Origin of the sequence: Clostridium paraputrificum AGR2156 (assembly GCF_000424025.1) — a bacterium.
Lineage (GTDB): Bacteria > Bacillota > Clostridia > Clostridiales > Clostridiaceae > Clostridium > Clostridium paraputrificum.
This window is the reverse complement of record NZ_AUJC01000004.1, coordinates 288,358-346,028: the sequence shown is the minus strand read 5'-3', so window position 1 is coordinate 346,028 and position 57,671 is coordinate 288,358. Positions and strand designations below refer to the sequence as shown.

The 57,671-nt window shown below is 30.2% G+C and carries 63 protein-coding genes (2 of these 63 only partly in view); 6 read left to right on the top strand and 57 right to left on the bottom strand.

Annotated features, from left to right (window positions below):
- Together gltS and abc-f are read right to left on the bottom strand one after the other, a co-directional pair.
- Positions 1-378, bottom strand: partial view of a sodium/glutamate symporter gene (gltS, locus tag G594_RS0105060; RefSeq protein ID WP_027097587.1) — the 5' portion only. It extends 819 nt beyond the left edge of the window; 378 of the gene's 1,197 nt are visible here — the first part of the coding sequence; it begins with the start codon at positions 376-378; its stop codon lies off the left edge, out of view.
- A 71-nt stretch (positions 379-449) separates the two neighbouring features.
- A complete protein-coding gene (gene abc-f / locus G594_RS0105055) occupies positions 450-2,078 on the bottom strand; it encodes a ribosomal protection-like ABC-F family protein (protein ID WP_027097586.1) in 1,629 nt (542 codons plus the stop codon).
- Positions 2,079-2,388: 310 nt separating this feature from the next.
- On the opposite strand from abc-f, the gene G594_RS0105050 reads away from it, so the two are divergent.
- The gene (locus G594_RS0105050; protein WP_027097585.1) at positions 2,389-2,835 is read left to right on the top strand and encodes a hypothetical protein; all 447 of its coding nucleotides are present in this window, start codon (positions 2,389-2,391) and stop codon (positions 2,833-2,835) included.
- Positions 2,836-3,056: 221 nt separating this feature from the next.
- On the opposite strand, the gene G594_RS0105045 is transcribed toward G594_RS0105050, so the two are convergent.
- The 14 genes from G594_RS0105045 to G594_RS0104985 all read right to left on the bottom strand — a co-directional run bounded on the left by G594_RS0105045 (position 3,057) and on the right by G594_RS0104985 (position 14,240).
- Positions 3,057-3,458 carry a hypothetical protein gene (locus tag G594_RS0105045; protein WP_027097584.1) on the bottom strand — a complete coding sequence of 134 codons (402 nt, stop codon included), beginning with the start codon at positions 3,456-3,458 and terminating at the stop codon, positions 3,057-3,059.
- A gap of 65 nt (positions 3,459-3,523) precedes the next feature.
- Positions 3,524-4,663, bottom strand: coding sequence for a pyridoxal-phosphate-dependent aminotransferase family protein (locus tag G594_RS0105040; RefSeq protein ID WP_027097583.1), 1,140 nt, complete (start codon positions 4,661-4,663; stop codon positions 3,524-3,526).
- Between the two features lie 153 nt (positions 4,664-4,816).
- Entirely contained in the window at positions 4,817-5,146 is a 330-nt protein-coding gene (locus G594_RS0105035; RefSeq protein WP_027097582.1) for a hypothetical protein, read from the bottom strand.
- A 317-nt stretch (positions 5,147-5,463) separates the two neighbouring features.
- Complete coding sequence (locus G594_RS0105030) at positions 5,464-5,784, bottom strand: rhodanese-like domain-containing protein (RefSeq protein ID WP_027097581.1); 321 nt, start codon at positions 5,782-5,784, stop codon at positions 5,464-5,466.
- Between the two features lie 183 nt (positions 5,785-5,967).
- Positions 5,968-6,357 carry an aspartate 1-decarboxylase gene (panD, locus tag G594_RS0105025; RefSeq protein ID WP_027097580.1) on the bottom strand — a complete coding sequence of 130 codons (390 nt, stop codon included), beginning with the start codon at positions 6,355-6,357 and terminating at the stop codon, positions 5,968-5,970.
- Between the two features lie 13 nt (positions 6,358-6,370).
- Positions 6,371-7,216 (bottom strand): pantoate--beta-alanine ligase, encoded by an 846-nt coding sequence (gene panC, locus G594_RS0105020; RefSeq protein WP_027097579.1) that lies wholly within the window; start codon positions 7,214-7,216, stop codon positions 6,371-6,373.
- A 10-nt stretch (positions 7,217-7,226) separates the two neighbouring features.
- Positions 7,227-8,051: a 3-methyl-2-oxobutanoate hydroxymethyltransferase gene (gene panB / locus G594_RS0105015; protein ID WP_027097578.1), complete on the bottom strand. Its 825-nt coding sequence runs from the start codon at positions 8,049-8,051 to the stop codon at positions 7,227-7,229.
- A gap of 3 nt (positions 8,052-8,054) precedes the next feature.
- On the bottom strand, positions 8,055-8,912 hold the full coding sequence (locus tag G594_RS0105010; protein WP_027097577.1) for a Rossmann-like and DUF2520 domain-containing protein: 858 nt from the start codon (positions 8,910-8,912) through the stop codon (positions 8,055-8,057).
- Positions 8,913-9,052: 140 nt separating this feature from the next.
- Positions 9,053-9,190, bottom strand: a complete 138-nt coding sequence (locus tag G594_RS20055; protein ID WP_155849283.1) for a hypothetical protein — start codon at positions 9,188-9,190, stop codon at positions 9,053-9,055.
- Between the two features lie 138 nt (positions 9,191-9,328).
- Positions 9,329-10,309, bottom strand: a complete 981-nt coding sequence (locus G594_RS0105005; RefSeq protein ID WP_027097576.1) for an SPFH domain-containing protein — start codon at positions 10,307-10,309, stop codon at positions 9,329-9,331.
- Positions 10,310-10,321: 12 nt separating this feature from the next.
- Positions 10,322-11,380, bottom strand: coding sequence for a hypothetical protein (locus G594_RS18350; protein WP_034865883.1), 1,059 nt, complete (start codon positions 11,378-11,380; stop codon positions 10,322-10,324).
- Positions 11,381-11,393: 13 nt separating this feature from the next.
- A complete protein-coding gene (locus tag G594_RS18345) occupies positions 11,394-12,023 on the bottom strand; it encodes a PspA/IM30 family protein (RefSeq protein ID WP_051195907.1) in 630 nt (209 codons plus the stop codon).
- Between the two features lie 153 nt (positions 12,024-12,176).
- The gene (locus G594_RS0104990) at positions 12,177-12,950 is read right to left on the bottom strand and encodes an ABC transporter ATP-binding protein (RefSeq protein WP_027097575.1); all 774 of its coding nucleotides are present in this window, start codon (positions 12,948-12,950) and stop codon (positions 12,177-12,179) included.
- A 6-nt stretch (positions 12,951-12,956) separates the two neighbouring features.
- Positions 12,957-14,240: a hypothetical protein gene (locus G594_RS0104985; protein ID WP_027097574.1), complete on the bottom strand. Its 1,284-nt coding sequence runs from the start codon at positions 14,238-14,240 to the stop codon at positions 12,957-12,959.
- A gap of 130 nt (positions 14,241-14,370) precedes the next feature.
- On the opposite strand from G594_RS0104985, the gene G594_RS0104980 reads away from it, so the two are divergent.
- The 3 genes from G594_RS0104980 to G594_RS0104970 all read left to right on the top strand — a co-directional run bounded on the left by G594_RS0104980 (position 14,371) and on the right by G594_RS0104970 (position 16,184).
- A complete protein-coding gene (locus G594_RS0104980) occupies positions 14,371-14,694 on the top strand; it encodes a hypothetical protein (RefSeq protein ID WP_027097573.1) in 324 nt (107 codons plus the stop codon).
- Positions 14,695-14,826: 132 nt separating this feature from the next.
- The gene (locus G594_RS0104975) at positions 14,827-15,399 is read left to right on the top strand and encodes a LemA family protein (RefSeq protein WP_027097572.1); all 573 of its coding nucleotides are present in this window, start codon (positions 14,827-14,829) and stop codon (positions 15,397-15,399) included.
- Between the two features lie 2 nt (positions 15,400-15,401).
- On the top strand, positions 15,402-16,184 hold the full coding sequence (locus G594_RS0104970; protein ID WP_034865882.1) for a TPM domain-containing protein: 783 nt from the start codon (positions 15,402-15,404) through the stop codon (positions 16,182-16,184).
- A 46-nt stretch (positions 16,185-16,230) separates the two neighbouring features.
- On the opposite strand, the gene G594_RS0104965 is transcribed toward G594_RS0104970, so the two are convergent.
- From G594_RS0104965 to G594_RS0104950, 4 genes are all read right to left on the bottom strand, one after another.
- On the bottom strand, positions 16,231-17,619 hold the full coding sequence (locus G594_RS0104965; protein WP_027097570.1) for a methyl-accepting chemotaxis protein: 1,389 nt from the start codon (positions 17,617-17,619) through the stop codon (positions 16,231-16,233).
- 106 nt (positions 17,620-17,725) lie between these two features.
- Positions 17,726-18,043, bottom strand: a complete 318-nt coding sequence (locus G594_RS0104960; RefSeq protein ID WP_027097569.1) for a DUF1540 domain-containing protein — start codon at positions 18,041-18,043, stop codon at positions 17,726-17,728.
- Positions 18,044-18,049: 6 nt separating this feature from the next.
- Positions 18,050-18,601: an NADH peroxidase gene (locus G594_RS0104955; RefSeq protein WP_027097568.1), complete on the bottom strand. Its 552-nt coding sequence runs from the start codon at positions 18,599-18,601 to the stop codon at positions 18,050-18,052.
- Positions 18,602-18,732: 131 nt separating this feature from the next.
- Positions 18,733-18,951 (bottom strand): hypothetical protein, encoded by a 219-nt coding sequence (locus tag G594_RS0104950; RefSeq protein WP_027097567.1) that lies wholly within the window; start codon positions 18,949-18,951, stop codon positions 18,733-18,735.
- 117 nt (positions 18,952-19,068) lie between these two features.
- On the opposite strand from G594_RS0104950, the gene G594_RS19535 reads away from it, so the two are divergent.
- The gene (locus G594_RS19535; RefSeq protein ID WP_051195906.1) at positions 19,069-20,049 is read left to right on the top strand and encodes an amidase domain-containing protein; all 981 of its coding nucleotides are present in this window, start codon (positions 19,069-19,071) and stop codon (positions 20,047-20,049) included.
- Between the two features lie 23 nt (positions 20,050-20,072).
- Here G594_RS19535 and G594_RS0104940 read toward each other — a convergent pair whose 3' ends face one another.
- On the bottom strand, positions 20,073-20,615 hold the full coding sequence (locus tag G594_RS0104940) for a hypothetical protein (protein WP_143331501.1): 543 nt from the start codon (positions 20,613-20,615) through the stop codon (positions 20,073-20,075).
- A gap of 93 nt (positions 20,616-20,708) precedes the next feature.
- The gene (locus G594_RS0104935) at positions 20,709-21,095 is read right to left on the bottom strand and encodes a hypothetical protein (protein WP_027097565.1); all 387 of its coding nucleotides are present in this window, start codon (positions 21,093-21,095) and stop codon (positions 20,709-20,711) included.
- 186 nt (positions 21,096-21,281) lie between these two features.
- On the opposite strand from G594_RS0104935, the gene G594_RS0104930 reads away from it, so the two are divergent.
- Positions 21,282-21,626 (top strand): phenylpyruvate tautomerase MIF-related protein, encoded by a 345-nt coding sequence (locus G594_RS0104930; protein ID WP_027097564.1) that lies wholly within the window; start codon positions 21,282-21,284, stop codon positions 21,624-21,626.
- Positions 21,627-21,674: 48 nt separating this feature from the next.
- Here the strand turns inward: G594_RS0104930 and glpK are convergent, their stop codons facing one another.
- The 35 genes from glpK to codY all read right to left on the bottom strand — a co-directional run.
- Positions 21,675-23,159 (bottom strand): glycerol kinase GlpK, encoded by a 1,485-nt coding sequence (glpK, locus tag G594_RS0104925; RefSeq protein ID WP_027097563.1) that lies wholly within the window; start codon positions 23,157-23,159, stop codon positions 21,675-21,677.
- Positions 23,160-23,264: 105 nt separating this feature from the next.
- On the bottom strand, positions 23,265-24,695 hold the full coding sequence (gene purB / locus G594_RS0104920) for an adenylosuccinate lyase (RefSeq protein WP_027097562.1): 1,431 nt from the start codon (positions 24,693-24,695) through the stop codon (positions 23,265-23,267).
- 426 nt (positions 24,696-25,121) lie between these two features.
- Complete coding sequence (locus G594_RS0104915) at positions 25,122-25,382, bottom strand: HPr family phosphocarrier protein (protein WP_027097561.1); 261 nt, start codon at positions 25,380-25,382, stop codon at positions 25,122-25,124.
- A gap of 127 nt (positions 25,383-25,509) precedes the next feature.
- The gene (locus G594_RS0104910; protein WP_027097560.1) at positions 25,510-25,770 is read right to left on the bottom strand and encodes a stage V sporulation protein S; all 261 of its coding nucleotides are present in this window, start codon (positions 25,768-25,770) and stop codon (positions 25,510-25,512) included.
- 177 nt (positions 25,771-25,947) lie between these two features.
- Entirely contained in the window at positions 25,948-27,477 is a 1,530-nt protein-coding gene (gene rny / locus G594_RS0104905) for a ribonuclease Y (protein WP_207734618.1), read from the bottom strand.
- Between the two features lie 355 nt (positions 27,478-27,832).
- Positions 27,833-28,882, bottom strand: a complete 1,050-nt coding sequence (recA, locus tag G594_RS0104900; RefSeq protein ID WP_027097558.1) for a recombinase RecA — start codon at positions 28,880-28,882, stop codon at positions 27,833-27,835.
- 266 nt (positions 28,883-29,148) lie between these two features.
- A complete protein-coding gene (pgsA, locus tag G594_RS0104895) occupies positions 29,149-29,739 on the bottom strand; it encodes a CDP-diacylglycerol--glycerol-3-phosphate 3-phosphatidyltransferase (protein ID WP_027097557.1) in 591 nt (196 codons plus the stop codon).
- Positions 29,723-31,060 carry a 30S ribosomal protein S12 methylthiotransferase RimO gene (gene rimO, locus G594_RS0104890; RefSeq protein ID WP_027097556.1) on the bottom strand — a complete coding sequence of 446 codons (1,338 nt, stop codon included), beginning with the start codon at positions 31,058-31,060 and terminating at the stop codon, positions 29,723-29,725. The genes pgsA and rimO overlap by 17 nt, the downstream gene beginning before the upstream one ends.
- A 78-nt stretch (positions 31,061-31,138) precedes the next feature.
- Complete coding sequence (locus tag G594_RS0104885) at positions 31,139-33,511, bottom strand: FtsK/SpoIIIE family DNA translocase (RefSeq protein WP_027097555.1); 2,373 nt, start codon at positions 33,509-33,511, stop codon at positions 31,139-31,141.
- Positions 33,512-33,591: 80 nt separating this feature from the next.
- Positions 33,592-34,233 (bottom strand): ClpP family protease, encoded by a 642-nt coding sequence (locus tag G594_RS0104880; protein WP_394899442.1) that lies wholly within the window; start codon positions 34,231-34,233, stop codon positions 33,592-33,594.
- A 155-nt stretch (positions 34,234-34,388) separates the two neighbouring features.
- Positions 34,389-35,585, bottom strand: coding sequence for an aspartate kinase (dapG, locus tag G594_RS0104875; protein ID WP_027097553.1), 1,197 nt, complete (start codon positions 35,583-35,585; stop codon positions 34,389-34,391).
- A gap of 17 nt (positions 35,586-35,602) precedes the next feature.
- Positions 35,603-35,884, bottom strand: coding sequence for a YlmC/YmxH family sporulation protein (locus tag G594_RS0104870; RefSeq protein ID WP_027097552.1), 282 nt, complete (start codon positions 35,882-35,884; stop codon positions 35,603-35,605).
- Positions 35,885-35,941: 57 nt separating this feature from the next.
- Positions 35,942-37,249 (bottom strand): M16 family metallopeptidase, encoded by a 1,308-nt coding sequence (locus G594_RS0104865; RefSeq protein ID WP_027097551.1) that lies wholly within the window; start codon positions 37,247-37,249, stop codon positions 35,942-35,944.
- A 123-nt stretch (positions 37,250-37,372) separates the two neighbouring features.
- Entirely contained in the window at positions 37,373-39,484 is a 2,112-nt protein-coding gene (locus G594_RS0104860) for a polyribonucleotide nucleotidyltransferase (protein WP_027097550.1), read from the bottom strand.
- 84 nt (positions 39,485-39,568) lie between these two features.
- Positions 39,569-39,832, bottom strand: a complete 264-nt coding sequence (gene rpsO / locus G594_RS0104855; RefSeq protein ID WP_027097549.1) for a 30S ribosomal protein S15 — start codon at positions 39,830-39,832, stop codon at positions 39,569-39,571.
- 120 nt (positions 39,833-39,952) lie between these two features.
- Positions 39,953-40,879 (bottom strand): bifunctional riboflavin kinase/FAD synthetase, encoded by a 927-nt coding sequence (locus tag G594_RS0104850; RefSeq protein ID WP_027097548.1) that lies wholly within the window; start codon positions 40,877-40,879, stop codon positions 39,953-39,955.
- 16 nt (positions 40,880-40,895) lie between these two features.
- Positions 40,896-41,771 carry a tRNA pseudouridine(55) synthase TruB gene (gene truB / locus G594_RS0104845; protein WP_027097547.1) on the bottom strand — a complete coding sequence of 292 codons (876 nt, stop codon included), beginning with the start codon at positions 41,769-41,771 and terminating at the stop codon, positions 40,896-40,898.
- A 2-nt stretch (positions 41,772-41,773) separates the two neighbouring features.
- A complete protein-coding gene (locus G594_RS0104840; protein WP_027097546.1) occupies positions 41,774-42,745 on the bottom strand; it encodes a DHH family phosphoesterase in 972 nt (323 codons plus the stop codon).
- 1 nt (position 42,746) lies between these two features.
- A complete protein-coding gene (gene rbfA, locus G594_RS0104835; protein ID WP_027097545.1) occupies positions 42,747-43,097 on the bottom strand; it encodes a 30S ribosome-binding factor RbfA in 351 nt (116 codons plus the stop codon).
- 13 nt (positions 43,098-43,110) lie between these two features.
- A complete protein-coding gene (gene infB, locus G594_RS0104830; RefSeq protein ID WP_027097544.1) occupies positions 43,111-45,192 on the bottom strand; it encodes a translation initiation factor IF-2 in 2,082 nt (693 codons plus the stop codon).
- Between the two features lie 19 nt (positions 45,193-45,211).
- The gene (locus G594_RS0104825; RefSeq protein WP_027097543.1) at positions 45,212-45,526 is read right to left on the bottom strand and encodes a ribosomal L7Ae/L30e/S12e/Gadd45 family protein; all 315 of its coding nucleotides are present in this window, start codon (positions 45,524-45,526) and stop codon (positions 45,212-45,214) included.
- A complete protein-coding gene (rnpM, locus tag G594_RS0104820; protein WP_027097542.1) occupies positions 45,519-45,785 on the bottom strand; it encodes an RNase P modulator RnpM in 267 nt (88 codons plus the stop codon). The genes G594_RS0104825 and rnpM overlap by 8 nt, the downstream gene beginning before the upstream one ends.
- Before the next feature lie 12 nt (positions 45,786-45,797).
- Positions 45,798-46,880: a transcription termination factor NusA gene (gene nusA / locus G594_RS0104815; RefSeq protein ID WP_027097541.1), complete on the bottom strand. Its 1,083-nt coding sequence runs from the start codon at positions 46,878-46,880 to the stop codon at positions 45,798-45,800.
- 16 nt (positions 46,881-46,896) lie between these two features.
- Positions 46,897-47,358, bottom strand: coding sequence for a ribosome maturation factor RimP (gene rimP, locus G594_RS0104810; RefSeq protein ID WP_027097540.1), 462 nt, complete (start codon positions 47,356-47,358; stop codon positions 46,897-46,899).
- A 392-nt stretch (positions 47,359-47,750) separates the two neighbouring features.
- Positions 47,751-48,800, bottom strand: a complete 1,050-nt coding sequence (gene ispG, locus G594_RS0104805) for a flavodoxin-dependent (E)-4-hydroxy-3-methylbut-2-enyl-diphosphate synthase (protein ID WP_027097539.1) — start codon at positions 48,798-48,800, stop codon at positions 47,751-47,753.
- A 14-nt stretch (positions 48,801-48,814) separates the two neighbouring features.
- Complete coding sequence (locus G594_RS0104800) at positions 48,815-49,828, bottom strand: M50 family metallopeptidase (protein WP_027097538.1); 1,014 nt, start codon at positions 49,826-49,828, stop codon at positions 48,815-48,817.
- Positions 49,829-49,839: 11 nt separating this feature from the next.
- Positions 49,840-51,000 carry a 1-deoxy-D-xylulose-5-phosphate reductoisomerase gene (gene dxr / locus G594_RS0104795; protein WP_027097537.1) on the bottom strand — a complete coding sequence of 387 codons (1,161 nt, stop codon included), beginning with the start codon at positions 50,998-51,000 and terminating at the stop codon, positions 49,840-49,842.
- Positions 51,001-51,019: 19 nt separating this feature from the next.
- Entirely contained in the window at positions 51,020-51,985 is a 966-nt protein-coding gene (locus G594_RS0104790) for an AI-2E family transporter (protein ID WP_027097536.1), read from the bottom strand.
- Positions 51,986-52,071: 86 nt separating this feature from the next.
- Complete coding sequence (locus tag G594_RS0104785; RefSeq protein ID WP_027097535.1) at positions 52,072-52,866, bottom strand: phosphatidate cytidylyltransferase; 795 nt, start codon at positions 52,864-52,866, stop codon at positions 52,072-52,074.
- A 15-nt stretch (positions 52,867-52,881) separates the two neighbouring features.
- On the bottom strand, positions 52,882-53,652 hold the full coding sequence (locus tag G594_RS0104780) for an isoprenyl transferase (protein WP_027097534.1): 771 nt from the start codon (positions 53,650-53,652) through the stop codon (positions 52,882-52,884).
- A 69-nt stretch (positions 53,653-53,721) separates the two neighbouring features.
- A complete protein-coding gene (frr, locus tag G594_RS0104775; protein ID WP_027097533.1) occupies positions 53,722-54,279 on the bottom strand; it encodes a ribosome recycling factor in 558 nt (185 codons plus the stop codon).
- A gap of 10 nt (positions 54,280-54,289) precedes the next feature.
- The gene (pyrH, locus tag G594_RS0104770; RefSeq protein WP_027097532.1) at positions 54,290-55,003 is read right to left on the bottom strand and encodes a UMP kinase; all 714 of its coding nucleotides are present in this window, start codon (positions 55,001-55,003) and stop codon (positions 54,290-54,292) included.
- A 70-nt stretch (positions 55,004-55,073) separates the two neighbouring features.
- Positions 55,074-55,985 carry a translation elongation factor Ts gene (gene tsf / locus G594_RS0104765; RefSeq protein WP_027097531.1) on the bottom strand — a complete coding sequence of 304 codons (912 nt, stop codon included), beginning with the start codon at positions 55,983-55,985 and terminating at the stop codon, positions 55,074-55,076.
- 88 nt (positions 55,986-56,073) lie between these two features.
- Entirely contained in the window at positions 56,074-56,775 is a 702-nt protein-coding gene (gene rpsB, locus G594_RS0104760) for a 30S ribosomal protein S2 (protein ID WP_027097530.1), read from the bottom strand.
- 398 nt (positions 56,776-57,173) lie between these two features.
- Positions 57,174-57,671, bottom strand: partial view of a GTP-sensing pleiotropic transcriptional regulator CodY gene (codY, locus tag G594_RS0104755; RefSeq protein ID WP_027097529.1) — the 3' portion only. Its footprint extends 279 nt past the window's final position; only the last 498 of its 777 coding nucleotides appear in the window; its start codon lies beyond the right edge, outside the window; the stop codon is at positions 57,174-57,176.

Genomic DNA, 57,671 nt, shown 5'->3' with positions numbered 1-57,671 from the left:
TAATAATGGATTAAGATTGAATACGGTAGCCAAAGAGGCACCTAAAGCATCTTGTAATACCACTAAAAGCATAGCTAAAGCTAGAAATATTCCTACCTTAATTCCACCCTTTTTTAATATTTTTAAACTTGCCGTATATCCTATACTTGTAAAAAATGCAGTCATAAAAATATTTTGAAGCGTTATATCTAAATTTATTGTAGCTATATTAGTTATTCTTAAAATCAGTACTAGTACAGCAAATAATAATCCTCCTATTACTGGAGCTGGTATACAATATTTTGAAAGTAATTTTACTTTCTTTCTTAAATACAGACCTATATAAAACACTATTGTTGCAAGTGCCATAGTCTCAAATATATCTAAATTAATTGTCATAAACTTGTTCCTCCAAAACTCTTCTAATGTAAATTAAAAATTTATCTTTAGCTGTGATATTTTTCTATCTATTAGATATTATTCAGCTTTTCTAAGATTTTATTATATTCTTTTTCTAGCTTTTCCTTAATAATATCATTTTTTTCTATTGATAACCTTGATAAAACCTCTGAAAGTTTCGTCCTTAAAAGCATTTTCTCATCCTCTTTGTTATTTCTTACTTTTTTATGGTCCTGAGAATAATCATAATAATTTCCTCTAAAAGTTATAAGCTTACAGTTTTTAATTTCAAAAATTTTATTACATATATAAGATATTAATTTTCTATCATGACTTATTATAATAAACTCTTTATCAGTTCCACTAAGAGCTTCCTCTAAAGCAGTTATAGAGTTTATGTCTAAATAGTTAGTAGGCTCATCTAATATTAAAAGATTATTGTCATCTAATAATACTTTACATAAACTCACCTTAACTTTCTCGCCACCACTTAGTATTCCCACATTTTTATGAACATCATCTCTTTTAAATCCAAATCCACTAAGACATATCCTTATAAAACTCTCTTCAAATCTAGAGTTATATTTTATATTTTCTAAAATAGTTAAATTGTCATTTAATATTTTTTGTTCTTGGTCAAAATAGCCAATCTTTACTCTTTGATTAACTTTTATATTATCAACATTATTTATAATTTCTTTAATTAATGAGGTTTTACCCGAACCGTTATCTCCTATTAAGGCAACTTTATCCCCCTTATTAATTACAAAATTGCTATCTTTTATAAGAGTTTTATTACCACGCTTTATGCATATATTTTTACCCTCAGCAACTATTTTAGAGTATATTTCTAGTCCATCTTGAACTTTTATCTTTATATTCTTAACTTTCTTAGGCTTTTCTTTTATCTCTAGATGTTCAATTCTACTTTTTAATGCTTTTACATTGCCATCAAGCTTCTTCTTTCCCTTTTGTCCACCCATCTTATGAAGCCTAGCTTCAGAGTTTCCCATTCTTTTAGGTGTTCTCTTTATAGAATTCTTAATTTCTTCTTTTCTAATTATAGCTCTTTCAAGATGTTCTTTTTCATTAATATATTTAATATATTCTCTTTCTTCACTTAAATTTTCTAATTCTTTAACTTCTAAATATTTAGAATAATTTCCATTATACTTTTTAACTTTACCGTCCTTTAGCTCTATAATTATGTTGCAAACATTATCTAAGAACTCCCTATCATGAGATACTAGCAGAAGGCCACCATCATATTCTAATAATAGTTTTTCTAGAGAATCTATTGTACTTCTATCTAAATTAGAAGTTATCTCATCTCCAATTATAAGTTTGGATTTCTTCTTTAATGAATTTACTATCTTAAACTTTACTTTTTCCCCTCCAGACAAATACTTGTCAAAAAGGTTTGGTGCTTTAATACTAGTAGAATTCCACTCATAATCAAAGTCACATTCTTCAACAAAATCTACACCTTGGCTTATATAGGAATAACTATTACATATAGTCACTTCACCACTATCCCTTTCCTCTTCACCAATAAGTATCTTAATCAAGGTTGATTTTCCCGAACCATTCTCCCCAACTAATCCAATTCTATCACCTTGGAATATTTTTAATTCATCTATATCTAGAATCATTCTATCCCCATAACTTTTTTTAACATTAAATAAGCTTCCTAACAACAAAAAAATCCCTCCAATCTTAAACGGAGAGAGCAGAAAAATAACGTAATGTAAAACTAATCTACCCTCAAACTTGCACAACAAAAAAACCTTATTATAAGGTGACTTTTTTTCTTATTGCACTAAAATTTAACAATAGATTATATTCTCATTTCTTAAATACCTATGCCTTTCTTTAATTTTGAAAAACTTACGTTCATATTATATCACACTTATGTATTTTATCAATAATTATGTAAATGTCACAAGTTTTATCCAATTTGAATAACTTATAATAGAAAGCAATCACCTGAATAGGCCAAAGGAGGATACTATGACTATAAACTCAAAATCTTTTGATACCTTCGAGGAGTTGTCTCAAGAATTGGATCTTATAGGCTTTATGTCTGCTTATACTAACATACCATTATCTAAGATAAATACTTATATTAAGTTTGATAATATTGAGTTTGGTGGCGCTAATGATATCACTTATAATAAGGATGAAAGTTCTTTTTCTATAACTGAAAACCACACCTATATTCTTCTTTCTAGATATATTGGAAAAAATGTTGCTAATAGCACTAATTCTTTCATTATTTATGCTAATAATATTCCAATAAGTTCTTTAACTCAAGAAACTTCAACTAATGGTGACCTTAATTGTAACAACTATATTTTTTATACCTCTACCACACCTACTGATATAAAAATACTTAATACTGGTGAAAGTAATATACAAGACTTTAAGTGTAAATTTCTCATATTAGAAATGGATTAAATAAGTAGGATAGATGTTTATTTTTCACATTCCGTCCCAAGCTCCAAATCACAGAAAAATAAATATCTATTCACTTCCTACTTAAGATATGGAAACTATAAAATTATTTTCCTTTATTTTATAGTTTTTAATATTAAATTGTAATACCCCGCTTAATTTATACCTAACTAAAATTTTATATTTTACTTTACATAAAAAAAGAAGGAGTTTCTCTCCTTCTTTTAAATATTTAAAGATAATATCCTATCTTCAAATTCTTTTCGCTGTTTCTTATTTATATCACCTAAGTTAATTTGAAACTTCTTATTTTCTTTAGTAACTACTATAACTTCATTCTTGGTTTTATCACTCTCTACATTTTCAATATTATCAATGACTATTTCCTTTTTGGTAATCATCCCTAAAATTTCAATCTTATTATCAGAAAATTTTAAAGTAGTTAAATAACTTTTTGCAAACCCTAATGCAATTAATACACAAGCTATTATGTATGCAATAATTATGAAATCTGACTGATTTTTATATAATCCACTTACTTTTATTGATATAAGCAAAAAAGCTGCAATTACATAAATTAATGAATATATAATATTTAATGCAGTTCCTCTATAATTCTTTATCATTTTATCCTCCAAAAAACAACTTCTTTCTCTCAATTATATAATATTTTTTAAAAAGAATAAATAGATCAATAATACCCATTAAATAAATCCAATAGATTTTTTTCTGATACATATCCTAAATCTTTTAAAGCTTTTCCTATCAAATTTAATGCATATGATATTTCCTCTAATCTAGCATTCTCTCCCATATGTCCAATTCTAATAATTTCATTATCATAAGGTTTAAGTGATGTTGAAATTATTGCGTTGTATTTATCATTTATGTAATTTTTTAATTTAACTGCCCCAATATATTCTGGAACTTTAAAGGCTGTTACAGTATTACAAAATCCATTTTCTAAAAACAATTCTAACCCAAAGCCTTGGAGTGCCTTTCTTGTAGCATCAGCAACTTTACTGTGCCTAAGTATCACATTCTCTATTCCTTCGTCAAGTATGTTGTCTAAAGCTAGATCTAGTGCCATAATATCACTAATAGGCATGGTGTAAGGAAACCATTTTTCTATATAATAATTCTTCCATATATTTAAATTACAATAAAATCCCACAACAGAAGTTTTCCTACTTTCCATAACTTCCTTAGCTCTATTACTTAAAGTTACTGTAGTCAATCCAGGAGGAGCTGAAAAAGCCTTTTGAGAACCTCCTAAAAGTACATCTATTTTCCAATCATCACCTTTAACTTCTTCTCCCCCCATTCCTGCAACAGAATCTACTACAGACAAAATTCCATACTCATTTAATAACCTACATATTTTAGAAATATCATTCTTAACTCCAGTAGGCGTATCACAATGTACTAAAGTTGCATATTTAAAATCATGATCTCTTTGCAAAAACTCATTTAATTTGTCAGTATCAATTTCTTTTCTATAATCTGATGAATAGTACACACCATCTCCACCATATATTTTAACAAAATCCATAAACCCTTTTCCAAAAATGCCATTATTAATAACTAAAACCCTATCTCCTGGCTCTGTTAATGTTGCGCAGGCAGCTTCTAAACCTAATATCCCTTCACCACATAATATATATGTTTCATTTTTAGTATTAAGAATTTTACTAACCTTATCACATGTGCCCTTATAAAATTCAACAAAATCAGTGTCTATATCTGGATTAGTAGTTACTTTAGACCTTTCTAATCTAACATTGTCTCTTACATTTGTTGGCCCAGGTGTATAAACAAATTTATTATTCATCCCCAATCTTCCTTTCCCTATGAATATGGATAAATACTAACACATCCCTAATTCTTATTCAATTGTACTGATACAATGCCTCAAGCAATTAATATATATAAAAAAGGTTATTGTATGTTTCATACAATAACCTCTCAATATAACAAATTCATATTATTTCTTATTTATTTTATTATTCCACTTGTGCCCACAACATGCACATACTAAATCTAAATTTTTAGATGATACACTTCCCAAAACATTTCCATCAAAATCTGTAAGCATAGCTTCACCACCAGTATTTAGAATCTTGTATTTTTTCTTTGTGGTTTTTAAGTTTGTAGCTAAACATTTTGGACAATATAAAATACCTTCTTCAGTATATTTTTCTATTTTTAGCTTATCATCTTTTTCCTTCATTTTCAAAAATTTTTCTGCTTCTTTAGCTTGTACTAACATTAAGCTTTCCTTTTGAGACCTCTTTAATAATTCTAAAAAACCCATCCTTATTCCTCCCCTTGTAAGCTTAATTATATATTACATCATTTTTTTTTATAAAAAAAGGGTGGAATAAATTTTAAACTTATTCCACCTAATAACTATAATTTTTTATGAATTTAGGATTACTATTAGTTTACCAAACTAAAATTTTTTTATACCCTAATAATTTATATTTTTAACTTTACTTGTTTAAAATAATTTATTCTGTCAATAATTAAGATATAAATAACTTTCAAATCAATATTTTAATTTCATATATGATTTAAACCCAGACTTAGAGCGAAAATAATTCGCTCTATTTTTTTATCTATTTATTGCATTTAAATAGGCTCTAATCTTCCTGTATATCCTAGTGTACCATACGACAAGTTATATAATTTTTCAAATCCTGCATCATTAAGTATATTACATGCAACAACACTTCTATGACCTGCTCTACAATAAACTAAAATCGGTTTATCTTTATAATCTTCTAACTGCTCAATTTCCCATTCAAGTTCCTCTACAGGAATATTAATAGAATTAGGTATATTACCTGTTTTAAATTCATTATATCTTCTAACATCTAGAATTACTAATTCTTTGTTATTTTCTATAAAAGCCTGCGCTTCTTTATCACCTAAGTTTTTTATAAAATCCATCACTTTACCTCTTGTGTTTAAAATTTATACTTATTATATTATTTTAATAATATATTTTCAATAATATAAATAAACTCTAGTAAAATTATTTACTAGAGTAAGATTGTAGACAAAAAGCATTTTCTCCGATTGGAGAAAATGCTTTTTGTCTATAATCTGAAAGGGAACATTATCCCATCTAAATTAAATATATTCCAATAATCCATGTCTTTCATATCGTGATAATTTTTCTATCTTGTTTTTTTCATCAACAAATACTACACGTGGTTTATGATCCTTTGCTTCCTTCTCGTCCATATTACAATAAGCCATTATTATAATTTTATCTCCAACTTGTACACATCTTGCAGCTGCACCATTTAAGCAAATTAAACCGGATCCTCTTTCTCCAGCTATTGTATATGTCTCAAATCTACTACCATTATTTATATTAACAATTTGAACTTTCTCATATTCTAATATTCCTGATGCTTCTAATAAATCCTTATCTACAGTTATACTTCCAATATACTCTAATTCAGCTTGTACTACAGTCGCTCTATGAATTTTTCCTTTTAACATTTTTATATTCATTTGCTTTCCTCCATTAAATCTCATAAGTAAAATTATCTATTAGTCTTGTTTTTCCTATATATATAGCTATTGCAACTAAAACATTATCTTTAATTATATCCAGCTTTTCCATAGATAACGAATCCACAACTTCTATATAATCTACTTTAGCTAATGGTTCTAATTGTATCTCTTTATTAATTATATCTACTAATTCACTACACTCTCTTAATCCATTATCTAAAGCTTCCTTACCCAATTTTAGGGCTTTATTTAATATAGTAGCTGCTTTTCTCTCTTCATCATTTAAATAAGTATTCCTAGAACTCTTAGCCAATCCATCATTCTCTCTAACGATTGGACAACCTATTACATTAACATCAAAGTTAAAATCTCTTACCATTCTCTTTATAACAGCTAATTGTTGTGCATCTTTCTCCCCAAAGTATGCATTATTAGGTGAAACTATATTAAATAATTTACAAACTACAGTACATACACCTCTAAAATGTATTGGTCTACTCTTACCACACAATCCTTTAGTTAATCCCTCCATAGCCACAAAACTGCAGAAATCATCAAAATACATTTCATCTACTTTAGGTGCAAATATCAAATCAACTCCTGAGTCACTACATAAACTAGCATCTCTCTCTAGATCTCTTGGGTAATTAGCTAAATCTTCTTTAGGGCCAAATTGAGTTGGATTTACGAATATACTTACTACCACTCTATCATTTTCTTTTACCGCTCTATCTATAAGGCTCTTATGCCCTTCATGTAAATATCCCATAGTTGGAACAAACCCTATTTTAAGGCCTTCTAACTTCCACTTTGATACGTATTTCCTTACATCTGTTATACTATTTGAAATATTCATAATTTACTCCTTAATATAATTTTTCTATTACTTCATCATCTATCTTAAATCCATGCTTTTCTTCTGGAAAAATTCCATCTTTAACTTCATTTATATATTCTTTAAAAGCTAATTTCATAACTTCTCCTACATTTGCATACTTTTTTACAAACTTAGGCGTAAAATCAGAAAACATTCCTAACATATCTTGATAAACTAATATTTGACCATCACATCCATCACCAGCACCAATTCCTATTGTGGGTATACTTAATTTACTTGATACCAATTTAGCTAGCTTTACAGGAACACACTCTAGAACAATTGCAAATGCTCCTGCTTTTTCTACAGATAAAGCATCTTCTAATAATTTTTTAGCTGCTTCTTCACTTTTTCCTTGTACCTTGAATCCACCGAATGAATTTACTGATTGAGGTGTCAATCCAATATGCCCCATAACAGGTATAGATGCATTTACAATAGCTTTAATCTGCTCATGCATATCTTTACCACCCTCAAGTTTTATAGCCTGCGCACCACCTTCTTTTATTAATCTACCTGCATTAACTACAGCATCATATACAGATGTCTGATAAGACATAAAAGGTAAATCAGCAACCACCAATGTATTTTTAGCTCCCCTTGAGACAGCTTTTGTATGATGTATCATATCCTCCATAGTAACAGGTAATGTATCTTCATAACCTAAACATACCATTCCTAATGAATCTCCAACCAATATTCCATTTATTCCAGACTCGTCCATTAACTTTGCCGTAGAGTAATCATATGCTGTTAGCATAGTAAGCTTCTCTTTATTTTTTGACTCTTTAAATGTAACTGATGTATTTTTCATTGTTTATTCTCCAATCATTAATTCTATTTTCTCATAACTTCTGTATGCATTTTTCTCCTTTGCTATATTCAACAAACTTCTACTAAGCAAAGTATATATAGCCTTGACATCTCCATCTAACACATCTAAGTGACCCTTAATAGTAGTAACATCTCCTCTTTCTATAGGACCAGTTAATGCTTCTTTAACCCCCTTAGTATATACATTCTCAATGTTATTTTTAATTAATGGGTATAAAGCTTCAATAGCCTCTATATCAGTAAAATTACATTCTTTTAATAACAAAACACTATTATTTATTAATGCAATAATATGATTACTTACCATAACAGAAGCACAATGATATTTATACTTATTTTCTTTAGATATTACTTTTACTGTGTTTCCTAAACTACTAAATAACTCTTTAATGTTATTTAAATACTTTTCAGCCCCTTCGATTGTTATAAATGCACTTTTTAAATTTTTATGAGAATTATATTTGTCGCTGAATGCGAAAATAGGATGGATTGAATAACCATATGAACTATAATTATCTATTTCAGAAAATATACTTGATGATAGTGACCCACTACAATGACATATTATTTTTTCATTAATGTATAACTTTTTAATACTATTCCAAACTTCTTCTATTACTCCATCTGGAGTAGTAATGATAATAGTATCACATTCTTTTATAATATCTTTAATACTTGTAAAATATTTTGAATTTGTAAATTTAGCTGCTTCAATTGCTGAATTTATATTTTTGCTATAATACCCCACTAAATTTATATTATTTTCACTTAAATACTTCCCTAGCGCAAATCCTACCTTTCCTGCACCTATAAATCCGATTTTTATTGTTATCACCTCCATTCATAGAGTGTGATACATATTAGTCCCATTCTAAATAGATATGAGCTATACAAAATAAAAAAATTGTCAATCTGGTGTAGCTTCCTGAAAATACCACCCATGATAAAAATTTAACATATTTCCTCACATATTTCAATATTTTAAAATTTGGACATATATGAAAATCCATCTTTTAATTCTTTACATAAATCAACGAAGCCCACACTATCATGCACATTTCCAGCAGTAATATCAAACTCTAAATTAAAATCTAAATCTTCATTAATTTTCCTACTCAAATGGTCTTCAGGAACTAATGAATCTACACTACTACATTCTATTTATAATTTGTTATCTATATCTCTTTTTATCAAAAAAGGGTGTCGATTTTGTCGACACCCTGACTCTAGTAAAATTATTTACTAGAGTTATTATATTTATGAAAGTTTTTGACCACACTCACTACAGAACTTTCCTCCAGAAGTCTTTGTCCCACAACTTGGGCAGAACTTTGGATAAGACCCATTACTTGAATCTTGAATATTATTATTCTGAGTAGTATTATTATTGCTATTTTGTTGCATATTATTCATCATTTGTTGTCCCATTGACATACCCATTTGCATTGCTAACATATCAGATGCAACATTACCACCATTCATCTTTCCAGATGTCATTCCTTCAACCATACTAACTTGTTGATACTTACTCATATCCCCAACCATACTTTGAGAAGCTATTTTATTAATCATCTTTTGAACTTCTTCAGGATATGAAAAACTTGCTATATTAAAATTAGTTATGGATATTCCAATTTTACTCATTTCATAGTCTAAATCCTCACAAATTCCTCTTGATATATCAAATGAATTAGCTTGAAGGTTAAACATATCTTTTCCCTCTTTAACTATCCACTTCATTAAAAGTTGGTCGAGAAAAGATAAAACTCTTTCTTTAGTTTCATCAATTGAATACTGATGCTTTATACCAGCTATTTTATCAATAAAAGCCATATGGTCTGAAAGCTTACAATTAAATGTCCCATTTGCTCTTACAGGCATTCCTCCTGGCAATGCTTGATTAGGAATATTTATAGCTTGTCTTGTTCCCCATCTTACAGTAAACTCTTTGGTATTAATAAATAATACCTCAGCTCTTATTCCACTATTAAACCCAAATTTAAAGCCTTTTAATGTAGATAAAAAAGGAATAATTTCAGATTCAATATCATAGCTTCCTTCATCGGTAAATACACCTTCAAGTTTTCCATTATACATAAATATGGCATCTTGCCCTGGACGAATTATTAATCTTGAACCCTTTTTAATTTCTTTATTATCCCATTTCCAAAATAACAAATCATCTCTATACTCTTCCCATTCAACTACATTTGAAAATTGTTTTGAAAATAAACCCATGCTCTTCTCCTCCTATGAATTGCTTAAATACATAAATAAACAAAATACTATAATTAAAACTATCACTATTAATACTATTTTGGCAATACTATATGGATATAATCCACTAACTTTTCCTGTTTGTCCATTTATCATAACCGTATAATTTTTACCTTTATAGTTATATGTTGTAGAATATACAGGAATTAAAATATACTTATATGTTTCATTAGAATATCCACCACTTAACCTTACACTTCTAACTCTATCATATCTACGTCTAACATTACTTTCTGCCATAGATCTTACTCCATCATTCATAATACCTATTGCATCTCTATGTCCACTTTCTAAATCTACGCTGTAGTTCTCTGATAAATGTCCTGATATATAATCAGGTGAATAAGGTAATAACTGCTTTAAATTAAATGGTTCTATTCCTTTAAATAGACCACTCTTATATCTAATTGAAGCTGGCACTTGTATGTCATCAAAGAAATTTTCTATATGGTCTGAGGTAAAATACCAATCAGTAACTACCTTGCGATATGTCTTACCATCTGCTCCTGTTCTAGTAACAGTCCTATCTCTGCCACCCTCTGCAGTGTAATCAAAAGAAGCTTGTGCATCAAAGGTCCAATAAGGTACATAAATACTTTGGAAGCCACCTCTTTGATATAAGTTCTTTAGTTCACTTGGTGCTAGTAGTCTCTTTTTCATCCAAGTATTAAATCTTTCATGAGCATCATTTTTATCAATTTTAAAAGGAACAACTCCATCAGGTATTAATGTTTCCTCTTGCTTTTCTGCCAAAACGTAAGCAGAACCACAATAAGGACATTTTTTAGCCGTCTCTAATCCTGAAACCTCAATTAAAGCCCCACAACCTTTACATTCCATTGTTTGAGTTTCTTTAATTTCAACCTTTATACTTCTTTTAGCATCTATTGTTAATGTATGTTCTTCTATAATTCCATCATTAGATTTTACATTCTCACTATTACCACAGTTTGGACACTTTAAGCATTGAGCTTTAGCATCAAACTCCATTACACCACCACAGCCCTCGCATTTGTAAACTGTACTAGACATATTACCCTCCCCCTTATTCTTTTTCTAACTCATCAAATAATCTCTTTAACTCCTCTTCCTCTGCTTTATCACTTGATAAATCATTTAATTCCTCCAAAGCTTTAGCATTAAATAACTTTTTGTCTGCCTCTTCCTCTAATTTTGAGACCTTATCCTCTATAGACCCACCATTTTTACCTGGAAGATTTCTCTCTTCAATCACTTTAGCACTATCTAATGTATTTTTAATTGTATTCATTCTTTCTTTTAAGGTATTAATATCTTTTGTCAATTTTTCTTCCATCTGCTTCATCTTATTAGAATTGTCTAGAATTACATTATAGTCACTAACTAGTTTACTCTCTTTAACCTTCAGCTCATTTATTTTATCTAGGAACTCACTTTCCCTTGAACTATCCCTGTCATCTTGAGCTCTTCTTAAATATCTCTCAGCCTTTGTTATCTCATCTCTGCATTCATTTAAACTTCTCTTCATTCTCTTTTCTTCAGTTATACAAGTTTCAACCTCTGACCTTATACTTCCTAAATCATCTTCGATTTTTCTTAAATATTCGTTAACCAGCTTTTCTGGAGCATCTTCCTTAGTTAAAATAGAATTAATGTTTGATGTCATTATGTTTGTAAATCTTTTTATAATACTCATAGCTCCCCCTTATATATACCATTTTATTTATGCCTATCTCTTAATATAATATTAATTTTACTGTAGATTACTGTCAATACAAACTGTTATTTACATATCTATAATATTAAAAAAACCAGAGTAAAATTCTATACTCTAGCTTTTTATAATTTATTATTCTATTTCACTAAATAAGCTTTGTGATTCCTTAGATGTCATGTCCACTATTTTATAAAAGAATTCCTTTTGCGATAAATCTTCTCTTTCTAAATTTCCCTCTATTTTTCCATCTTTTATTAGTAATATTCTTTCACAGTAACTTGCTATCATTGAATCATGGGTTACCATTACTATTGTTTTTCCTTCTTTACTATTTAACTCTTTTAAAATCTTTAATAACTCATGAGAATTCTTACTATCAAGGTTTCCTGTAGGTTCATCAGCAACAATTATAGAAGGATTATTTACTAGAGCCCTTGCAATTGCAGCCCTTTGCCTTTGCCCTCCCGAACACTCATTAGGATATTTATCTACCACTTCTTCTATTCCTAACCTTTTTGCATACTCAACGGTTTTTTCCCTAATTTCTTTTGTACCTAACTTTTGGGATAGGGTTAGGGGAATAGCTATATTTTCCCCAACAGTTATATTATCAATCAAATTAAATTCTTGAAATATAAATCCTATATTTTCATATCTAAACTTGCTTAATTGAGTATCATACATTGAACATACTTCTATTCCATTTAACTCAACTAGTCCTTTTGATGGGTTATCTATTGTAGAAATTATATTTAAGAGGGTAGTTTTTCCTGAACCTGATGGTCCCATTATTCCTACAAATTCCCCTTTATAAACCTCTAAATTTATATTATCTAATGCTATTGTCTTACTTGTTGCAGTTCCATATATCTTTGTTAAATTTTGAACTTCTATAACTTTTTCCATATCTAATCACCCCTTAATCATTCTAAACACTCTATCTTTATATAACTTATAAGATATAATCCCTAATATAATAATAGTAATTAAAGGTACTATAATTATTTGAATTAGCTCTTTTATTAATAAACAATTTCTAATTACTGATGAAGTTCCCATTATAATTAAAGGAATAAATGTTAATACCAAAAATACAGAATAAAATACAAACATTTCTTTTTTTATAATAGATTTTAATTTTTCATCACTATAACCAATAAACTTTAAGTTTCTATAAATTATTTTCCTATTATTTATTTCAATTAACATCTTAAAAATAATTGCAAAGCTCAGCAAGGCTAATAAACTAAATAATTGTATATTAGTTATAAATATAGTTGAATATGATACATCCATAGAGTTTAACACAGGCCCTATTGTAGATGATATCGCCACCATTATAAATGCCATTAAGGGGGATATTTTCATTATTAGATTTATTACATTTCCTGACCACACACTTCTTTCAGAATCATATAGCTTTCCAGATTTCCTTTTTTTATCTAAATATTTTGGAACGCCAAATCTTATGGTTCCCATAGCACCTGCAACACACATAATCATATTTATCCAAATTACAGGTCCAACATTTTCTCCTGCAAGATAATATGTTGATACTAATCCTAAAATATAAGTTATAAAATACATAGCCGTTGGCTTTTTAAACAGCCTTTTATCTCTTTCAAATGTAGTTCTATTATAATTCATAAGTTCCAAAATAGTTCTTCTATAGCAGAAACCTGTAGCTACTAAAACAGACATAATAAATTCAATTATTATAACCCCTATAGTGAGTCCTATTGCCTCAGGAGATATATATAATATTGGTCTTTCTATCTCTAAATTTATTTTTATAAAATAATTATATATTGGTGAAGATAGTACAGCTAGCAATAATCCAATAATAATTCCAATGCCTTGTAATATAATATTTTGGACTCCTATATAAATAGCCGTCTTTTCAACTGATCCTCCACTTATTCCAATAATACCTATATCACGTACTTTTGTAGTTCCATAATAATTACTAATATAGCAACACATTAAAAAAGCTATAATTACAATTACAAGCATTATTGTCATATTAGATATTAGTACTTCACCACTCATATCACTAGAATAAAATATCCATTTATCATAAGTAGAATTTAGAATATTAAATATTACTATAACTGAAATCGCGTAGGTTCCTATACATACATAATATTCTTTTAAATTTTTAAGTAAGTTGTCTTTTGCCATTCTAATAAAATTCATATATTCATCTCCCCACAACAAAATACATATATTAATATTATAACATTTATGGTATTATTTACAATATATTGTATTAATCACCACTATATGTTACTATATTTAAAAACTTATAAAAAAGGGGGAAAATAAAATGTTTATATCATATCCTATGCTAATTATATTCAATCAAACCTCTATACTTATAAAGGATGTTAACATTACTTCTACACATCCATTATGGAAAGAAAAATGTAAAAAAATAAAAAAGAATGACAACAAAAGCTTTGGTTTAGGTAAGTTTACACAAAACGGAGTTACTGATATAGTTATTTCTTTTAAAGATACTGAAGGTAATTCTCACGAAGTTATAGCTGCAAAAGATGTTTGCATGAAAGGTATGCCAAAAGTAAAAATATTCATTAAATATAGTGAAGATGGTAAATATATAGCTGATTATAAATTAGATTTCGAATAAATATATAAAAACTTAAAAGTGTGCTGTTATAAAAAATATTAATTATTATGACAGCACACTTTTATTATATAAATATATTTTTTATTGCACATACTAACAATATAAGAAAGGAGTGATACTATGAATTTTAAAATGAGTAATGGAATAAAAATAGCTTTAATAGTTCTAGCTGTAATTCTAGTTATTGCTATTCCCATTGTTGGTAGCTATAATAGCTTAGTTAATTTAGAACAAACTGTTAATAAAGCGGAATCAAATATTGATACTCAACTTCAAAGGCGTTCAGATTTAATTCCAAACCTTGTTAATACAGTAAAGGGATATGCATCTCAAGAAAAAGATATATTTACTGACATAGCAAATGCAAGAAGTAAACTTGCTGGAGCCACTTCAGTAACAGAACAAGCAGATGCAGATAGTCAATTGTCTAATGCATTATCTCGACTTCTTGTTGTTGTTGAAAGATATCCAGACCTTAAATCAAATCAAAACTTTAGGGATCTTTCAGTACAGCTAGAAGGTACTGAAAATAGAATTGCAGTTGCTAGACAAGACTATAATACTGCTGTAACAAACTATAATGCTAAAAGGAGAAGATTCCCTACAACAATTATTTCATCACTTTTTGGATTTCAAGAAAAACCTTTATATAAAGCTAGTGCAGGTGCAACTGATGTACCTTCAGTAGATTTTAATCAACAATAAGGATGAAATCTAGAGTATTAAAATTTTTATCTTCTCTTTTATTAATACTACTATTAAGTTACAACTCCATAAGTTCAGCAATTTCTATTCCTACTCAAACAAATCTTAAATATTTAAATGATTACGTTGGAGTTATAAATGAGCCTCAGAAAGGAAATATACTAGGAATAGGAAGAGAGCTTGAACTAAAAACAGGTGCACAAGCCACTATAGTAATTATTAACTCAACTAATGGAACACCTATTGAAAATTATTCATTAGAGTTATTTCGTAGTTGGGGAATTGGCCAAAAAAATAAGGATAATGGTTTATTAGTTCTTATCTCAATTGATGATAAGGCTTGGAGAGTTGAAGTTGGTAGAGGACTAGAAGGCGCTATTCCTGATGCTTTAAGTAACAGAGTTATGGAAACCCTATCAAAACCAAGCTTCTTAGAAGGAAATTATAGCGAAGGTGTAATGAACTCCTATAGCACATTTTGTGATATAATTGCTAAAGAATACAATATAACTTTAGATAAGTCCTTACATCTTACAGTACCTAGTTATGGTAATCCAACCGAAAGGTCATCAAGAGGTTTTGCCTTTTCAGGAGGTATAATACTAATTTTATTTTTGCTAGATATCATACTGAATCGCGGAAGAATCTCTTCTACTCTACTTCAAATAATATTTTGGAGTAATATTGGTAGAGGTGGTCCTAGAGGAGGACCCGGTGGTGGTGGTAACTTTGGTGGCTTTGGTGGAGGCTCTTCAAATGGTGGAGGCTCTTCTGGAGGATGGTAAAAAGGACATACAAGAATCCCCAATTTCTTGTATGTCCTTTTTTATATTAATCTTCTTCTGCTGGTCCATCTAGTTCAAATTTATTAACGTATACTGCAGTATTATCAGCATTCTTTTCCAACTCCTTTGCATATTCTGCTAAGTGATTTGAATATTCCTTAGTTGATTCTGAAGATACTGCAATTTCTTCAGCTGAACTAAATATCTGTTGATTTACTAAAGATAACTTTTGTATTTGTTCCATAATAATCTTACTACTCTTATAAATCATATTTGAACTATTTGCTAGATTACCCATCTTTGGAGTCATAGTTGCTACATATTCTGATATATTAGCAAAGGATTTAATAGACTTTTCTACCCCTACCCACTGCTTGTCCAATTCTACTTTCATAATTGAAGTACTCTCAACCAGATTTTTAGAATTAATAAGTACATTATTAATTAATTGGTTAATTGAAACAGATGATTCCTTAGTTTTTTCTGATAACTTCCTTATTTCATCTGCAACAACAGTAAATCCTCTTCCAGACTCACCAGCTCTTGCAGCTTCAATTGCAGCATTTAATGCAAGCAAATTTGTTTGTTCTGCTACATTGTTAATTAATTCAGTGATATCATTTACCTTTTTTATATTATCATTCATTGCTTCTAATGTATTTAAGAAAGTCATAAATATATTATTAAATCCTTTTAATGAATTAGTTAGTTCTTTTAAATCAGCATTACTTTCAACAGCATTATTATCTACTGTTAATGTCATATTAGAAACTGTTTTTATATCACGTGCTGCTTCTTTAACCATTCTTGTAAGATTATTTATTTTCTCAATCATCCCCTCTATATTTGATGATTCATTAGAAATAGATTTAACTATATTGTTTATAGATAAAGAAATATTACTTGTATTATCCTTCAATTCAGAAGAAACACTAGTTAGTGCTAGGGATTGCTTGTTCATAGAATATGTTGACTCTTTTAGTTCCTTTATCATACCTATTGTAGATTTCTGCATAATATCTAACGCTCTACATATTGCACCAATCTCATCTTCCCTATTAAAATATTTTTCTTTAATTTTATAATGATATACCCCATTTGTTAAATACTCTATATGCAATCTTAGTCCGTTTAATAGCCTTGCAGTTTTACCATAAAACTTCCAAGAATACATTGCTGCTACAACAATTGCTACTATGCTAAATATTAATAAAATTCCTAAAATTAAATTTAAAGATGAATTTATTGATGACGTAACCCTCTCCACTTCATCTAAAAAAACAATTTCTTTTAATTTATTAGAAATTATTATACCAGAAATAATTCTAGAGAATCCCACAATCCCTAATGCAACAAAAGATACAATTAAGATTGTAGTTCTCGTTGTATTGTACTTAAAACTTTTTTTCGAGTCAAAATTTGCATTTAATCTCATAACATCCCCCTACGTAATCTTACCCATTTTTATACATAAAATAATCTTTTTAACAAATTATCCACAAATTAATACTATCATTAATTTGTGGATAATTCAATTAAAACTATTCTAATTTAAAACTATGGCACTTAGTTTCTGTATATACTTCTACATTATTTCCGGTTACTTGTATCCCTTCTAATGAGCATAAATTATTATCATTATACTTACATGGTTTTACGAAACATACCAAACTATCACACTCACCATCAGAATTTGTGTTGTTTGTAAGATCACTGTATAAAAGTCTATTTAAAAAAGATCCACAACATGTTTCTTCATCTACTGCTGCTGCTTTTCCTCCAATATTAACTCTATTAGCATAACAAGTGCCACACTTATTATGTGAACAATTTGTAACACTACAATCTATTCTATTCATACCATCTTACCTCTTTCCACTAAAATATCTGTCTAATAATCCCTTAAATGCTCTTCCATGTCTAGCTTCATCTTTACACATTTCATGAACAGTATCATGTATAGCATCTAGATTATTTTGTTTTGCTACTGTAGCAAGCTTTTTCTTACCTTCACAAGCTCCATATTCTGCTTCTACTCTAGCTTCCAAATTTGATTTAGTATCTGCTACAACTACTTCCCCTAATATTTCCGCAAATTTTGCTGCATGTTCAGCTTCCTCATAAGCAATTCTCTTATAAGCTTCTGCAACTTCTGGATAGCCTTCTCTATCTGCCTGACGAGACATAGCAAGATACATACCTACTTCTGTGCACTCACCCATAAAATTTGCTCTTAAATCATCAATTATCTCTGATGATAAGTCTTTAGCAATTCCAATTCTATGTTCATCAGCCCATTGTAAATCACCTTTAATTTCTTCGAACTTTGAACTGTCTACTTTACAAATAGGACAAATTTCTGGTGGTTCACTACCTTCATGTATATAACCACAAACAGTACAAATAAACTTTTTCATTATTTTACCTCCTATATATTTCTCATTACTATTATTCCTATCTTTTCATTTAATAATTCTATTAAACAAGAAAAAAAGAGAAATTGTTCTACAATTCCTCTTTCTATCTCATTAATATATTATTCTATTTTTTAAACCCATATATTTAATATTGCTAATATACTAACCACTATAATTGTTATAAAAGAACACACCATAGATATTATAGTAAACTTCATAGCCTTCTTACTCATAACTTCATTTTCTTCTTCTGATTCACTTACTCTCTTTGATATTTTTCTTCCATATATATATAAAGAAATATTAATTGCTATCATGATAAAAATTATCGATATTAATAAAATCTTCATTATAAATCCTCCTCTTATTGTAACAAAATTAATTTCAAAAACATTATATCATCTACATTCACATTTAGCCATACATTCAATATATACTGTAATATCTAAAGAAAATAGGAGGTTATAATGGTAAAGCTATACATCTACAAATTATTCTATCTTCTGCAAAATCCATCATCTAATTTAAAGAAATTATCATCTCTTATAATGAATGATAATATTTTAAAAGAAATTTCTCTACAAAATAAATATAAAAATAAGATAAGAAAAACATTTGGATATAATATTGAAAATGAAAAATATAAAATAGAAAAAATATCTATTGATAAAGAAAAATCAACATTCCGAATAAAAATTTCCGCTATTCATTCTTTTAATTATATCAATAGTACATTAAAGACAAAATCCTCTGAAAGACTGTACTTTATCCTTATCTTAAAAAAAGTAAATAAACTTTGGACTATATTAGATATGTGTAATAAAGACGTATTTCCTTCTACATATGATAAACTCTCAAAAAAAACTCTATTTTATAACATTAAGGAATGCCTTGACTTAGACTATAGATTAAAGTTTTTAGAGAATCAACTATCTTCTCTTAATTCTTTTCTTATAGATTATAAAAGAATGGTTAGGACTTCAAACTCACCGCTCCCTTTTAGAGGAAGCAACTATAATTCTAAATTAGCTAGCGAGTATGCTCAAAAATATGCTTTAAATTATAATACTAAATATAAAAGCTTTGATAATTCTGGAGGAGACTGTACAAATTTTGTATCTCAATGTTTACATGCAGGTAATATTCCAATTACAAATAGTTGGAGACCTTATAGTACTTCTTGGATAAGAGTTAATGAATTATATCATTACCTTATCAAAAATGCTATTGGTGTTAATATAACCTCGAAACACCCTTATAAAGAAGGTGATGTAATACAATTTTACGCTAACAGTAAGGGATACTTTTCTCACTCTGGTGTAATAACCAAATCTCTTGGCTACGGTGAATATTTATATTGTTGCCATAGCTATGATAAGCTAAACTTTCCTCTTAGCGAAATATTTCCTTTCATGTACGATAAAATACGTGTAATTCAGCCAAAATAAAAACGGGAATTCAACTCCCGTTTTTATACTTTATATACCTTCTTTATCTTAAATTTCTTATTTGCTTTCTTTTGATTTGCTTCTTTTAATAGCCTCTTCTCTCTATCATTAGTGGATTCCTCATAATCACCACTACTCATTATCTCTTCAGGAAAATATCCACTTATATTTTCTTCCTTTGTATCTACATCAATAACTTTATAAATACCAAACTTCCTGCTTAAAGTAACTATTCCTTTTCTATACTCTACATCTAACAAACTTAAATCTTTTTTTTCCTTTCTATATCTACATATACAAATAAAAATATATACATTTTCTAAATCATTTAAATATCTACTTCCAATCATTCTAAATGTGCAAATTGTCTTTTCTTTTTTCTTCTTTGAAACAAAAGTATCTTCAATATATTTTTCTATAGTTTCTCTTTTAGTGAAACTAAGACCTAACACTGATGGCAAATCTGAAATAAAACCTATTCCAAGTAATACAATCAATATTACCAAGATGATTATAGCCTGACCTATCCACAAATGCTGTAGCATTGCTTCACCCCTTTTCTTCATTAATTAATTACATAATACTATAAATCATTCTTTACTTCTATAGTATAGATGTTTTATATAAATATCCATACTACTAATTAAAAAAGATAGCCTTTAGCTATCTTTTTTAAAATAATCCTTAAGAATTTTTTTATCTAAGTTATTAATTTCAAAATTATCTATATCATTTACATTAATCCATTTTACTTCTTTGTAATTCTTATCTAAAGTTACTTTTTCCTTTAGTATACCTAAGTATACCATAGTACTTTCATTTTCATTTATAGAATACTCATCTAAAGGCTCTAAATCAAAAACAATAGATTTCAATATATCCTTCACACCTCTATGTATTGTTTTCTCATGCTCTTCCTTACTTCTCTTCTTTTGAGTTAAAAGAGACCATTTTTCGATTTGTCCTCTCTTAACCTTTTTCTTAAGCAATAACACGTTATTAAAATCATCTCTAATGATTAAGCTACAACTAACAACCGTGGACATAATGCCTCCCCCTATTAATAAATTACTTTTACTATATTTTATCATAATTTGACTAATTAAGCCATTATTTTGTTATTTTTTTAATATAAATAAAATTTTAGAAAGTTATTTTAATTTGTAGAGTTTAAGATTAATTGCTATAATATGGATATAAAAACAAATCATTTATGATTAGGGGTGATTTAGATGCCATATATTAATTCTAAAGTAACAGTAAGTTTATCAGAGGATAAAACTAATAAACTAAAGGAAGAACTAGGAAGAATAATTTGTGACATTCCTGGAAAAAGTGAAAACTTTCTAATGGTAGGTTTTGAAGATAATTACACGCTTTATTTTAAAGGCGAAAAGCTTAAACTTGGAGCTTTTATAGAAGTTAAAATCTTCGGTAAAACCTCAAAGGATTCATTAAATACAATGACAAAGCACTTATGTGAATTATTCACTAGAGAACTTGGAATACCTGGTGAGACTATATATATCAAATATGAAGAAGTTGATAATTGGGGATGGAATGGTTCTAACTTTTAGTATACCTATTAAAATTAAGAAGCATAGTTTGTACTATACTTCTTAATTTTATTCTTCCCATGCTAGACTTCTTTCTACAGCCTTTTTCCACTTAGAATAAAGCTTATTTCTATCTTCATCTACCATGCTTGGATAATACCTTTCACTTTCATGCCATCCCTTTGATAGTTCATTTCTATCCTTCCAAAATCCTACTGCTAATCCTGCAAGATAAGCTGCTCCCAATGCTGTAGTTTCTGTTATTATTGGTCTAGAAACTTCTACATTCATAATATCTGATTGAAATTGCATTAAAAAGGTATTTCTACTTGCTCCACCATCAACTTTTAACCTTTTTATATTTATATTTGATTCTTTTTCCATTGTCTCCATTACTTCTTTTGATTGATAAGCAATAGACTCTAGAGCTGCACGAATTATATGGTTTTTGTTAGTCCCCCTTGTCAAACCAAAAATAGTGCCTCTTGCATACATATCCCAATAAGGAGCTCCTAATCCCACAAATGCAGGTACTAAGTAAACACCTCCATTATCTTTTACTTTACTAGCAAAATATTCGCTATCACTTGCATCACTTATTAATTTAAGCTCATCTCTAAGCCATTGAATTACTGCTCCTCCTACAAATACAGAGCCTTCTAATGCATATTGAACCTTATTTTCAATGCCAATTGCAATAGTTGTAAGCAAACCTTCTTTACTTTCTACCAATTCTTCTCCTGTATTCATTAACAAGAAGCATCCGGTACCATATGTATTTTTAGCCTCTCCCTTATTAAAAGCAGTCTGCCCAAATAATGCTGCTTGTTGGTCTCCAGCAATTCCTGCAATAGGAACTTTCCACTCTCTTAAACTTATATAACCATATACATCTGAAGAGTTTTTCACCTGTGGTAACATAGATATTGGAATATTGAAAATCCTTAATAACTCCTCATCCCACTTTAATTCTCTTATGTTATATAACATAGTCCTTGAAGCATTTGTATAGTCAGTAACATGTACTTCTCCTTCTGTCATCTTCCACGTAAGCCATGTATCAACTGTTCCAAATAATAATTCTCCTTTGTCAGCTTTTTCCCTAGCACCTTCTACATTATCTAAAATCCACTTAATTTTAGTTGCAGAAAAATATGCATCTGGAATTAAACCTGTTTTCTTTTTTATATATTTATCTATTCCACTATCTTTCAATTGGTCAATCATCTTTGAAGTACGTCTACATTGCCATACAATTGCATTATAAATTGGTTCACCTGTTGTCTTATCCCATACTATAGTAGTTTCTCTTTGATTTGTAATGCCTATTGCAGCTATATCTTTAGGGCTAATATTAATCTTAGCCATAACTTCTTGAAGTACACCATATTGACTAGCCCAAATCTCCATAGGATTATGCTCTACCCATCCCTCTTTAGGGTAAATTTGTGTTATTTCCTTTTGACTTATCCCTAATATATTTTGATTTTTATCAAATACAATAGCTCTTGAACTTGTTGTTCCTTGATCTAAAGCAATAATATATCTTTTCATAATTAATTTTCTACTCCTTTTATTAGATGGCGTAAATGTTTTCTTTAACTATAACTATTATAGCAGAAAAAGTCCAAGCATACCATGCTCGGACTTTTTGCTAAACTATACATTGATTTCACTATGAATATCAACAGCATCCTTATTATCTTCTATGATCGGAGTAATATACTCATCAATAAATTCAACAACTTGGCTTGGGGCTCTACCTACAAACTTTGTTGGATCTATTATAGCTAAAATTTCTTCTTTTGAAAGATTAAAACTATTATCTGCAATGATTCTCTTAATAAGATCATTATCTAACCCCTCACCCTTAACCCTTTGAGCTGCAGCCATTGAATGTTCTCTAATTCTTTCATGAAGTTCTTGTCTATCTCCGCCTCTTTTAACTGATTCCATCATAATATTTTCAGTAGCCATAAATGGTAATTCATTATTAACATGAGCTGCTATTACTTTATCATAAACAACCATATTTTCTGATATATTTATATAAAGATTTAATACACCATCTAAAGCTAGGAAAGCTTCTGCTACTGAAATTCTCTTATTTGCAGAGTCGTCTAAAGTTCTTTCAAACCATTGAGTTGAAGCTGTTATTGCTGGGTTTAATGCATCAACTATAACGTATCTAGCAAGAGCTCCCATTCTTTCACTTCTCATAGGATTTCTCTTATACGCCATAGCTGAGGAACCAATTTGATGCTTTTCAAATGGCTCTTCCATCTCCTTCATATTTTGAAGTAATCTTAAATCATTTGAAAACTTATAGGCACTTTGAGCAACTTCTGATAATGTGTTTAAGATTATTGAATCAAGCTTTCTTGGATAAGTTTGACCTGTTACTCCAAAACTCTTATCAAATCCCATTTTTTCAGCAACCATTTTATCAAGAGATTTAACTTTAGCTTCATCCCCTTCAAATAAGTTCATGAAACTTGCTTGAGTACCAGTTGTTCCCTTAACCCCTCTTAACTTTAAAGTTGATAATAAATGGTCTATATTCTCAATATCCATTACTAAATCTTGCATCCATAAGGTAGCTCTCTTACCAACAGTAGTTAATTGTGCAGGTTGGAAATGTGTAAATCCTAGAGTAGGCATATCCTTATATTGCATAGCAAATTTACTTAATCTATCTAATACAGTTACTATCTTCTTTTTAACTAATAAAAGTGCATCTCTCATAATTATTACATCTGTATTATCACCTACATAACAACTTGTAGCACCTAAATGTATGATTCCTTTTGCACTTGGACATTGTAATCCATACGCATATACATGACTCATTACATCATGTCTTACTTCTTTTTCTCTCTTAATTGCATCTTCATAATTTATATTATCAATATGAGATTTTAACTCATTAATTTGTTCATCAGTTATGTTTAATCCTAATTCTTTTTCGCACTCTGCTAAAGCAACCCATAACTTTCTCCAAGTTGTGAACTTCATATCATCCGAAAATATGTAACTCATTTCCTTTGAAGCATATCTTGAATTTAATGGGCTATTATATAAATTTCTCATCACTTACCTCCATACGAATATATTTTTATTTCTGCAAAACATCATTCGTATTATATCATATTTTTTTAAATTTTACATTACTTTATAAAAAAAATATTTAACCTAGTAATATTTATGTTTTGTTTACATATAAATTAAATTAGAACAAACTTTTGATAGGAGTGAACTATATAATGTGCAAATTAAATATTTTCGATAAAATTTCATTTTTAATTTCTCTTTTAGGTGGACTCAATTATGGCATACTTGCTTTAATAAATATCAATATTTTTTATATACTTTCGTTTGGTTCTGCCTTAATACTTAGACTCTTTTACTTTCTTATATTCTTAAGTAGTATTGACTTAATATCGCTAGTATTTAGATGCAAATATATTTTTGAAAACAAATAAAAGGTTCCTCTTACGAGAAACCTTTTTTGACATATTAGTCTTCTAAGTTTTCAATTAACTTAACTATTTCTTCAACAGCTAAAGCTTCATCATCACCGTTAGCAATAACGTTTATTACAGAATCCTTAGTTACAGCTAATGAAAGAACTCCTATTAAGCTCTTAACGTTTGCTTTCTTACCATTGAATTCTATGCTTACATCTGATTTGAAAGATGAAGCCTTCTTAACTAATAAAGTTGCTGGTCTAGCATGTAAACCAGTTCCATTCTTAACTACAACTTCTTTTGAAACCATTACATTCACCTCTTTAAATATTCTATAAGCTTTCACTTAACTTTTATTATTATATATGAGATTGAAAAGAATTTCAAGACTTTTATAAATCTTATCTTTCATATCACAATAAAGGTAAGCTTATTCTTTATCTAGGTTGTACAATTAATTTAATTGCAGTTCTTTCTTCACCATCAATCTCTATGTCAGTGAATGCTGGAATGCAAACGATATCTTTACCGCTTGGCGCAACAAAGCCTCTAGCGATAGCTATAGCCTTAACAGCTTGATTTATTGCTCCTGCTCCTACAGCTTGTATTTCTACAATATTTTTTTCCTTTATAATTGCAGCTAAAGCACCTGCAACTGAATTTGGATTAGATTTTGTTGATACTTTTAATACTTCCATTTTTATTTCTCCTCCCAGACCTACTAATCGTTTACAAAATAAAATATAATTACTTTTCTCTATTAAATATATTCTATGTAAACTTTTAAAATCCTTTTTTTTAACTACTTTTTTTCTAAAATAATAATAATTTTAAAAGAGTTGTTAATATTGAATAATATTAACAACTCTAATTCTTTATTTTGCAAAATCTACTGCTCTAGTTTCTCTTATAACATTTATCTTTATTTGTCCTGGATATTCTAGCTGTTCTTCAATGCTCTTAACAATGTTATGTGCAAGTTCAACTGCACCTAAATCGTCAACATGATCTGGTTTAACCATAATTCTAATCTCTCTACCAGCTTGAATGGCATATGATTTTTCTACACCTTCATACGAATTTGCAATTTCTTCCAATTTCTCTAATCTCTTGATATAGGCTTCTAGAGTTTCTCTTCTTGCACCTGGTCTAGCTGCAGATACAGCATCTGCTGCTTGAACCAATATAGCTTCTAAAGATTGCATTTCAACATCGCCGTGATGGGCCGCAATTGCATTAACTACTATTGGTGACTCATGATACTTTTTAGCAAGATCTCCACCTATTAAAGCGTGAGGTCCCTCTTGCTCTTGATCTACAGCCTTTCCAATATCGTGTAGTAAGCCAGCTCTTCTAGCTAGAGTAACATCTAATCCTAATTCTGAAGCCATTAAACCAGCTAAATATGAAACTTCTATGGAATGTTTTAGAACATTTTGTCCATAACTTGTTCTATATTTCAATCTACCAAGTAGTCTTATAAGTTCTGGGTGAAGTCCATGCACACCTGTTTCTAGTGCTGCTTGTTCTCCTTCTTCCTTAATGTCATTTTCAACATCTTTTTGAGCTCTTTCAACCATCTCTTCGATTCTTGCCGGATGTATTCTGCCATCCACTATTAACTTTTCTAGTGCCATCCTAGCAACTTCTCTCCTAATTGGATCAAAACTTGATAAGATAACTGCTTCCGGAGTATCATCTATAATTAAATCTACTCCTGTTAACGTCTCTAGGGTTCTAATGTTTCTACCTTCTCTACCTATTATTCTACCCTTCATTTCATCATTTGGTAGGGCTACTACATGTACTGTTGTTTCAGACACGTGGTCTGCTGCACATCTTTGGATAGCAGTGGTAATAATTTCTCTTGCCTTTTTATCTGCTTCCTCCTTTGCCCTACTCTCGATGTCCTTAATCATTAAAGCTGCATCATGAGATACTTCTTTACGAACTTCTTCTAAAAGGATTTGTCTTGCTTCATCAGATGATAATCCTGAAACTCTTTCAAGTTCTTCTCTTCTTTGATTATAAACCTCTTGAACCTTTTCCTCCATTTTTTGAACTTCGTTCACTCTCTCATTTAGTGCATCTTCTTTCTTTTGTAAAGAGTCACTCTTTTTATCTAAAGACTCTTCTCTTTGTATTAATCTTCTTTCAAGCCTTTGAACTTCATTTCTTCTTTCTCGTGAATCTCTTTCACAATCAGTTCTTAATCTATGAACTTCTTCTTTTGCTTCCAAAATAGCTTCTTTCTTTAAAGCTTCTGCTTCTTTCTTTGAATTTTCTAAAACAGTTGTAGCTTCTTTTTCAAGTAATTCTATTTTCTTTTTTGATGCTGCTTGAATCGTTTTATAAAATACTATTCCTAAAACTAATAAAACAACAATGTCTATTAATATTATCATATACGTTTGCACGTAAACACCTCCTAGCTTGTAAACTTTCTATTATAAGTAAACAAGAAAGCATAGTAGGTATCATATAATTCTCACTGTTTATAGGAATATGATAAACCAGTATTTGTTATTATTTTATCTGAAAAATCAAATTATGTCAAGTTAGCACGTCTTTATAAGTATTCCCTTTATTATATTATAAATACACTATTTTACTAGCTTTACCTCTTGTTTTCTATCCATTTCGCTCATTATGAAAACCTTTTTATTCTTTTTTTATAATCTATTTTTCTTGCTATTATTTACTTTTATTTTCTTTACATATAATATACAACAAAAAAAGAGACGGTATACCGCCTCTTTTTTATTCTTTATCTATAGATACTTCTTTTTTAACTTCAGCTTCACCAACATATAAAGGTAAAGAATGCTTCTCTCTAATTTGATTTTCAATTTCTAGCGCTACTTCAGGATTATCCTTTAAGTAAATCTTAGCATTTTCTCTACCTTGACCTAATCTAACATCTCCATAAGAGAACCAAGCTCCACTCTTTTGTACTATTCCTTCCTTAACTCCAACATCTACTATATTACCTGTTCTTGAGATACCTTCATTGTACATAATATCAAACTCAGCTTGTTTAAATGGAGGAGCTACCTTATTCTTCATTACTTTTACTCTAGTTCTATTACCTATTATAGCATCAGCTTGCTTAATTGAATCTATTCTCCTAACATCTAATCTTACAGAAGCATAGAATTTAAGTGCTCTACCACCTGTTGTAGTTTCTGGATTACCAAACATAATTCCAACTTTTTCTCTTAGTTGGTTAATGAATATTGCAACACAATTAGTTTTACTAATAGTTCCTGCTAACTTTCTTAATGCTTGAGACATAAGTCTTGCTTGTAACCCTACGTGAGAATCACCCATTTCTCCTTCAATTTCTGCTCTTGGTACTAATGCAGCAACAGAGTCAACTACAAGAACATCAATAGCACCAGATCTAACTAAGGCTTCTGCTATTTCAAGACCTTGTTCTCCTGTATCTGGTTGTGAAACTATAAGATTTTCAGTATCGACACCAATCTTTCTTGCATAACTAGGATCTAAAGCATGTTCAGCATCAATAAAAGCTACTGCTCCACCAGCCTTTTGAGCTTCAGCAGCAATATGTAATGCAACTGTTGTTTTACCTGAACTTTCAGGTCCATATATTTCTACTATTCTTCCCTTTGGAACTCCACCAATACCAAGTGCTATATCAAGATCTAAACATCCTGTTGATATAGAATCGATACTTAATGTGCTATCTTCTCCTAATTTCATTACAGAACCTTTACCAAATTGCTTCTCTATTTGGTTCATAGCACTTTCTATAGCCTTTAATTTATCCATATTTATGTTACTCATTTTTATTCTTACACCTCTTTCATAAACGAACTTATGTTCTATAATCATATTATATAGTATTTATTATTTATAGTCAATATAAAACTTTCTTTTCTCCATTTTATGGCAATTTCCTCTTTAGTATTATCATAACTGATTGTTTTTATACATCTATATATCTTTTATTAAATTTTATAAAAAATTACTGATTTAACTGCTAATGTTACCTTTAAATTGTTTTAAAAAAGAGATCGTGCTAAATATATTAGTACGATCTCACATGTATCTTATTTATTCATATCAATTGTATGCTTATTCTTTCTAAAATAATCCCAACCAGATATTAATGTTATTACTACAGATATATTTAACATCCAACTAGGTACATTCATGAAGAACCAATTCCAAACACTACTTGATTCAACTAAATTTGTTAAGTATGAAGATGTAGTAATATTAAATTGTAATAACAATAGCACTATAGCTATTATTTGTATTACTGTCTTTATCTTGCCCCACCAACTAGCAGCTATTACTTTTCCTTCTGAAGCTGCTATTGTTCTTAATCCAGATACAGCAAACTCTCTTGCAATTATAACTATAGCTGCCCAACTAGGTACCATTTGTAGCTCTACTAAAGATATTAAAGCTGATGTTACAAGCAGCTTGTCTGCAAGGGGGTCCATAAACTTTCCAAAGTTAGTAATTTGATTCCTGCTCCTAGCTATATACCCATCCAACTTATCTGTAAGTGACGCTAAAATAAATATAAATGTTGCAATAAATGTACCATATGGTATGCCTTGAACAGCAATAAATATTAAAAAGATGGGAACTAAAAAGATTCTAATTACAGTTAATTTATTTGCAAGATTCATAAACCACAACTCCCATTAAATCATAATCGGCACAATTAGTAATCTTAACTTTAACTATTGCCCCAGTTTTTATATTCTCTTCTGAATCAAAGAATACTACACCATCTATTTCAGGAGCCATTTCATAACTTCTTCCATAGTAATATTCTCCATTATGTCCTTCAACAAGAATATCATAAATATTACTAATTTTCAATTCATTTATTTCTTTTGCCACTTCTTGTTGAACTAACATTAAGTTTCTTTCTCTAATTTCCTTTATCTCTTCAGGAACTTGATTTTCCATCTTTGCAGCTGGTGTTCCCTCCTCTTGAGAATATTTAAACACCCCTACATTATCTAATTTATAATCTTGTAAAAACTTTGTTAATTCATTAAAATCTTCTTCTGTTTCACCTGGAAACCCTACAATTAAAGAAGTTCTTACTACAATATCAGGAATTCTTTTCCTTAATGTTTCAATCTTATTTATTATAGCTTCTTTGCTTGTTTTTCTTGCCATTAATCTTAAAATGTTATTGCTTATATGTTGTATTGGCAAATCTAAATATTTGACTACCTTATTATTGTTAGCTATTTCATCTATTAATTCATCATAGATTTCTTCTGGATAACAATATAATAGTCTTATCCATTCAATTCCATCAACCTTTGATAATTCTCTTAATAATTCATGTAACTTTTGTCCACCATAAAGGTCTGTACCATACATAGTTAAGTCTTGAGCTATTAAAATTAATTCTTTTACGCCACTCTTGCTTAATAATTCAGCTTCTTTAATAATGCTTTCTTTATCTCTACTTCTAAATTTTCCTCTTATTTTAGGAATAATACAATAAGTACAGAAATTGTTGCAACCTTCTGCTATCCTTAGATATGCTGTATGAGATTTTGTTGTAAGAATTCTTATACCTTCATTAATCTTTTGATCTGAATAATTTACTTCTATTAACTTTTCATCATTATTAATGAAATTCATTATATACTCATTAATCTTTTCGTAATCATTAACTCCAAGAGTAATATCTATTTCTGGCATTAATTCTTGTAACTCTTTTCCGTATCTTTGTGTAAGACAACCTGTAGCTATCAACATTTTACACTTATACTTATTCTTGTATTCTGCCATCTCTAAAATTGTGTCTATAGATTCTTGCTTTGCTGACTCTATAAAACCACAAGTATTTACTATTATTATATCTGCTTCCTTTGGATTATTTGTTATTTCGTATTGCTCACTCATTCTACCTAGAATTATTTCTGCATCTACTCTATTCTTATCGCAGCCTAAACTAACCATTCCAACTTTATACTTTTTCAAATGTGTTTCCTCCTGTGTATTACTCTAGTTTAATACTATATCAAAAACATTTTATATCGCTTTTATAAGTATTACAAGTTAATTTTCTTCCATATTATCTGAATTATGGAGTAAATCTTCTTTTTTCATCAAAACTTGCCTTGGTCTACTTCCATCTTTAGGTGAAATTATTCCCCTTTCTTCTAGCTGATCCATTATTCTAGAAGCTCTGTTAAAGCCAACTCTTAGTCTTCTTTGCAAGAAAGATGTTGATGCCTGCTCGTATTCAATTACTAAATTTATAGCTTCTGGTAACAACTCATCAGCATCATCACTACTATCTATATTCTTGCCTTCTGTTTCATTATTTATATGATCTAAAATAGATTCTTCATAAACTGCATCTTTTTCTTCTGACTTAATAAATTCTATTACCTTTTCAACTTCCTCTTCTGAGATGAAGCATCCTTGAACTCTTTGAGGTTTACTTTCTCCAACAGGATAATAAAGCATATCACCTTTACCAAGTAATTTTTCAGCTCCAGCTGAATCTAATATTGTTCTTGAGTCCACCTGAGAAGAAACAGCAAATGAAATTCTAGATGGTATATTTGCTTTTATAACACCTGTAATTACGTCTACAGATGGTCTTTGCGTTGCTATAACAAGATGCATACCAGCAGCTCTTGCCATTTGTGCCAGCCTTCCTATATAATCTTCCACATCATTAGGACAAACCATCATTAAGTCAGCAAGCTCATCTACAATTATAACTATATAAGGTAGCTTCTCCTCAATAATTCCTTTATCCATTAAAGCATTGTATGAATCAATATTTCTTACTCCCATTTCAGCAAAAAGGTTATATCTTTTTGTCATCTCATTAACAGCCCAATTTAATGCAGCAGCTGCTTTCTTTGGATCTGTTACTACTGGAATTAAAAGATGGGGTATTCCATTATAAACATTTAACTCAACAACCTTAGGATCAACCATAAGTAATTTAACTTCATCAGGAGAATATTTATATAGTAAGCTTATAATTAAAGAATTAATACATACACTCTTACCAGAACCTGTAGCCCCTGCAATCAATGTATGTGGCATCTTACTTAAATCTCCTACAACGCAAGCTCCTCCTATATCTTTTCCTAAAGCAAAGGCTAACTTTTTATTACTACTAGTAAACTCTTTTGAATCTAGTACCTCTCTTAAAAATACTGGTGTTTGCTTTTTATTTGGTACTTCTATACCAACTGCTGCCTTTCCAGGAATAGGTGCTTCAATTCTCACCCCAGAAGCTGCAAGACCTAATGCTATATCATCTGATAAATTTACTATTTTACTAACTTTTACACCAGGACTAGGCTGAAGTTCAAATCTAGTTACTGAAGGTCCCTTTGTAACTTGCACAACTTTTGCATCTACTCCAAAACTTCCTAAAGTTTCTTCTAGCTTATTTGCGCTATCAATTAACTCTTTTTTATCAGAGCTATTTAATTTAGTTTTATTATTAACATTTAAAAGTTCTGTATTAGGGAATACATATTCTTTTTTCTCTATTTCTTCTTTGTCTTCATTTAGTATATCTTCAATTTCTTTATTCACACTTTCCTTTATTCCGTTATCAAGTTTTTCTTTTTTAACAGAAGGCATAGCTTCCTCGCTGTTAATAAATGAAGATATTTCTTTTTCTGTGTTATTTTCTACAGCCACTTCAAGCTCATCATCAATAGTGGCATTTTTCATAAAATCAAGTATCTTTATTTTATGATTTACCCCCTTTAAAAACTCTTCTCTATTTGGCTCTAGCTTTTCTTCCTTTTCAATTACATTTATAAAGTCATTTCTTTCATCGTTTTTGATTGTTGGTGAAATTTCTCTTCTCTTTTTAAATTCTTTTCTTTTTACATTTGCTCTTTCACCTAAATCAAAAATCGAAATACTAAATGTTAATATAGAAGCTATAATTATAAGCGCTATATACACAATAAATGAACCTACAAATCCAAGTATTTTAAATAAAGGATAGGATATAAGATGTCCAACAAGACCTCCATTAAATCCGTAATCAGCTTTTACTATTGTTTGAATTATATTACTCATACCCTTTCCAAAGGTAATATCACTTAATGATTCTACATAAAATGTTCCTGAAAATAAAATAATTACCCCAACAAATAGAGTAATACCATAAAACTTTTTATCAAGATTTATTTTTCCTCTTCCCTTTAAATAATTATATCCTAAATAAATTAAATAAATAGGTACTACATAAGCTCCTATTCCTAATAGTAAATGTGATATCTTCTGTGAAAATGTAGATAAAAATCCAGCTAGGTTTGTATATATTGATACTGCACTCAGTATTCCACATGCTATAAATATAATTCCAGTAATTTCACTATTATGATTTTGTACGTTTTTCTTTGCTTCTTTTGTATTTTTTCTTTTACTATTACTTCTACTCACTTAAAATCACCCCATCATAATAATTTCTACACTTTCTCTTTAATTCCTTTTAAGAAAGAAAAAAAATAGGGTTTACATCCCTATTTTTCATCTCCTATTAATTCATTTAATTTTTCAAGTGCTTTACTTATCCCCCCAACTTCATCTATAAGCCCACAATCTACAGCCTGCTTACCAATTAATATAGTTCCTACATCATTTAGTAGTTCATCTGTTTGCATCATAAACTCTTCTAATTTTTCTAGTTTAATATTGGAAGTTCTCACAATAAAATCATTAATTCTCTCTTGCATCTTCTTAAAATAGTCAAATGTTTGTGAAACTCCTATAATAAACCCATTCATTCTTATTGGGTGAATTATCATAGTAGCTGATGGAGTTATAAAAGAATAGTCAGAAGAAGTAGCTAAAGGTACTCCAATAGAGTGACCTCCTCCTATAACTATTGAAACTGTTGGTTTAGAAATTGAATTTATCATTTCTGATATTGCAAGACCAGCTTCAACATCTCCTCCTACTGTATTTAGTACGATTAGTACGCCTTTTACATTTTTATTTTGTTCTATAGAAATCAGTTGTGGTATTACGTGTTCGTACTTAGTTGCTTTAGTTTGGGCTGGTGAAACATTATGTCCTTCAATTTGCCCTATTATTGAAAGGACTTGAATTCTTTCATTAGGTACTGCCATAGTTGTGTTCCCATATTCCTTAACAGATTTCATTTTCTCATTGTTTTCTTTTAATTCTTCTTGTGTTTCTTCACTTCCAGATTTTGTTGACTTATTTGTTAATTTAATATCCTCCATAAAAACATTCCTCCTGTACAGTTTTATTTTGTACATGAGGAATGTTTTTATACTTTATTAAAGATACAATTTTAAAGTTTAAATGCTTTATGAAGAGCATTTATAGCTTTTTCTAAATTTTCGGTATGAATTAAACACCAAATAGTCATATGTGAATCTGCAGTTTGTAACACCTCTATATTGCTTTCACTTAATGTTTTATAAATTTTCGCCATAACCCCAGGTATTCCCTTCATTCCAGCTCCCACTAAGGCTATAGTACTACAGTTATCTATTAATGTATATTTTAAATCCAATTTACCAAATATATCCTTTACAATATCCTTTGCAGCTTTAGATATTGTGAATACTTGCTGCCTTGGAAAAATATTAATTAAATCCAAACTAATCTTATTTGCAGCTAATATTTCTAATACATCATTATATCTATCATTACCCTTATTATCATCAAGATTTATTGTAACCTGAATTCTATCATCATGATTAGTTATACTTGTAATTAATCTTCTCCTCTTTCTATCTCCCACACTATTAATTAATGTACCTATTGTATCATTTAAAGTATTTTTAATCATAATAGGAATATTACCTTCTCTAGCATACTCAACAGCCCTAGGATGTATTACCTTAGAACCTTGGTCTGCAAGCTGGAACACCTCATCATAGCTTATAATATCAATTACTGATGCACTTTTTACTATTCTAGGATCTGCTGTCATTACACCATCAACATCTGTATATATTTCAATTCTTTCTGCATCCAACATTACTCCAAGTATTGAAGCTGTAGTATCGCTTCCACCTCTTCCCAATGTAGTAAAGTATCCATTCTCTGTTATACCTTGGAATCCAGTTACAACAGGAACTCTCCCCTGTGATATTACATCTAATATTTCTTTTTCATTAGTTGAAAGCAAAGTTGCTTCGCCAAAATTTTTATTGGTAATTAACCCAGCTTGTCCGCCTGTCATAGGAAAGGCCTCAATATTTTTACTATTCATATCTGATGACATTACAACAGAACTTATTATTTCTCCACAGCACATTAAAAGATCTGCTGCTAACTTATTTTCTTTTATAAAATTTTCATTAACTAAAGAAAGTAAAGTATCAGTTGCATATGGACTACCCTTTCTTCCCATTGCTGACACGACAACCACAGGACTATATCCATTATCAATTGACTCCTTTACTTTCTCCATTACTTTTTCTCTATTCTCCTTGGTAGAAACTGATGTGCCGCCAAACTTTTGTATAACTATTTTCAAGTCATTCCCTCCAGATTCTATAGTTTAGCTCTCTTTACATCATTATCTTCTGCATCAAGTATTATAGTTCTTGATCCAATCTTCTTTACACACTCCCATGGAATCTCTAAAAACTCTCTAGACCTACTGAATAGTCCCATCTTACTTCCAGTAGTATTTATAATAAGATATCGTATTTTTCCATCATCATCTACTACTAAGTCATTATTTTGAAGATAATCGTACTTTTCACCATCATTAATATTTATAAGTTCATATCTTTCTATTTCACTAAGTAACTTTATGTTTTCTCCTGACATAAAAAATCCCTCCTTATTACCTACATAATACATATGATATAAAGAGAGATTTTATTCTTATATTTCTATTTTCCCAAAATTATTTTTATTATTATATGCTTTATCAGAGTCTAATATTATAGAGTTTAACTTGTCAGCCTCAACATTTTGCCCTACATAAGAAGTATTTAACACTCCACTTCCAAAGCACTCCTTTAATACAAAATCAATATCCTCCATATTGATTCTATCAACTTTTTCTATAACCTCTTCTTGAGTAGTTACCCTATTTTTAAATAATACAGATTTTGCATTACTAAACATTCTTGAACTAGTACTTTCCAATCCTAAAATATAATTTGCTTTTATCTTTTCCTTATTAACATCTAATAATTCCTTAGTTATACCTTCTTTAACAAATCTATTTAACTCATGCTTAATAGCATCTAAAGCCTTTTCACCATAATTCTTTCCAAGACCAGCATATATATTTAATACTCCTGCACCTTGATATGGTTGAGGATAACAATAAATACTATAGCATAACCCTAGTTGTTCCCTTACTCTTTGGAATAGTATAGATGAAGCTCCACCACCAAATATATTACTTAATAATACGAGGCCATACCCATTATCATGGCCAAAAGGAAGCCCCTTTAACCCAAGGCTTACATGAAGTTGCTCTATATCCTTTGTAGCTGTCATAGAGTTTAAGTGCACTAAAGTTTCACCGTATGTTGGAACATAGATATTGTCGCTTTTCCACCCTCCAAAATATTGTTCTACTAAAGTCTCCACTTCCTTCTCATCAAACTTACCACATATAGATATCACTGTGTTGTATGGAGTATATTTTTCTTTTATAAAATTCTTTATTTTATCTCTAGTAAAACTTTTAACCTTATCAATTGTCCCTAAAATTGGGTAGGCTAAGGAACTATTATCAAAGCATGCTTTTGAATGTAAATCCTCAAGAACATCCTCTGGATTATCCTCGCTCATATTGATTTCTTCAATAACTACTCCCTTCTCCCTTTCTATTTCATCTCCATCAAACTTGGAGTTTAATATCATATCTGAAAGCACTTCTAGAGATAAATCTAAATGAGTGTATAAATTCTTAACATAATAACAAGTAGCTTCTTTACTTGTAAATGCATTTATTTGTCCGCCTATATTCTCAACTGATTCTGCAATTTCTTTTGCTGTCCTCTTATCTGTTCCCTTAAAAAACATATGTTCAATAAAATGTGATATTCCATTTACTTCAGGAGTTTCATTTCTGGAACCATTTTGTATCATTACTCCTACGCTTATAGAGTTTACCCCATCTACTTTTTCTGTTATTACTCTTAGCCCATTTTTTAAAGTATAAAAATTATACATATTTTCCTCCTATAATAAAAATCACGAATTCTCTTTATATAGTATAAAGTAATTCGTGGCATCTTATTCTATATTTTAATATATATAGAAAAAAGGCAATGAATTGCCCTTTTTATGTTCATATTATTCTTGTTCTTTATTTTCTTCATTTTCAGCTAAAGCATCTTTTCTAGAAAGGTTAACTCTTCCTTGGTTATCTATTTCTACAACCTTTACTAAGATTTCATCACCAACAGTAACTACATCTTCAACCTTATTAACTCTTTCCTTAGCTAGCTTAGAAATATGAACTAATCCTTCTTTATTTGGAAGAACTTCTACAAAAGCACCAAAAGTAGTTATCTTTGTAACCTTACCTAGGTACACTTCACCAACTTGAACTTCCTTAGTAATACCTTCAATAATCTTAAGTGCTGCATTAACTCCATCATGATCAGGTGAAGATACGAATACTGTACCATCTTCCTTAATATCAATCTTAACTCCAGTATCAGCTATAATCTTATTTATAACCTTACCACCAGTTCCAATTACATCTCTAATCTTTTCTGGGTCTATTTGAATAATAGATGTTTTTGGAGCATATGAAGAAACTTCTTCTCTAGGACTTTCTATGCATTCATTTATCTTATCTAATATAAATAATCTAGCTTTTCTAGCATCTTTAATAGCATTTTCAACTACATTAAATGAGAAACCTTGAAGCTTAGTATCAACTTGAATTGATGTAATACCTTCTGTCGTACCAGCTACCTTAAAGTCCATATCTCCAAAGAAATCTTCTATTCCTTGAATATCAGTTAATACTGCTTCTTCACTTAAATCTTCAGATGTAATTAATCCCATTGCAATACCTGCTGCTGGTCTCTTTATTGGAACACCTGCATCTAATAAGGCTAATGTTGAACCACATACTGATGCTTGTGAAGTAGAACCATTAGAACTTAAAACTTCAGATACTAATCTAATAGTATATGGGAATTCTTCTTCTGATGGTATTAATGGCTCAAGAGCTCTTTCTGCTAATGCCCCATGACCAATTTCTCTTCTTCCTGGCCCTCTTAATGGTTTAACTTCTCCAACACTATATCCAGGAAAATTATAGTGGTGCATGTATCTCTTAGTAGTTTCGCTTTCATCTATTCCATCTAATACTTGAATATCTCCAACTGAACCTAATGTAGCAACTGTCATTACTTGAGTTAATCCTCTTGTAAATAACCCAGTACCATGAGTTCTTGGTAATATACCAACTTCACAACTTATTGGTCTTACTTCATCAAAAGCTCTTCCATCCGGTCTTCTCTTTTCCTTTAATAACATATGCCTTACAACTTTCTTTTGCATGTTATAAAGAACTTCTTTTATATCACCAGTCTTATCAGCGTACTTTTCACCAAATTCTTCAGATACCTTTTCATTGATTTCATCAATTGCTAAGTTTCTTTCGTCCTTATCAGTGATGTACATTGCCTTCTTAACCATTTCTCCAGCAAACTCAGTTATATCCTTTTCTACCTCTAAATCAACATGGTATAATTCAGGAACTTCTTTTTCTTTACCCATTGTAGCCATAGCTTCTTCTTGGAATAAAATTATATCTTGACATCTTTCAAATCCATATTCTATAGCCTTTATCATTGTGTCTTCTGGAATTTCGTGACCTCCAGCTTCAATCATCATAACCTTTTCTTTTGTTGCACAAACAGTAAGATGCATGATTGATTCTTCTCTTTCTTCAGCATTTGGATTAATTACAAAGTTTCCATCTATTAATCCTACTTGAACTGCTGCCACTGGAATTGTATAAGGAATGCTTGATAAACATAATGCCATTGATGCTGCATTAATGGCTAAAATTTCTGGTAAGTTATCCTTTTCAACTGAAACCACTGTACATACAACTTGAACATCATTTCTATATCCCTTTGGAAATAATGGTCTTATTGTTCTATCTACTGCTCTACCGTTTAGAATTGCTTTTTCTGTAGGTCTACCTTCTCTCTTTATAAATCCACCTGGAATTTTACCTACTGAATATAATCTTTCTTCATATTCAACGCTTAATGGGAAGAAATCTATACCTTCTCTAGGTTGCTCTGAAGCATTAACATTTGTTAATATTACTGTATCTCCATAGCTCATAAAAATTGCTGCATTTGATAACATTCCTATCTTACCAAATTCAACCTTCATCTCTCTACCAGCAATGGTTTTGCTTAATACTTTATTCATGATAGGACCTCCCTTCACTATCTACATTTTACATAATTTTCTTGTAATTTTAAAATAATAGAGCGGAGTTATCCGCTCTAAAGATTATCTTCTTAAACCTAATTTTTTGATAATAGCTCTGTATCTTTCGATATCTTGAGACTCTAAGTAATTTAGAAGACCTCTTCTTTGACCAACCATCATTAATAATCCTCTTCTTGAGTGGTGATCCTTCTTGTGAGTCTTTAAGTGACCAGTTAAAGAATTGATTCTTTCTGTTAATAAAGCGATTTGAACTTCTGGAGAACCAGTATCTTGTTCATTTCTTCCAAATTCTTTAATTATTTCTAACTTTTTTGCCTTATCCATGCGTAATGCACCTCCATAATTTATCGCCTTAGTGCCATGTATAAAGTTGGCATTCTTTAAACATAGGACTAGGTTCCTAATGGCTATTATAACAAAAGCCATTCTTATTGTAAATATTTTTTATAAGTTTACAAAGAACTTTTCCTCTAGAGCATAATATTTATCTTTTTTTAATTGGATAACTAAATCATCTATTGAGTTAAACTTTTTCTCATCACGTATCTTTTTAATAAAGTATACTTTTATATTATGCCCATATAAATCATTATTAAAATCTAAAATATAAGTTTCTATTGTTAATTTATCACCATTAACAGTTGGATTATTTCCTACAGATGTTATTCCCTTATATATTTTACCTTGCCATTGTACATTAGTATAATATACACCTTTTTTAGGAATTAAAGCCTCCTTTGAATAATCTAAATTGGCTGTTGGAAAACCTATGGCTCTTCCAAGCTTCTTACCATGTACCACTTTACCTTTTATACAGTAAGGCCTATTAAGCATCTTCATAGCTTTATCAACATTTCCACTAAGTAATTCATTCCTAATTCTAGTACTACTTATAACTTCATCTTCATAATTACAAGGTTCCATTACATAAAGTTCATAGCCATACTTTGTTGATAATTCTTTTAACATCTCTATATTTCCAACATTCTTATATCCAAATCTATAATTGAATCCAACAACAATCCCTTTTACTTTAAACTTTTCACATAAATATTTAATAAATCCCTCTGGGGTTAATTTCATATATTCTTCATTAAATTCTTCAAAGTATATTAAATCAACACCTAAAGCTTCTAATATCTCTTCCTTACTCTCATTATCCATAAGTAGTTTAGGAGGAGTTGCTCCTTTTATTAAAGTCCTAGGATGATTTTTAAAAGTATATACTATACTTTTACCTTTGTTTTCATTTGCTAGCTCAATAATCTTATTTACTAATGATAAATGTCCTGAATGTAAACCATCAAAGCTACCAAGGGCAACATAACTATATGTACCTTCTTCTAAAAATCTATTAAGCTTCTCATTCATACTTCATTAGCTCCTACTATATTAATAGTTTTTCAATTTTAAATCCGTTAAGTTCTCTTTTCCCAAGACCTAAAAATTTATCATTTTCATCATAAACTCTATATAGAATATTATTGTCTATTTTTTCATTTGTTAATCTTCTATCCATTACTCTAACACCATTTATAAGTAACTTGCTAAAGCCTTCATTAACTTTAAGTTTAGGATAGAATTTTAATGCATCCTCTATTGATATAATATAATTATGTATGTTCTCACTAGTTAAATCCTTAATATTAATGCTATCTCTTTCATGAAAACAAGATGTTTCAGTTCTTCTAAGGTCTGTCATACAAGCCCCTACTTTTAATGCTTCACCTATATCATAGCAAAGGCTTCTTATATACGTCCCCTTAGAACAAGTTACTTCCATAGATATATAAGGAAGATTAATTTCTATATCTTTAATGTCATATATAGTTATGGGTCTTCCTTCTCTCTCTACTTCTATTCCTTTTCTTGCAAGTTCATATAGCCTTACTCCATTTTTCTTTAGGGCAGAATACATAGGTGGAACTTGATTATATGTTCCTTTAAATTTATTTATAGCTTCTAGTGTCTCTTCAACTGTAATATTAGAAGTGTCACTTTCTGATAATATTTCACCTTCTAAATCATATGTAGTTGTAGTAACTCCAAGCTTAAATTTCACCTTGTAGCTCTTCTTATCATTCATAATGTAATCTATTATCTTGGTTGCCTTTCCTAAACATACTGGTAAGACACCAATTGCTTCTGGATCAAGAGTGCCTGTATGTCCAACTTTTTTCTCACAAGCAACTTTTCTTACAATTCTTACAACATCAAAAGATGACATTCCTGAATTTTTAAATATATTTAATACACCATTCATATCTATATCTCTTTTTCTATTTCAATTATTACTTTATTGAAAGCTTCTTCTAATGAAACATTTTTCATTTTAAATCCAGCAGCCTTTATATGGCCACCACCACCTAAAACCTCTGCAACCTTTCTAACATCAAAATCTTCTCTTGATCTTAAACTTCCCTTCACTCCATCTTCAACTTCTTTTAATACTAAGGCAACTTTTACTCCTTTTATCCCTAATGCCATAGAAATAACATCGGAAGTATCTATATTCCCTAAATTATAAGAGTCTAAAAGTTTTTTAGAAAGTTTTATAACTGATAATTTCCCATCAAGTAAAAGCTTTAAATTATTTAAAGCTTCACCTATAAGTTTGATTTTTTCATAAGGTCTATTATCAAATAGATTATTATGAATTTTAGTATTATTAACTCCAATGGCTATCAGCTCAGATGCTATTTTATGAGTTCTTTCTGTTACATTTGAATGTCTAAAACCACCTGTATCTGTAACTAAAGATGTATATATACATCTTCCTATTTTCTCATTAACTTCATCTTTTTCTTTAAAGTCAAAACCTAATTCTTTTAGAAGTAAATAAACAATTTCTGCTGTTGCAGCAGATGATTCTTCAACATAATTACTTGTTCCATAGTTTTCATTAGTAACATGGTGATCTATGTTTATAAGCTTACCATCATAATTTTCAAGATTTGCACATATTCTTTCATAATTACCACAATCTAAAACGATAACCATATCTGTTCCTTCTAGAGGTTCAGGTATATCACCATTAATTTCTTCTCCTAGAGGTAGGAAAGAGAGGTTATCCGGGATAACTTCTCTTGATATTATATATGAATCTTTTCCTAGTTCTCTAAGTCCATTTAATAGAGCTAATGTGCTTCCTAAAGCATCTCCATCTGGAGATATATGAAAGGTTAGCCCTATTTTCTTACTTTCAATAATATCTTTTGAAATATCTTTTAAAGTCATATTATTTATCTTTAATCTTTTCTATTAAACTATCTATATGCATACCATAGTCAATAGAATCATCTATTTCAAAAATTATTTGTGGATTATGCCTTAAATTAATTCTTTGTGCTATCTCTCTTCTTACAAAACTTGCTGCACTCTTTAGTGCATCAAGATTGCTTTTCTTCTCTTCTTCACTATTTGCAAATATACTTACATATACCTTTGCATATCTTAAATCTTTAGTAACTTTTACAGAAGTTACAGAAATCATAGCTGTAAGTCTTGGATCTTTAATTTCATTTCTAATTAAATTACTTACTTCTCTTTTAACTTCTTCATTTATTCTGCCGCCTCTATAATTTGGCATTTATATCACCTCTTTAAAGCTCTTTTCTCTTTATAGCCTCTATCTTGAATGATTCAATAATATCGCCTTCTTTAATATCATTGAACTTTTCAACACTTAAGCCACACTCATATCCAGTTGCTACTTCTTTAACGTCATCTTTGAATCTCTTTAATGAAGCTAAAGAGCTTTCAAATATAACTATACCATCTCTAATAACTCTTATATCAGAATTTCTTAGAATCTTACCATCTAATACATAGCATCCTGCAATTGTACCAACATTAGAAATCTTATAAGTTTCTCTAACTTCTGCCTTACCAAGAACAACTTCTTTGTATTCTGGTTCAAGCATACCAACCATAGCTGACTTAACATCTTCTATAGCATCGTATATTATTCTATATGTCTTAACATCAACCTTTTCTCTTTCTGATGCAGCTATTGCATTTGAGTCTGGTCTTACGTTAAATCCAATTACTATAGCATTTGAAGCTGTTGCAAGAGTTATATCTGTTTCTGTTATTGCACCAACAGCACCGTGAATTACTCTTACCTTAACATCATCTGTCGAAAGTTTTTCAAGAGATTGTCTTATAGCTTCTACAGAACCTTGTACGTCAGCCTTAACTATAATAGCTAATTCCTTAACTGTACCTTCTTTGATTTGGCTATATAAATCTTCTAATGATACTCTATGGGAAGCATTTAAGGTTTCATTCTTTAACTTATCCTTTCTTGCTTCTGCCATAGTTCTAGCAGTCTTTTCATCCTTAACTTGAATAAATCTATCTCCTGCTGCTGGAACTTCTGATAATCCTAAAATTTCTACTGGAATTGATGGTCCTGCTGATTTAATCTTCTTACCTTGATCATCAAACATAGCTCTTATTCTTCCATAAGTAGAACCTACAAGAATAGAATCTCCTACACTTAAAGTACCACTTTGAACTAATAATGATGCAACAGGTCCTCTTCCCTTATCAAGCTTAGCTTCAACAACTGTTCCCTTAGCTTTTCTATCTGGATTAGCCTTTAATTCTTGCATTTCAGCAGTTAATATAATCATTTCTAATAATTGATCAATATTTTGACCTTCTTTAGCTGATACTGGTACACATATAGTATCTCCACCCCAGTCTTCTGCTACTAATCCAAATTCAGTTAATTCTTGCTTAACTCTATCAATATTAGCACCTGGTCTATCTATCTTATTAATAGCAACAATCATAGGAACTTCTGCAGCTTTACAATGGTTTATAGCTTCTTTAGTTTGTGGCATTATTCCGTCGTCTGCCGCAACAACTAATATAACTATATCAGTAACTTGAGCTCCTCTAGCTCTCATTGCTGTGAAAGCTTCGTGTCCTGGAGTATCAAGGAATGTAATTTCTTCTCCATTTAATGTTACTGTGTAAGCACCTATATGTTGAGTAATACCACCAGCTTCTGTTTTAGTTACTCTTGTTTTTCTAATAGCATCAAGTAAAGATGTCTTACCATGGTCAACGTGACCCATTACTGTTACTATTGGAGGTCTCTTAACTAAGTTTTCATCATCTTCTGCATCTACTTCTAAGCTTTCTAGTTCAGATGATACCTCTTTCTTTTCATATAAGATTTCATACTTATCACATAACTTTGCAGCTGTTTCAAAGTCGATTTCTTGGTTAACAGCAGCCATTACACCTAAGAACATTAAATTCTTAATAACATCTGCATATGGCTTTTGTAAAGAATCTGCTAATTCTTTAACTGTAATAGTTTCACCAATTTCTAAAATTGTGTTTTCAGCAAATTCTTGTTCTCTTCTTGCCTTTTCTTCAGCAATTTGTTTTCTAGTTTTCTTTTTCTTTCCGTTACCCTTGTTAACTTCTTCATTTAATTGCTCTTCGTACTCTTCAACAATGCTACCATTATCTGCTGATACTTCCTTTGAAGCTTCATCTTTATTTGGTTCACCTAATAATTCCTTTATTAAAGCTGCATCTTCATCTTCTATTACGCTCATATGATTTTTCACTTCAACGTTAAATTCTGTCATTAATAATTCTATTAGTTCCTTTGAGCTTACATTTAATTCTTTTGCTAATTCATATACTCTAATTTTTGACATACAGTCACCCCCGAATATTTTACTTCATATATTTTTCCTCCTCGTAAAGAGCATTAAGCTTATTAGCCATATTCTGGTCTAAAATAGCTAGGATTTTAACCTCTGGTCTTCCAACTGCTCCTCCTAATTCCTCTTTTGAGAAATCTTCAATATATGGTATATTATTTTCCTTACAATGATTTTTAAACTTTTTTCTTGTGGCTTCCGATGCATCTGGAGAAATTATAAATAGAAAAAGCTTTCTTCTATTTCTCTCCTCATTGCATTTACTGTAACCTTCTAATATGTTACCTGACCTTTTTGCTAAACCTAAAAAATTAAAAAACTTACTCATTTCCAATTTCTTCCTTTAGCCTGTTATATATATCTTCGCTTATAGCTACATCTAGGTTTCTACTTAATCTCTTAGCTTTAAATGCCTTTTCTAAGCATTCTCCACTTTTACATATATAAGCACCTCTACCTGACTTCTTCCCTGTTAAATCAACAGAAACTTCACCCTCTGGACTTTTAACAACTCTTATTAATTCCTTCTTAGGCTTCATTTCCATGCATCCTGTACACATTCTTAATGGTATCTTCTTAACTTTCATAAAAACACCTCATTATTCAGTTACAGTAGCTTCTTCACTTTCTTTTAAAGCTTCTGCTTGAGATTTGCTCTTTATATCTATCTTCCAGTTAGTTAACTTAGCTGCTAATCTAACGTTTTGACCTTCTTTACCTATTGCAAGTGATAATTGATTATCATCAACAACAACCTTTGCAGACTTGTTATCTTCATCTACTTCTACACTTAATACCTTTGCTGGACTTAAAGCATTTGAAATAAATTCTTCTGGAGATTTACTCCACTTAATTATATCTATCTTTTCATTCTTTAATTCATTTACTATATTTTGAACCCTTGCACCCTTAGGTCCAACACAAGCTCCCATTGGATCTACAGATTCATCATTTGAGTAAACAGCTATCTTACTTCTAGATCCTGCTTCTCTTGAAATGCTCTTTATTTCTACAACTCCATTATAGATTTCAGGAACTTCAAGTTCAAATAATCTCTTAACTAAGCCCGGATGTGTTCTAGAAACATGTATTTGAGCTCCCTTAGATCCATTCTTAACTTCAACTATATAAAGCTTAAGCTTTTCATTGAACTTATATTCCTCATTAGGTATTTGCTCATTTGGTCCTATTACTCCCTCAAGCTTTCCAAGGTTAACAAAAACCATACCCTTATCTTTTCTTAAGATTGTACCAGTAATAATATCAAATTCTTTTTCCTTGTATTCATTGTAAATGATATTTCTTTCAGCTTCTTTTATTCTTTGTGTTACTACTTGCTTAGCTAATTGTGCTGCAACTCTACCAAAGTTCTTTGGAGTAACTTCTATTTCTACAATATCATCCACATCATATTTTGGGCTTATTTCTTTAGCTTCTTCTAAAGAGATTTCAGTCACATCATCATATACTTCATCACAAACTACTTTTTGTGCATATACATGTATTTCTCCTGTTTCTCTGTGCATGCTAACCCTAACATTTTGAGCTGAAGTATTAATATTTGCATAATTCTTTTTATATGCTGCAACTAATGCATCCTCTATTGTTGTGAATATTAATTCTTCACTAATCCCCTTTTCTTTTACTAGTTCTTTTAGAGCGCCTATAAACTCTTCATTCATTATTATATCCTCCTTGCTATATCTCCCCATCCAAATTAGCTTTTTTTATTTTATTTTTTGGTATAGTAACATCTTCTCCATTATTAATAATTATTGAATCTTCTGTTACACCTTTTAATATGCCATTAAAATTTTTACTCCCATTAACTGCTCCACTCAGCTTAATTTCTACTTCTCTTCCTACAAATCTATTATAATGCTTATCATTATATAAACCTCTATTAAGACCTGGTGAAGATACTTCTAAATAATACGAATCTGGAATTGGGTCCTCTTCGTCTAGCATAGTACTAACTCTTCTAGAAAGTGTTTCGCAATCTGTAAGACTTATGCTTCCTTCTTCCTTATCTATGTATATTCTTAGAAAATTCTCTCCGCTCTCTTTAACATACTCAACATAGTATAATTCATAGTTTAATTCATCTGCAATTGGTTGTACTAGAGCTGATACCTTTTCTACTAAACCTTCTCTTTGCATCTTTAAACCTCCTTTACAATATTCAATTTTCTCAAGATTATTATTCCCAAATACTAGTTTAATATTTTTTACCTAATCAAAAACGCAACTATTGTAGTAGTTGCGTTACAAATAGAAAGAGCGGGTATTTCCTCCCACTCCTTTTTTCTAGCTATCTGAAATAAATCTTCTTAAATTAGAATAGCACACTTTTTTTAATAATACAAGTAATTAGATAAAATTTTACATCATTTAGAGTTTATCACAATATATTCTTTCACCTATACATGTATATCCTAACGCTAAAGATACATTATTTATCTTTTTACCTTAAAGCAATGTTCCTTCTAATCAATTATACAAAAAGAGACTTAGCCAAAGTCTAAGTCTCTTAATAATATTTATATATTTAATTAAAGTAATTCTATTTCTTTCATTAACTCTTCAATTAAATCCTCTTCTTTGCACTTTTTAATTACTTCACCTTTTTTAAATATAATTCCTTCACCTTTACCGCCAGCTATACCAATATCGGCCTCTTTAGCCTCTCCTGGCCCATTAACTATGCACCCCATAACAGCAACCTTTATATCTTTATTAATTCCTTCAAGCCTTCTTTCAACTTCATTTGCAATTTCAATAAGCTTTATTTGAGTTCTTCCACATGTAGGACAAGATACAAACTCAAGGCCACCCTCTCTTAATCCTAAAGCCTTTAGCATTTCCTTTGCAACCTTAATTTCTTCAATAGGATCACTTGTAAGAGAAACTCTTATAGTATCTCCTATTCCTTCTGCAAGTAAAGTTCCAATACCAATGCTTGACTTTATTGTTCCTCTAAATGGAGTTCCAGATTCAGTTACCCCTAAATGAAGTGGGTAATCAACCTTTTCGCTCATAAGTCTATATGCATCAATCATCATTTTAACATCAGAGGATTTTATAGAAATTACTATATCATGAAAATCTACTGCTTCTAATATCTTAACATGAGCTAAAGCACTTTCTACTAATCCTTTAGCTGTAGGCTTTCCATCCCTCTCTAAAATCTCTTTTTCTAAAGAACCTGAATTAACACCAATTCTTATTGGAATATTTTTAGCTTTACAAGCTTCAGCAACCATTCTCACTCTTTCAATACTTCCAATATTCCCCGGATTAATTCTAACTGCTGATATACCATTTTCAACAACTTTAAGAGCTAATCTATAATCAAAATGTATATCTGCAACTACTGGAATAGGTGATTGCTTTACTATTTCTTTAATTGCTTCAGCAGCCTCCAAATCAGGTACTGTACATCTTATAATTTCACATCCTGCATTATAAAGCTCTCTAATTTGCTTTAATGTAGCCTCAACATCTCTTGTATCTGTATTAGTCATAGATTGGATTGTAACAGGAGCATCTCCTCCTACATATACCTTTCCTACTTTAACTTTTCTTGTTAACTTTCTATCCATTTTATCATACTCTCCTAAAAACTAATAGGGAAAATTATATCCTTTATTGTTACTAATATCATAACGCCTATCAGTAGCATAAATCCTACTGTATTTAGAGCCCCTACTATTTTGTCTGGCACCTTTCTTCTTGTTATTAATTCTATAAATAATATAACTGCCCATCCACCATCTAAAGCTGGGAATGGTAATAAATTAAACACTGCTATGCTAACAGAAAGTATTGCAACAAGCTTCATTAAGTTCCACACGCCTACTTCTGCTGCACCTGCTGACATCTTAATTATTGTAACAGGACCTCCAACGTCAGTTTTTAAATTAGCCTCCCCTGTAAATATCATCTTTAAACCTTTAAAAGTTTGAGAAATCAAAGATGCAGTTTCATTAAAACTTTCTTTTATACTACTTAATATACTAGGATTTTCTTCACCCTTGAAATAAACTCCTATCATATATCTTCCTTCATCCTCTATGTATGCAGGTTCTATAGTTACCGTATCTTTTAACCCTCCTCTTTCATACTCAAGGTCAATTTTTTTCCCTTTATTCATATTTACGCCAACAGAAATATCGCTATTTGTAAACACTTTGCTTCCATTTACTCTAGTTATTCTATCTCCTTGCATTAATCCTGCTGAAGCAGCTGGTGTTCCAGCTTCAATTCTATCTAAGCTTGTAGTTGCAAATCCAAAAATATTAAATATAGTACTTAAAATAACTATTGCTAAAACAAAATTCATGAAAGCTCCAGCTAAGATTATAGAAATTCTTCTTAGTGGTGATTTAGCCGAAAAACTCCTCTCGTCATCTACAGCTTCTTCTTCTCCTAACATTTGAACATATCCACCTATAGGTAATAATGAAATGGAATATCTTGTTTCTTTTCCTTGATGGGAAAGTATCTTTGGTCCCATACCTATAGAAAATTCAACAACCTTAACACCATTTAATTTTGCTGCTATAAAGTGTCCAAATTCATGTACTATGATTAATAAACCAAACCCTAAAATCGCCAAAATATAATTCAATGTCTTTCCTCCTAACCTCTATTACACGCTACATATTCTCTTACTTTTCTATCTAATTCAATTACGTTATCTAAGGATAACTCTTTTTTGCATTCAACATTAAAGTAATTTATAGATTCTTCAATAATATCTCCTATTTCTAAGAATTTTATCTTCTTATCTAAGAAAAATTGTACAGCAACTTCATTAGCAGCATTTAAAACTGTTGGAACTAAGCCACCCTTTTTCCCAGCTTCATACGCAAGTCTTAAACATTTAAATGTTTCTAAATCTGGTCTCTCAAAAGTTAATTTTGATATCTTCCAAAAATCAATGGATTTAGCTACTTCTTCTTTTCTTTCTGGATAATTCAATGCATATTGTATAGGAAGTCTCATATCTGGAGATCCAAGTTGAGCTATTATACTTGCATCTTTATATTCAACCATAGAATGTATAATGCTTTGAGGATGAACTACAACTTGAATATTATCATAACTACAATTAAACAACCAATGAGCCTCTATCACTTCAAGTCCCTTATTCATTAATGTAGCTGAATCTATTGTAATCTTCTTTCCCATACTCCAATTAGGATGATTAAGAGCCTCTTCTAAAGATATCTCCTTTAACTCATCTATCTTTCTTCCTCTAAAAGGTCCACCAGATGCAGTTAATATTATCTTTTTTAAGCTATCTAAACTATTCCCTCTTAATGACTGGAATATAGCACTATGTTCTGAATCAACCGGAAGAATTTTTACGCCATTATCCTTCGCTGCCTGCATAACTAATTCCCCTGCAACAACAAGAGTTTCCTTATTTGCAAGAGCAATGTCTTTCTTCGCTTCAATAGCTGCCATTGTAGGCTTTAAACCTATCATCCCTACAACTGAAGTAACAACCATATCTATTTCTTCAAGGGATGCTATTTTTATTAGCCCCTCCATTCCTTCAAGAACCTCAATATCAAAATTATTCTCAGTGCAATATTCTTTTATCTTTAAAGCTGAGCTACTATCCATCATTCCTACATATTTAGGCTTAAACTCATCTATTATCTCTATCATCTTTTCTATAGATGAATTAGCAGTTACCCCAATCAATTTTAACTCTTTAGCAGATTTTCTAATTACATCTAAGGTTTGAAGTCCTATTGACCCTGTTCCCCCTAATATTGAAAGTTTCTTCATGTCTTTATCCTCCTAATTGCTACTTATCTTCTCCATAGATTATATCTTTAGCTAGAATCCCATACATAGGGCCTACAACTATTCCAAGAACCCCAAATAACTTAATTCCTATATATATAGATAATAAAACTAATAAGGGATGTAATTCTAGTTTATCACTTAAAAATTTTGCTTCAAGAACTTCTCTAATAACTTGAACCAAAATATATAAGCATATTAACCCAAAAGCTACTATATAATCTTCTACTATAATATTGTATATTATTATAGGTACAAATACAATTATTGTTCCTACATAAGGTAATATGTCTAATATTCCACAAATAACTCCTAGTAAAACTGCTTTTGGTACCCTAAACACTATAAATCCTATAATTATTTCAAGAGTTGATATTAATACTAAAATAACTTGAATACCTATCATTTGCTTAAAGTTACCACCTTGATACTTAGCTTTATATAATATATCTCTTGGTATCAATCTTTTAACTAAATCCTTCATTTTTTCTCTATCTACTAAAATAAAAAAAGCACATATATTGCCTATAAAGAATGCTACTATTCCTTCTCCAGTTGTTATAGCACCAGTTTTTATAAAATCCTGATTTAATATAGATATAACACTACCTGCAATACTTTTCCCATCTCCAACATCAATAAATCCAATATAAGTTCTAATTAAATCTTCTATAAGTTTAATATTTCCCTCATATAATTTTTTTAACAAAATGAATATACTACCACCAAGATAAATAACAAATATAATTAAGGCTAAATTTACAAATAAAATTGATAATGCTCCTGCAATTTTATCATGTATATTTAACCTTATAAAAAACTTGTATAACGGATTTGCTATGAGAAACATTATAACCATCCATATAAAGGGTTTGAAATAGTATTTTATAGTTAATGTTAGAACCGTTATTATTAATAAAAGCATAATCAAATCAATTAGTTTCTTATATCTTCTTCTAAACTCCAAAAAACCCCCTCCCTTGCACATACATTAAAATATATGCAAAGAAAAGGGGTTATATTTACAGAAATAAAACATAATATTTTTTTAATTTACAATGATAATATAAAAGTTAAGTAATAAAACACTATCAATCCTGAAAATAATATTGAATCAAACCTATCTAATATACCACCATGACCAGGAATAAGATTACTATAATCCTTTATTCCAACATATCTTTTTACAGAAGATGCTACTAAGTCACCAAACTGACTAAATACTCCACATAATGCTCCTATAATAAAGAAATGATATATTGGGAAAGTAGCTATGTATCCTTTGGCAACAAATCCTAATATTCCACAAGAAATTGTTGACCCTATAAGTCCTCCAATCGAACCTTCTATAGTTTTCTTAGGACTTACTTTTGGGCATAGCTTTGTTTTTCCGAATAATCTACCAGCATAGTATGCAGTTGTATCTGTCATCCATGATCCTATAAATATTAGCCATACATAAAAAGCTCCACCACTTTTTTCACTTACTAGGTATATAAAACTAAACAAAATGCCCACATATAAGAAGCCCAGCAAAGTAATTGCAGCATCAATAAATGTATACTTTAAATCTATTACTGGTATTATTAAAAGTATAAATGTTGCTAAAATTATCATAAAAATAAGCTTTTCAAAATCATTATTAAACAAATAGAATAGTATTAATAAAATATATCCTACCATTTCAATTGGTTTAAAATCTTTTTCTTTTAACGCTTTATAAAATTCATACATTCCAAAAGCAGATAAAATGAAAGTAAATATTTTTAGAGGTAACCCTCCCCAAAATATAAATAATATAAATGGTGCTATCATAAGTGCACCTAGATATCTGTTATCTGATTTCAATACCTTCACCCCAATCTATTTTATTCCACCAAAACGTCTATCTCTGTTTTGGTAATCATAAATTGCTCTTTGTAAATCCTTCTCCTTAAAATCAGGCCAATTAATATCCGAATACCAAAATTCTGAATATGCACATTGCCATAAAAGAAAATTACTTAATCTTTGTTCTCCTGATGGTCGAATTATTATGTCTGGATCTGGCATTCCTGCGGTATATAAATAATTATTTACTAGACTATCATCTATATTATTTATATCTATTTTTTCATCTTTATAATCATTGGCTATTGCTTTTATTGCTCTTATAATTTCATCTCTTCCACCATAATTTAAAGCTACATTCATAACTATTCCATTATTATTTCTTGTTCTTTCTTTCGCTCTCTCTATTTCACCTATACACTCTTCCGGTAATCTAGAGATATCTCCAAGAACATTTATAACAACACCATTTCTATCTAATTCATCTATTTCTTGCTTTAAGTATTGAACAAGCAACTTCATTAGCGCTCCAACTTCTTCTTTAGGTCTCTTCCAATTTTCAGTTGAAAATGCATATAAAGTCATGTATTTAATGCCAAGTCTATCCCCTTCCTTAATTATGCGTCTTATGGTTTCTACACCAGCTTTATGACCCATAGTTCTTGGAAGATTCCTTTGTTTTGCCCATCTTCCATTACCATCCATTATAATAGCTACATGTTTAGGGATATTATTCATATCTAATTCTATATTTTCGTCATTATCGAAGTTATTCTTTTTCTTATTCTTATAAAAACTAAACAAGGTTGGCCCCTCCCATAATATCTAATTAACAAAAAACCTGCCCTAGGAGCAGGTTTTTTGTTTGCTAGCCTAAATTGACATTATTTCCTTTTCCTTAGCTGAAATTATGTTGTCAATTTCTTTAACGTAAGAATCAGTTATTTTTTGAACTTGATCCTCACCCTTCTTAATTTCATCTTCTGATATATCTGAATCCTTCTTTAATGCCTTTATCTTTTCATTAGCATCTCTTCTTACAGATCTAACTGCAACTTTAGCATCTTCACCTGTTTTTTTAACATTCTTAACTAAGTTCTTTCTAGTTTCTTCTGTTAATTCAGGTATTATTAATCTTATTACTGAACCATCATTTGAAGGATTTAATCCCAAATCTGACTTAAGTATAGCTCTTTCTATATCTTTTAGTAATGGTTTTTCCCAAGGTGTTATCATAAGTACTCTTGGTTCTGGAGCAGATACATTGGCAACTTGATTAAGTGGACATAAACTTCCATAATACTCTACTTGAATTCTGTCAAGCATAGTTGGATTAGCTCTTCCTGCTTTCATAGTCGATAGCTCTGAATTAAGAACTGAAATAGTCTTTTTCATTTTTTCTTCTGAATTCTTAATAATGTCCTTGATCATTTTAACCCTCCTACTTTTTTGATACAAGCGTTCCTATTTTTTCGCCTTGTGCAGCTCTTTTGATATTTCCAGGTTCATCTAAACCAAATACAAGTATAGGAATATTATTATCCATACATAAAGATGTAGCTGTTGAATCCATTACTTGTAATCCTTGTTCAAGAACCTCTATATATGATAGTGTATCATATTTTTTAGCATCTGAATACTTATGAGGATCCTTATCGTATACACCATCAACTTTTTTAGCTAATAATATTACATCTGCTTCTATTTCTGCTGCTCTTAGTGCTGCAGTTGTATCAGTTGAAAAATAAGGATTTCCTGTTCCTGCTGCAAAAATTACAACTCTTCCTTTTTCAAGATGTCTCATAGCTCTTCTTCTAATGAAAGGTTCTGCAACCTCCTTCATTTCTATAGCCGTTTGTACTCTTGTCATTACTCCAACTTGTTCTAATGAATCTTGTAGTGCTAAAGCATTTATACAAGTAGCTAGCATTCCCATGTAGTCAGCAGTAGTTCTATCCATACCTTCGCCGCTTCTACCTCTCCAAATGTTACCGCCACCAACAACGGCACCTACTTCAATCCCCATATTTACAAGTTCTTTAATTTCTAGAGCTATTCTTGTAGCTACATTAAAATCTAAACCGAATCCATTTTCTCCAGCTAAAGCTTCACCTGATATCTTTAGCATCACTCTCTTATACTTAGAATTAGACATCTCTATACCTCCAACGTAAATTCCTATATCTTTAAAAAAAGAGAACACTTAGTGTTCTCTTTGGTTTTAACTATTTACCCATTTGCTTTGCAACTTCTGCAGCAAAATCTTCAACAACTTTTTCTATACCTTCGCCTCTTTCAAATCTTACGAAGCTATTAACAGTGATTGGAGAACCAACTTCTTTAGATTTTTCTTCAACAAGCTTTGCTATGCTCTTATCTCCATCTTTAACCCAAGCTTGATCTACAAGACATACTTCTTTATAGTATTTCTTGATTCTTCCTTCAACCATTTTATCAACGATCTTTTCTGGCTTTCCTTCATTAAGAGCTTGAACTCTGTAGATTTCTCTTTCCTTTTCTACAGCTTCCTTATCAACACCTTCTTCATTTAAGAATAATGGGTTTGCAGCTGCAACTTGCATACAAAGTTCTTTAGCTAAATCTACAACTACTTGAGATTCAGTTTCGCATCCTAATTCAACAACAACACCGATTCTTCCACCACCGTGAATATAAGTTTGAACTGCACCATTAGCAACTTCAACCTTCTTGAATCTTCTTACTGTCATGTTTTCACCTAAAGTAGCAATTAAAGCTGTTAAAGCTTCTTGAACTGTTTGTTCTTCATTGTACTTTTCGTTTAAGAATTCTTCAACAGTTGTAGCTGTTGTATCAACAACCATCTTAGCTAATGAATCAGCAAAAGCTACAAATTGTTCATTAGCAGCAACGAAGTCTGTTTCACAGTTAACTTCTACGATACCAGCCTTCTTGTTATCTTCTGTAATATATGTCTTAACAAGACCTTCAGCAGCAACTCTTCCTGCTTTCTTTGCAGCAGCAGCTAATCCTTTTTCTCTTAAGAATTCTACAGCCTTTTCTATATCTCCGTTAGTTTCTGTTAAAGCCTTTTTGCAGTCCATCATTCCTGCGCCAGTCATTTCTCTTAATTCCTTAACTGATTTTGCAGTTATCATATTCATTTCCTCCTTTATATTAAGTAACCCTTATCATTTAGGTTAAAAGGTAAATGAAGAATCCTTCACCTACCTTTTACATAGCTAATTATTCAGCTAATTGTTCACCTTGTCTTCCTTCAATGATTCCATCAGCCATTTTAGCAGTTATTAATTTAACAGCTCTTATAGCATCATCGTTACCTGGAATTACGTAATCTACTTCTTCTGGGTCACAGTTAGTGTCAACTATAGCTACTACAGGAATTCCTAAAATCTTAGCTTCTGAAATAGCATTCTTTTCTTTTCTTGGGTCAACTATGAACATAGCTCCGATGTTTTCGCAGTCTAAGTTTCTAATTCCACCAAGGTTCTTTTCTAACTTTTCTAATTCTCCCTTAAGCTTTATAACTTCTTTCTTTGGAAGAACTTCGAAAGTTCCATCTTCTTGCATTCTTTCGATTTCAGCTAATCTCTTAATTCTAGTCTTTATTGTTTCGAAGTTAGTTAACATTCCACCTAACCATCTGTTGTTAACAAAGTGCATGTTTGATCTTATAGCTTCTTCTTGGATAGCTTCTTGAGCTTGTTTCTTTGTTCCAACGAATAAGATATCTTTTCCTTCTGCAGCAACTTCTTTAATAAAGTTGTAAGCTTCTTCAGCCTTCTTTACAGTCTTTTGTAAATCTATGATATAGATTCCGTTTCTTTCTGTAAAGATGTAAGGAGCCATCTTAGGGTTCCATCTTCTAGTTTGGTGACCAAAGTGTACACCAGCTTCTAATAATTGTTTCATTGATATTACTGACATTTTCTTACCTCCTGGTTTTTCCTCCACTACCTTCTTCACAAGTAGCTACCTAATAGGCACCAACTACTTGCATTGGGTAATGTGTGTATTTTATTACCTTTGTTAGTATACCACAAGGTTTTTATTGTATCAACAAAATTTTATATTATTTTTATCCATCTTAAAAATAATATAAAAATACTCATTATAATTCTCCCCCTTCATAAAAATTAACTATTCATAAGATACACTTTTTTCAGTCATACACAGGTTCCAAAACTTGCTTTTAGTGTTCTGTGATGGCACTATAATTTTTACCCCTCATGCTCTGTATCCATAAGGAGGCTACTGAAAACTCTTTATAATTTCCTAGACGTAAAAAATCTGTACCTAATACTAGATACAGATTTTAAAATAAACTATTTAATCTTTTTCAACTCATCTAATAACTTTTCATTAAGTATTCTTATATGAGTCCCCTTCATTCCTAGAGATCTTGATTCTATTACTCCAGCACTTTCAAATTTTCTCAAAGCATTAACTATAACACTTCTTGTTATACCAACCTTATCAGCTATCTTTGAAGCTACTAAAAGCCCTTCAGTCCCATCTAATTCATCAAAGATATGTTCTACAGCTTCAAGTTCTGAATAAGATAAAGTTCCAATAGCTAGTTGCACAACAGCTTTTTTTCTTGCTTCTTCCTCTATCTCAACTTGTTTTCCTCTAAGCATTTCTATTCCAACTATTGTTGCACTATATTCAACTAAAACTAAATCATCGTCAGTAAATCTTCTACCAAACCTTGCAAGTTGTAACGTTCCTAATCTCTCTCTATTTCCTACTATAGGAACAATTGTAGACAGCTTGTCTTTCGCCATACAATCTCCTTCACCTTCAAAAACACAATAACCTTT

Coding starts and splice junctions, on each gene's coding strand:
- G594_RS0105050 (WP_027097585.1), top strand. CDS start 2,389: ATGACTATAAACTCAAAATCTTTTGATACCTTCGAGGAGTTGTCTCAA.
- G594_RS0105045 (WP_027097584.1), bottom strand. CDS start 3,458: ATGATAAAGAATTATAGAGGAACTGCATTAAATATTATATATTCATTA.
- G594_RS0105040 (WP_027097583.1), bottom strand. CDS start 4,663: ATGAATAATAAATTTGTTTATACACCTGGGCCAACAAATGTAAGAGAC.
- G594_RS0105035 (WP_027097582.1), bottom strand. CDS start 5,146: ATGGGTTTTTTAGAATTATTAAAGAGGTCTCAAAAGGAAAGCTTAATG.
- G594_RS0105030 (WP_027097581.1), bottom strand. CDS start 5,784: ATGGATTTTATAAAAAACTTAGGTGATAAAGAAGCGCAGGCTTTTATA.
- panD (WP_027097580.1), bottom strand. CDS start 6,357: ATGAATATAAAAATGTTAAAAGGAAAAATTCATAGAGCGACTGTAGTA.
- panC (WP_027097579.1), bottom strand. CDS start 7,216: ATGAATATTTCAAATAGTATAACAGATGTAAGGAAATACGTATCAAAG.
- panB (WP_027097578.1), bottom strand. CDS start 8,051: ATGAAAAATACATCAGTTACATTTAAAGAGTCAAAAAATAAAGAGAAG.
- G594_RS0105010 (WP_027097577.1), bottom strand. CDS start 8,912: ATGGAGGTGATAACAATAAAAATCGGATTTATAGGTGCAGGAAAGGTA.
- G594_RS0105005 (WP_027097576.1), bottom strand. CDS start 10,309: ATGGGTTTATTTTCAAAACAATTTTCAAATGTAGTTGAATGGGAAGAG.
- G594_RS18350 (WP_034865883.1), bottom strand. CDS start 11,380: ATGTCTAGTACAGTTTACAAATGCGAGGGCTGTGGTGGTGTAATGGAG.
- G594_RS18345 (WP_051195907.1), bottom strand. CDS start 12,023: ATGAGTATTATAAAAAGATTTACAAACATAATGACATCAAACATTAAT.
- G594_RS0104990 (WP_027097575.1), bottom strand. CDS start 12,950: ATGGAAAAAGTTATAGAAGTTCAAAATTTAACAAAGATATATGGAACT.
- G594_RS0104985 (WP_027097574.1), bottom strand. CDS start 14,240: ATGAATTTTATTAGAATGGCAAAAGACAACTTACTTAAAAATTTAAAA.
- G594_RS0104980 (WP_027097573.1), top strand. CDS start 14,371: ATGTTTATATCATATCCTATGCTAATTATATTCAATCAAACCTCTATA.
- G594_RS0104975 (WP_027097572.1), top strand. CDS start 14,827: ATGAGTAATGGAATAAAAATAGCTTTAATAGTTCTAGCTGTAATTCTA.
- G594_RS0104970 (WP_034865882.1), top strand. CDS start 15,402: ATGAAATCTAGAGTATTAAAATTTTTATCTTCTCTTTTATTAATACTA.
- G594_RS0104965 (WP_027097570.1), bottom strand. CDS start 17,619: ATGAGATTAAATGCAAATTTTGACTCGAAAAAAAGTTTTAAGTACAAT.
- G594_RS0104960 (WP_027097569.1), bottom strand. CDS start 18,043: ATGAATAGAATAGATTGTAGTGTTACAAATTGTTCACATAATAAGTGT.
- G594_RS0104955 (WP_027097568.1), bottom strand. CDS start 18,601: ATGAAAAAGTTTATTTGTACTGTTTGTGGTTATATACATGAAGGTAGT.
- G594_RS0104950 (WP_027097567.1), bottom strand. CDS start 18,951: ATGAAGATTTTATTAATATCGATAATTTTTATCATGATAGCAATTAAT.
- G594_RS19535 (WP_051195906.1), top strand. CDS start 19,069: ATGGTAAAGCTATACATCTACAAATTATTCTATCTTCTGCAAAATCCA.
- G594_RS0104940 (WP_143331501.1), bottom strand. CDS start 20,615: ATGAAGAAAAGGGGTGAAGCAATGCTACAGCATTTGTGGATAGGTCAG.
- G594_RS0104935 (WP_027097565.1), bottom strand. CDS start 21,095: ATGTCCACGGTTGTTAGTTGTAGCTTAATCATTAGAGATGATTTTAAT.
- G594_RS0104930 (WP_027097564.1), top strand. CDS start 21,282: ATGCCATATATTAATTCTAAAGTAACAGTAAGTTTATCAGAGGATAAA.
- glpK (WP_027097563.1), bottom strand. CDS start 23,159: ATGAAAAGATATATTATTGCTTTAGATCAAGGAACAACAAGTTCAAGA.
- purB (WP_027097562.1), bottom strand. CDS start 24,695: ATGAGAAATTTATATAATAGCCCATTAAATTCAAGATATGCTTCAAAG.
- G594_RS0104915 (WP_027097561.1), bottom strand. CDS start 25,382: ATGGTTTCAAAAGAAGTTGTAGTTAAGAATGGAACTGGTTTACATGCT.
- G594_RS0104910 (WP_027097560.1), bottom strand. CDS start 25,770: ATGGAAGTATTAAAAGTATCAACAAAATCTAATCCAAATTCAGTTGCA.
- rny (WP_207734618.1), bottom strand. CDS start 27,477: ATGATAATATTAATAGACATTGTTGTTTTATTAGTTTTAGGAATAGTA.
- recA (WP_027097558.1), bottom strand. CDS start 28,882: ATGAGTAACATAAATATGGATAAATTAAAGGCTATAGAAAGTGCTATG.
- pgsA (WP_027097557.1), bottom strand. CDS start 29,739: ATGAATCTTGCAAATAAATTAACTGTAATTAGAATCTTTTTAGTTCCC.
- G594_RS0104880 (WP_394899442.1), bottom strand. CDS start 34,233: ATGAAATCTGTTAAGGAATATGGGAACACAACTATGGCAGTACCTAAT.
- G594_RS0104870 (WP_027097552.1), bottom strand. CDS start 35,884: ATGTCAGGAGAAAACATAAAGTTACTTAGTGAAATAGAAAGATATGAA.
- G594_RS0104865 (WP_027097551.1), bottom strand. CDS start 37,249: ATGTATAATTTTTATACTTTAAAAAATGGGCTAAGAGTAATAACAGAA.
- G594_RS0104860 (WP_027097550.1), bottom strand. CDS start 39,484: ATGAATAAAGTATTAAGCAAAACCATTGCTGGTAGAGAGATGAAGGTT.
- rpsO (WP_027097549.1), bottom strand. CDS start 39,832: ATGGATAAGGCAAAAAAGTTAGAAATAATTAAAGAATTTGGAAGAAAT.
- G594_RS0104850 (WP_027097548.1), bottom strand. CDS start 40,879: ATGAATGAGAAGCTTAATAGATTTTTAGAAGAAGGTACATATAGTTAT.
- truB (WP_027097547.1), bottom strand. CDS start 41,771: ATGAATGGTGTATTAAATATATTTAAAAATTCAGGAATGTCATCTTTT.
- G594_RS0104840 (WP_027097546.1), bottom strand. CDS start 42,745: ATGACTTTAAAAGATATTTCAAAAGATATTATTGAAAGTAAGAAAATA.
- rbfA (WP_027097545.1), bottom strand. CDS start 43,097: ATGCCAAATTATAGAGGCGGCAGAATAAATGAAGAAGTTAAAAGAGAA.
- infB (WP_027097544.1), bottom strand. CDS start 45,192: ATGTCAAAAATTAGAGTATATGAATTAGCAAAAGAATTAAATGTAAGC.
- G594_RS0104825 (WP_027097543.1), bottom strand. CDS start 45,526: ATGAGTAAGTTTTTTAATTTTTTAGGTTTAGCAAAAAGGTCAGGTAAC.
- rnpM (WP_027097542.1), bottom strand. CDS start 45,785: ATGAAAGTTAAGAAGATACCATTAAGAATGTGTACAGGATGCATGGAA.
- nusA (WP_027097541.1), bottom strand. CDS start 46,880: ATGAATGAAGAGTTTATAGGCGCTCTAAAAGAACTAGTAAAAGAAAAG.
- rimP (WP_027097540.1), bottom strand. CDS start 47,358: ATGCAAAGAGAAGGTTTAGTAGAAAAGGTATCAGCTCTAGTACAACCA.
- ispG (WP_027097539.1), bottom strand. CDS start 48,800: ATGGATAGAAAGTTAACAAGAAAAGTTAAAGTAGGAAAGGTATATGTA.
- dxr (WP_027097537.1), bottom strand. CDS start 51,000: ATGAAGAAACTTTCAATATTAGGGGGAACAGGGTCAATAGGACTTCAA.
- frr (WP_027097533.1), bottom strand. CDS start 54,279: ATGATCAAGGACATTATTAAGAATTCAGAAGAAAAAATGAAAAAGACT.
- pyrH (WP_027097532.1), bottom strand. CDS start 55,003: ATGTCTAATTCTAAGTATAAGAGAGTGATGCTAAAGATATCAGGTGAA.
- tsf (WP_027097531.1), bottom strand. CDS start 55,985: ATGATAACTGCAAAATCAGTTAAGGAATTAAGAGAAATGACTGGCGCA.
- rpsB (WP_027097530.1), bottom strand. CDS start 56,775: ATGTCAGTAATATCAATGAAACAATTATTAGAAGCTGGTGTACACTTT.